Genomic DNA, 57,671 nt, shown 5'->3' with positions numbered 1-57,671 from the left:
AGATTTACGTAAGTCATCAATTTTTTCGACCATGGCTTCATCTTGCCTGGTTAACCAATTGATCAATTCTATTTTTTTAAGAGCTAAGTCCATTCCTAACATAATTACATTTAAAGATAACGATAAATTATAAAAAATGATTATGGGAATAATCCAAGCCACTGTTTATTCCTTAAAAAATCCCTTTTTAATCCTGTACCGTAATTGTACCGGCAACAAGTTAACTTATTGTAAAATAAGCAATTATACTTTCTGTATCCGAAAATAGGAAAGTATAAATCATTATAAAAAGCTACAAGCAACGACTAATAAAACCCTCTATAACAATTGATTAGAGGCTTTTTTATTCTTGGAGGATTCAATTCATTTACCTATTTTCTCAAATTCCACGCTTGTGAGGAAATGGGTCCAAGCCAAATGGAATTATTTATTAATTTTTTAGGTGATTAGCGGGTTAATTTAAATCAAAAGGTTACTTTTGTTACAGGAGGGTTGTTTCTAGCACAATAGGCATGAATGTACCAGGCGAAAAACACTTGCCTGAATGAAATAAAATTCCCGAATTCCCATTTTTCAAAGACAGGAAACGCTGGTCTTTTGTCAATGTGGAGGATGAATTAGGATTTGCAGTGATAGACTTTAAATTTTAAACCATGAAAAAGCTAATCTACTTCCTATTGATCCCCCTGTTTTTTTCTTGCGCCAATGGATCTTCTGAAGAAGCCGAATCAGAAAATATCCTTGAAAATCTGACCTTTACGGTGGATACAGTTCTGGTAGATTCAGGTGATGATATTTTCATCCTAAGTTCAGGACTAGGTTTTAAAGCCCTTAACCAGGACAAAAGCAAACTGCTATTTTTTGAAAATGAACCATTAAACCTGGTGGAGGTGGATTTGAATAAGCTGAAATTAGTTCGGAAAATACCATTTCAAAAGGAAGGGCCTAATGGATTAGGTTCCAATTGGGTTAAATTCCAGTTGGGACCAAATGGGAATTTATTTATCAAGGGCTATAGAACACAGGGAATTTTTGATACCAAAGGAGAACTGGTCGAAAGTCTAAATGTGGTACCGGAAGGAATTAACCCTGAACTAGCCAACAATGTGCATCAGTTGTATGATAATCCAGTTTTTGATTTTGAGGATAATAGAATCTATTCCCAACCATCCACTGAGGAATCTGGGAAGCACCAGTTATTCATTATCGATCCGAGAACCAAGGAACTTCGAATGGAACCAATACCTGAAATGAAAGCTGTTAGGGAATTTGGTGGGACATTGGTCGTGGATGGGATGATAGACTTCTTTTTTGTCGATAACTACATGTATATCGAAAATCGACAGCTTTTTCTCACCGCAGGTGCTATGAGCGCCATTTACCGGTTGGATCTACTGACCGAAAGCTTGGAATTTATTGATATTCAGCACATAAATTTTCCCAATCGGATGATGTTCTCTGTCAATAATTCTCCTGAGGAAAAAGCAGCATTCAATGAAGATAAAAGAAAGGTATTCGAGCACTTGAATTATATGGAGCCGCGCTGGGATGAAACCAGGAAAATGTATTTGCGATTGGGTCGAAAAACTTTTTTGAGTGAAAAACGAGAAGACCCACCTACTTTTGAGGTTTTTCTTTTTGCCTACGACAAGGACTTTAATGTTTTGGGTGAAACCAAAATTGAAGGCTTAAATCAAGTACCCGAAAACTATTTTTGGAAAGACGGTAAGCTCTGGTCTTATGTCAATATCGAAGACGAATTGGGTTTTGCGGTGATTGATTTTAGGTTTTAGACCTCTGAAAAAATAGAAAGTGGGAAGGATGGAAGGAAAATCGCCTCGGAGAAGATTCAGGTTGACCGTCAGAAGGAATTGGCCTAACTCGAATGTTATATTATGAAATATTTCAAATGGAAGAAAAAGAAAAGTCTAGTATATCATCCCCCCGTTACCTCCCGGATCACGCGAAGCCAGTTTAAGCCAAGGATCTTTTTGATTCGCTTATTGCTATAACCGAGCCGCTGCATCGCCATGGTAATTTGGGGAAAATCGCTGATGTCCTTGATTTCGCGTGGCAGCTCAGGGCCCCCATCTAAATCGGAGCCTATCGCCATATGGTCCTCGCCAACTAAATTCACCCCATAGTCAATCACTTTAGCCAACTGATCTACGTGCATCCAATACTCATCGGGAATCTCCCCGGTAAAATTCAGTGGAACCTCTTTCATCAGCTCCTTGTCCACTTCTTCAATTGTCTTCAATTCGGTGCTTTGTACGGAAGCTGGGGTGGTCTCTTTGGTGTCTGTCTGCCATTCCCAGTATTTTGGGTTGTTAAACAGGCTGCCAAAGTGAATCCCAATAACCCCGCCTTTTGCCGCCAGAGCTTTTGCCGCTTCGTCGGTAATACAGCGCGGATGAGGTACGATGCTGTAAAAGCCACCGTGACTGTAGATTACAGGGTCTTTACTTGCCTCGACTGTTTGCAGGATGGCGTCATTCGAGGCGTGGGCAATATTGATGACCATTCCAAGACGATTCATTTCAGCAATGATTGTTTTTCCCAGCTCATTGATACCACCCCAACGACTGACATCGTTGCAGGTATCTATAAACGCATTGGTGGTATTGTGGGCGGTAAGCTGCATGGACCTAAGCCCTAATCGATAAAGTGCACGTAATAGGTTGATATCTCCGTCCAGGTCAAAAGGGCCTTCCAAATCCAGAAATGCCGCAATCTTTCCTTTTTTGGTAATGCTTTCTATATCTGAAGCGGTAAGGGCCAGCTCGATCACCGCGTTGTTTTTCTCAATCTGGTCCAGCGCCAGGTTCACCACCCGAAAGGTGTTTTTCGTCTCAAACCTTCCGGGATAATAGTGTTCAGGGGTATATACGGTAAAAAACATCGCGTCCACGCCACCTTCCTTAGCCCTTGGGAGATCGACGGTCCCATCGGTATAGCGCTGTCCAATATCGGTACCGAACAGTAGCTCGCGAGTCATGACGTGGGTATGCCCGTCCATCACCAGGGCCTGGTGATGTAAATCATTCATTGGCTTGGTGGGGGGATCTAAAGCAAGACTCATTCCGGTAGCAGAAGCAGCTTTTAAGGTTTCTATTGGAAACATGCTTCCTGCAATCGGAAGAAGTGTAAGGCTTTTTATAAGGTCTCGGCGTTTCATGAGATTATCAAATTATCAATTATGAGTCAAAACCCCTAATATAGGGCCGGCTGGGAGGCCGCACACCATTGTTAAATTGGGTTCCGCGTGTGGAGCGGTAGGTCATGTTCATGTATGGTGTTTCGATGGTTCGCCCAATGGCTGAATAACGACCATTTTCCCAGTTTGATTCCATATAATGGTTTGTAATCCCGCTTGACAAGAGCAACCTCTCTGCATGAAAGGGTTCCGATTTGGTCACCATCATCTCTGTGATCCAGTGGGGTTGGGCATTTGAGGCATGGTACTGATCGAAAGGGCCTGCCCAACCAAGCATAGAGATGATCGTCGGGTCTTTGTGCCCTTCGATCTCCCCGGCGTAGGTCCATCCCACATCCCGGCCTGAGAGTACAGCGGCTTTCGTTCCATCATTATATTCCACCAAACATACATTTGCCTGATCATTCTGCTGAAAATGTCCAGGAGGTAATTCAAATTTTGCCGCAACTGAGTCAACCAGCTTGCTGGCCCAGGAATTGCGTTCTACCCATTTCCAGGTTTCAGCCCCTCTGATGGACTGTACCGATTTAACACCTGTCTCACCTCCCTTCCTGCGCTCTACAAAGGCTTGAAGTACGTCAATACAATGGAAAATACCACCTTCGTCCCCTGCCCCGCCAAGTACAATTGAATGCTTTATGGGTGTATCGGTGTCTAGTTCTTTCTCAGGCTTACGGTAATAGACGGGTATGGAGGAACCTCCGGTCAACGGAAAGTTGAGCTCCCGGGATTTGTCAAACATCCACTTGGACTCATCCCAATTGTAAGAGAGGTGTTTGTCATTAAAGACGGGTACTGATCTTTTACTCTGCTCGAAAACCTGTATCACCTGGCTGTAGATCAGCCAGCGCGGTAAAAGCCAATGGCCTTTTAGGTCCTTTGGATAATCCCCATGTTCTCCCACAATGACCACACCATCCACTGCAAGCTCCTTCCCCCCCAGCTTAACGGCCTCCCCTACCGTTTTAAAGACCGGAATGCCTTTGGCCTTTGCTACCTTCTGGCCCAGTACACTTTGCTCATGTTGATGCAGGAAGATAGAAGCTACCTCAACTCGGGATGGTGTATGGGCACCCTGCCACCAATATCCATCAATCAACTTGGTTACGATCCAGTCTGCATGGGATCTGGTAGCCCCCCAATAGCTGGCCAAAACGGCAATGCGTGGCCGTCGTTGTGGAGACTGCGCAGCAGCATTAAAACCGAGTCCAGTAAAAGTAGCCAAGCCGGCTAAACTGGTTATTCCAAGCATTTCACGGCGTGTTAAGAAAGTGTTGCTCGCTTTCTTTGCGGCAACTGTATTGAAACGGGGGTCCGTTGCTTTATCGTTCGTAGGTCTTTTAGCCATATTGTATGATGTAATACCGGTAAGAAATTAGTGGTTAAATCGTTCGCCTGGTACAAAACTATACAAATATTTAGCAATCGATTCCTACCTATTGGTCTTTTTTCGGGATTATTGGTTCGAGATTAATGAGAGAATTGAATATTTAGGAGGTGGCAGCTGACGGAATTCAAAAATGAGCTGGACCTCAACAGATTTGGTGGCTAATTTATAGGAATTGCACCACCCTATCCAAGGTCATACCCGCTCTCCTAAGCCATAAAACTTCTAATGTACGAAATAATTTAAATGTACTTGTTTCATATTTGGGCGCAAGTAGTTCCAGAAAGATTAATCACTTACTTTTTCAAATACCAGGCGGTGATGGTCCCAAATACCTCGTTCGAAAACAACCTTGATAGGTGCTATTTTCAGGTTGCTCAAGCGTTTACGCATGGAAGGGTCAGTAAAAAGTTGAGGGACAAGCTGCAGGTAGGCCCAGTACTTTTTCCAGCCAAAAGATTTTAGTTTTTTACGCCAAATTTTGATGGTTTCAATATAGTCCAGCCTGCCACTGTGTTCAGTAACAAGCTTAAAATAAGGAGCAGCGTTTTTTATGATTTGTTCTTTCCCATAAGGGATCCAGGATCCAGGGAATTCATTCATGATGAGTGCTAACAAATATTCATTAGAATACTTAGGTGCATGTATATCGGCACTATCAATGTCTATCATGTCTTTTCCAAAAACCATGGATTGGATAAAACAGCGTTTTCCTACCGGTAGTAAACTGCTGACAATTTTAAAAAAGTTTTGATAAACTTCATCTTGTTTACCCGCCCTGTACTCTTCCACCGAACAAAAATGTTCGAATGCGCCGACTGAAGCTATTGCATCAAATATTCCAAATGTTGCAGGAGTTAGGTCGCGGTAATTACAAATATGTACATCAAGGCCATTGCGCTTACAGGCATTGTATTGGCCCTGCGAAAGTGTAATTCCGGTTCCTATTGCTCCCAAACCTTGGATATAGGTTAAAAATGGCCCCCAGCCCGAACCAATATCCAGTACCCTGTCACCCGCTTTTATTTCCAGATTTTCGGCAATAAACTTGTGCTTATTTTCCTGGGCCTCTTCCAGTGAAAGTGAAAAATCGCCATCATACTTGGCCCCGGTAAAATCAGCCCTTTCCCCAACGCTCCACCGCCAAATTTTGTCCATTTTGGAATAGGTATAATCGATATCCTGCTTGCTGGCCATATTCAATGCTATTTTAGGTAGAAATTATTTTGTAATCATCTCCCCGCTTTATATATCATCCACCGACCGTTTTAATCTAGATTCCGGTTTTACCCCATACGCTAATGATACACCGATTTCATGGAGGTATTTCGCAAGGCATCATCATTCCCGCCGAAGGCTTCTTCCAGACTGGTAAACCGATTAATCCGTTCTGTTTTTTTTTGTATTAAGTCGCTTCCTGTCACAATTACCCTTAAATATAATGATAAATAAAAATAATTGATCATCAAATTGAAAAATTACTGATTGAATATTCGGTAACTCTTATTGGTAAAGTGTAAATCATTAAAATAAGCTAGCCGCATAAAGAAACGGAAAGTAATCTGGTTTTCAATAAAGCGGATATGGAGACATTTTTCAACCTATATTCCTAAAATCAGGATAGCAATCAAGGTCCTTTTACGATACCCACAGCAAAAAGGAGTTCATTCGGAATTGACCCATTTAAACAAAAATCATCAGGGCAGGGAAAAAAATTAAAATTCTAGTCGCTGAATTTTGGTTTTCCGCTGGAATGGAGGATTTAAATGGATAAGACTGGGAATGACTCATTCCGAACAGGTACCCCATACTGGTTTATTGGTATCCAGCAAAGCACTTTCTTTGGAAAAATCTGTAGGTTCTGAGGTGATATTTTGTACGCACCATGAATTTATATTTTGGTTGAATTTTTCTGCTCCCCAAAACATCGCATACATGCTTGTAACTTCACTAACATCCCAATCCCCGATTGGTTGGTTGAACGATGTGGCTGAAGAAAACATGAAACTCATATCCGTTGCATTGCCTACATCCCAGTTTCCTATAGGTTGATTGAAAGAAGTGGCATAACTAAACATAAAACTTATATCAATTACATTTCCCACGTCCCAATTTCCTAGTGGTTGATTGAATTTGGAGGTTCTTGAAAATATCCCTGACATACTTTTAACATTGCATACATCCCAATTTCCTATTGGTTGATTGAAATTCGAGGCCCACGAAAACATTACATCCATAAAAGTTACATTGCTTACATCCCAGTGTTCGATGGATTGATTAAAAGAAGTGGCACCAGAAAACATGCTGGCCATATTCGTAACACTACTTACATCCCAATTACATAATGGTTGGTTGAAATCGGAGGCTCCTAAAAAAATCCCATACATATTTGTAACATTACTTACATCCCAGTTCTCTATTGATTGGTTGAAGGAAGATGGTCCAATCAAGTTCCTACGAAACATGTACCCCATATCCCTCACATTACTTACATCCCAATTCCCGATTGGCTGATTGAAAGAAATGGCTCCGTGAAACATATCTTTCATATTCGTAACATTACTTACATCCCAATTTCCTATGGGTTGATTGAAAGAAGTGGCATCGTAAAATAACGAATTCATATCTGTCACCGGGGAAGTACAAACACAGGTCAAATCAGCCCCTTGATCTCTCATTTGGATCAGAAGCGTCCTGTCCACAGCCTGATACATTTTATCATTGATCATACCTTTCTCTCCGGGGACGGCTCCGGGACATTTGATGATTCCGTTTTCCTCGAAGAACTTTGTACTCAAACCCAGAAGAATTTCCTCTTCCTCCAGGTCAAATGCAGCCAGGATAAGGCCCCTGATTACAGCAGCCCCTTCACCTTGCTCCAGAATAAAATTGTAGTGCCTGTTTGCTTCAATATTCAGTTCTCTGCTGATGGTAGAACGCTGTAAAGATTCCCTGATATTCAGCCTGGCTTTAGTTCCCCCTTTCACATAGGAATACCAATAATTACTGTCCGGGTGCTCCACAAGGTCTGATTCCCTTTCTCCATCTGAAAACGAGGCCTTTTCCAAATATTGATCCTTCACCGTGACCAGTCCATAAGCTGTTTCTGCCTCAAGGCTAATATCCAGGGTTTGGCTGGCCAGGGAAATTTCCCCTCTAGCCTCATAAGGTAAAAAATCTGAATAAATACCTCCCTCTATGACCGAATGGTATTCATAATCCCCATAAGGTAAGGCAATGCTATAAGGAGCTGAAAAGTCACTGGGATCGTATTCAAGGACATATTGCTGGCCTGAGTTCTTATCAATGAAAACCAGATTTGCTGAATTGGGGAAAACATGTACCCAAGGAGAATTTGCAGTAATCCGGCTACCCGGCGAAGCCATTGGGACAAAATTAAGGCTGATTCCCCCAAACCGGATGCTGCCCTGCAGCGAGGGTAAAGATTGGTCTTCCTGCTCACAGGAATAGAGGGCAAACAAGACAAGGACCACAGGTAAGGGAAAGTTTTTGAATAATTTTTTCATGGTGGTTCAGCTATAAAGGTAGGAGACTGAATTCTGGTTTCGGAAGGCGTAATCAATATACAAAAAATAAATGCTAATAAAAGTATTATAAATCATTATTATTGCATTATATATCAAAATCATGAATGTTAAATAAGGATTTATCCCTCTGTTTTCTGCCATTGTAAGCAAAACTACCATCAGCATCGTGATAAGCCGATAAGGATTACTTGCAGAGAAAAGGATCAGAACGCAGTTAAGTATGATGGGCTTTCCTGTTGAGGTGCTTATTCAACCTTATAGAAAAACCGGTAAGCAAGAAACAGTGAATTGGCAAAACCAATTTTTTATTAAAACCAAACCTAAACTGCCTCGAAACTATGCTTTACAATCCGGACTTTTTTGTAGATTTGGTTCTCTTCCAAACAGTTGCTATCTATGATTAAGCATATTTTATCGGCTATGATCTATTTCATTCCCCTAATGGCCATTTCCCAAACAGAGAAGTATCACGAAGCCTTTGTCGAAGATTTTTCCGATACTACTTCGGCGTATTTCAGGTATGGCTCGACCGGAAACAAATCCGATTTTAAATACAAGCTGGGGACGAATTCCCCTTCAGAGGAGGGAACTAAAATCCTTTCCTTTAAGATAGATCCTACAGATAGTGCCGGTGCAGGCCGCGGACCAGAAATTATCTCCAGAAAATTTACGCATTTTGGCACTTATGCTGCCAGGCTGAAAATTCCACAGGTAATTGATATCCAACCTAATGTGGGTGCAGTGGTAGGTTATTTTACTTATCATATGGATAGTATTCCCGGACTGAGTGAAATTGACTTCGAATGGCTACTTGCAGACCCTACTGTTATTTATATAGGCACCTGGACGGGTCATTCAGGCGAACTTAAAAGAGTTGGCAGGATCATCAATCTGGCTGAAGGAATTATCTATAGTACGGTCTACAGAGAAGATCACAATGATCTGAGGGTCCCTTTGACCGATTTGCAAAATCAGCCCGACTCCATTGTGGCCATTGCAGACTATGATGCCTCCGCACGATTTTACACCTATGGTTTTGATTGGTATCCGGACCGCGTCCGCTGGTGGATACTTCATCCTGAAAGTGGTGAAAAAATCGTGCTTTGGGATTATCAGGGCACTGAAAGAGGAATACCTCAACACCACAGCCATTATAGAATGAATTTTTGGCATACCAATAATTGGTCGGTGCAAACTAATGAAAATTCAATTGAAAAACCCTTGCAACCTTATGAGTTGGAGGTGGATTGGATGTCTTATGAGCCATTCAAAAGGGATTCGAAATAGATAGGCTTACTCTACACGGTAAAGCATATTCAATTCTACATTAACTTAAATAAAGATCAATACTTCTACGCTTTACATCCTGGGAGACTCCTCGGATATCGCCTATGAAAGTAATATGGATGATTTCCATTAGATCATCACCCAGGTGCCCATTCTTATGGACAATAAGCAGGTATTATTAGCTCATTATCCCACCATCATTCAGATCCACCAGCTACCACGCCCAATCCAACTAAACCAGCCATTAAAGTTACCAAGCCTACCCCTTTACCTTTAACGATGGAGTATCCCGACATTTCTTCCCTTGGCGCCAGGATTTGGTTAAATTGTTGTTGGGTTAGTTCTCGGACTTTAAAGAATGAAGCCAGGTAGAAATTTTGATTCAAGACTTCTGTCTTTATCGGCTGGTTATCGGTATCGAGAAGAGAATAATTGAGATAACTTTTTAGAATGATAGGAGAATTCTCACGGTCATAAAAGGTCTTTTCCCAGGGCGGTCACGATAAAAACCGTCGAGGTCCCAAAGACTTCAACGGTTAGGACTATTGACCTTTGGGGTTTTCTCAACCCCGAAGGTCTTTTTCCAGACGTACCCGAAAAAAACCGTCGAGGTCCCAAAGACCTCAACGGTTAGGACTATTGACCTTTGGGGTTTTCTCAACCCCGAAGGTCTTTTTCCAGACGTACCCGAAAAAAACCGTCGAGGTCTCAAAGACCTCAACGGGTATAGCTACAGTTATTTATCTTCCCTTACTCCGGCATAGGTTTGCCGGATGATTTTGCCATTCCGGATGATAAAAGTGTCCGTAGCGTAGCTCAGATTGAATGCTGGTGTATCCGCTTCCCATAGGATATAGCCTATATCCTTGACCGCCAAACTTTCTGTCAGGGTAAGTGTGGCTTGCCCTGCAGGAAAGGCCTTAAAGGCATTGACAAAGTTTTGTCGGATTTCATCCAGGCCCATATAGGTACCGTTAGGGGTAATCAGAATGGACTCTTCTGTATAATCTTCCATGACGCCTTCCAGGTCATTGCTGATAAAGGTCTCCCAATGGTGGTCCAATACAGTTTGGGTGAGCGCTTCATCAATAGAAGGTGCCGGAGAACAGCCGGAAATGATCCATACGGCCATAAAAATTAGTAGAAAAGAAGATTTCATGGGTTTTGGGTTTTGAAAGGTTTTAAACTTTCCGGGCATAAGCTGTAGCCTTTATTACTCAAAAAGGCTGCCCGGGAAAATTTAATACTTTTAAGATCTATTTATTTTTTCGAATATACTGAGTATTTATAAAAATTATAAAGAAAAAAGAAATATAAATATCTTGCCTAAGGAAAGGCACCCTAAAACCCTTAACAGGTGTACATGACCCGTATTCCACCATAAATCATTTATACCAGCCAAAAATTGAATGACCCATATACTTGCTTTTTAATTTGTATTTTTGTAGGTTATTGTTCTGAAAAAGTTAAGAATTAAATTATTAAATAGTTCTTTCCTTTCAGATTTAGAAATAAATAGCCTTCGGGGTAAATTTACAGGAAAATAGCAATTTTGGTATAGCCAAACCAGTAATCATTTTAGGAGAGATAGAATTGAAGTTGAGGGTTTAATAGCCAAACAATATCAACCAAAATGAAAAGCAATCGCTCCACTTTCAGGATTTCAATACCTGCCTTGACCATTGTAATTGCCTGGCCATTGCTCCTCCCCCCCTACCTTACGCTGTCTCAAACCAAGCCAGCTGTTTCATTCGAGCGATTTACCACCGAGCAGGGTTTGCCGAGTAATTCCATTTTGGATATTGCTCAGGACCATCAGGGTTATATTTGGATAGCTACAGAAGATGGCCTGGTAAGGTACAATGGATACGCGTTCGAGAGCTATAGCCATATTCCAGGGGATTCTTCCTCTTTGTCCCAAAACCGGGTTGAAACCCTGTTTGTCGATTTTAAAGGGGATTTATGGATAGGCTCCAAATCTGATCTGGACAGATACAATCCGGCTTGTAATTGTTTTATCAGGTATGCTGCTAATCCCTCTGCCCCTTCCAATAATGGTGCAGGGCAAATCAATGCTTTTGCAGAGGATAGGAACAAAAATCTTTGGATTGGCTCTCAAAATGGAGGTTTATTTCGTTACGAAAGGAATTCGAACCAATTCACCCGTTTTTTAAATGACCCGGCGGATTCGGTAAACCTGCTTGAAGACGAGGTTCGGGTGCTATTGGCAGATCAAAACCATCAACTTTGGATTGGAACCGGCGAACCATTTGACGCAAGTAGTACGGGCGGCGGTCTTATCCTCATGGATTTGCATACGGGTAAGGCCAAACGCTATTTGAATGATCCTGCTGATTCAAAAAGTCTTATTGATAATCGGATAAGTGCACTTTTTGAGGATCAGGATGGCAAATTATGGGTAGGTTCCTGCCAAAGTGGTTTACATTGTTACGAGCCGGAAAACGATAGTTTTCTTCGCATGCTACCCGATGCTGCTGATCTATATGCCCCCCAGGGAGAAATGGGTTTGTGGTCCTCTTGTCCTCATGTAAAATTTATTCACCAGGATCAAAATGGTGAATTTTGGGTGGGTACCTATAATGGCGGACTCAATCACTTTAATCCGGTCAATAAAAAATTAACGCCCTTTTTCCATAATCCAGGCGAGCCCGGCAGTTTGAGTTCCAATCAGGTCTGGTCTTTTTTGCAGGATAGTCAGGATCGTTTGTGGATTGGCAATTTGCCGGGAGGGCTTCATAAGATGGATCCTTCCTTAAATAAATTCACCATACATACCCATAATGAAGAAAATCCAGCAAGCCTGTCCTATGACCATGTCATGGGGATTTATGAGGCACCAGGCCAATCCGGAATTGTCTGGTTGGGTACCCAGGGAGGTGGGTTGAACAGACTGGATGTAAAGCAAAACAAATACACACATTTCCGACATGACCCAATTCATCCGTTAAGCATTAGCAGTGATATTGTCTGGACGACTTATGAGGACAGTAAGGGAACATTTTGGGTGGGCACAGAGGGGGGCTTGGATACCTTAAATCGTCAAACCGGCCAATTTGCACCCTACAAAATTAAAAACGGGAATGAATCCCACCGTGTAAATGAGCCTGTTATTAGCATGCTGGAGGACAGCAAGGGCAGGTTGTGGCTGGGCACCTGGAGTAGCGGAATCATCTGCCTGAGCAAGGATAGACAGACCTTTAAAAGGTATAATTTCTCCAATAGCAGTCAGCAAACGTTTTATAACAGCGTTTTAGCCATAAAAGAGGGTATAAACGGGACCATCTGGGCAGGTATTTTTCAGGAAGGACTGTTTCGGTATGATAATCAAAGTGACAGTTTCTCAGCACTCCCTGAAAAATACGGAGTGACTTGCATGCTGGAACAAAATTCAGAAAATATGTGGGTGGGAACGCCAAACAATGGATTGTTCCTTTATAATAAATCAACTGGTTCGATTAGACAATATACCACGGAAGATGGATTATCCAGCAACACCATCAACGGTATTTTGGAAGATGAAAATGGAATTTACTGGCTTTCTACTGGAAATGGGATTGTTAGTTTTGATCCCGAGACATTGAACTTTACCAATTTTGATGCTTCGGATGGACTTTCTGTACATAGTTTTAATCATATAGGTGCATTTAAAAGTGCGAATGGCCAAATGTTTTTTGGGGGAGACGGGGGACTGGTATCCTTCTATCCGGAACAGATAGCAGGCAATCCTTATCCTCCTGATGTGGTACTGAGTGGTTTACAGGTGGCGGGTACTTCGGTAGATTTTCAAGATAAATTAAATTCTCCTGATAACAATCTTACCCTATCCCATCAGCAAAATGACCTGACCTTTGATTATGTAGCCCTTCATTTTACAGATCCGTCAAAGAACCTATACAAATACAAGATGGAAAACTATGATCCGGAATGGATAGTGGCAGGTACCCAAAGAACCGCCAGGTATACCAACCTTGACCCTGGACAGTACACTTTTCAGGTAATTGCAGGCAGCAGTGATGGGGTTTGGAACGAAACCGGCACTTCCCTTACATTTTACATTACTCCTCCCTGGTGGACACGGTGGTGGGCCTATACCCTATTTGCGGGTATACTTTTGGTATTGGCCAGGTGGTTTTACAAATTTAAAGTCTCCCGAAAACTGGCAGTAGCGGAAAGCAGGCGGCTAACCGAAATTGACCATTTTAAAAGCAATCTATACACCAATATTACCCATGAATTTCGTACCCCGCTGACGGTTATTCTCGGTCTCACGGACACCTTACAAAGCAAAGCCCGGGAGCAGCATTGGAAGGAAGCTTCGCAACCCCTGGAAATGATCGAACGGAATGGAAAAAATCTACTGCAACTGGTCAATGAGATGCTCGATCTGGCCAAACTGGAAAGTGGGCATCTGGAAATGGAATTGCAGCAACTTGATGTGGTTCCCTATATCAAATACATCAGTGAAGGTTTTCAGACACTGGCACGGGATAAACAGATTGATTTATCCCTGGATATACCCTGTGAACAATTGCTCATGGATGTGGATCCGGCAAAACTGGCAGCCATAGTCTCTAACCTCTTGTCCAATGCCATCAAATTTACGCCCAAGGGAGGAAAAATCTGTATTCAGCTTAATCAGGAAAACCTAAACAGTAAGGAATATTTTACTTTAAAAGTAAAGGATAATGGAAAAGGGATTTCTCAGCAGGAGATTCCCCATATTTTTGACCGTTTTTACCAGGCAGATTATTCTTCCACACGGAATACGGAAGGTACGGGAATAGGCCTTGCCCTGACCAAAGAATTGGTCGAACTGATGAACGGAACCATTGATTTGACAAGTACCCCGGGAATGGGCAGTACCTTTATGGTTCGCATTCCTATCACCTTACATGCTCCCCGGGGCGAACATCATGAACCCTACTATTTTTTGGTACCTGCCCTGCCTAAAACATCCGCTGATAGTAATAAAAACGATTTTGTAAAGGATTTACCCCTTGTACTTTTTATTGAAGACAACCTGGACGTGGGCAATTATTTGAAAATAATTTTAGAAAACAAGTACCAATGCCTGCAGGCCACCAATGGAGAAGCTGGTTTGAAAATGGCTTTCGAAAGTATTCCGGATATCATCATTTGTGATGTCATGATGCCGGGAATGGATGGATTTGAAGTTTGCGCCAGGCTTAAAACTGATAAAAGAAGCGATCACATCCCGATTATTATGTTGACAGCCAAGGCAGAGAAGGAAGCCAGACTAACAGGACTCTCCAGGGGGGCTGATGCTTACCTTTCCAAGCCTTTTGATACCGAGGAATTGATGATCCGGCTGGAAAAGCTTCTGGAAACCCGTAAGCGTTTGCAGGAAAAATACAGTCGCAGGTTCCTGAGTGGAAAAGATCAACCTTACCCCATAAAAAATACCATAGAAAGTTTTTTGGTGAATGCCGAACAGGCCATCCTCAATCACCTGGAGGAAGAAGATTTTTCCGTGGATCAGTTGGCGGATGCCATTTGTCTGAGCCGCTCACAAGTCCACCGCAAAATAAAAGCCCTCACCGGACATTCCACCTCCATTTATATCCGGCTGATCCGCCTACAAAAAGCAAAGGAACTATTGGCTTCCGGGGAACTTAATATTTCGGAAGTAGCCTACCGGGTTGGTTTTAAATCCCCGGTTTATTTTTCTCAAATATTCAGGAAAACTTTTGGTGAAAGCCCCACTGAGAGCCGCCACTAACTGATTTTTTCTCCTTTGCAACAATGTAGAAAGGACTTGCAACAATACCGAAAGCAGCTGAGCACTTTAATCCATAACTTTGAATTGTACATTTCATACTAATCTAAGTTCGAATTAAGATCGTCAACAAAAACCAATTGAATCGTTACTGCGAACCCTTTGTCCTGGGAATAGGAGCTGGGAAAGGGTGTGGCAGTCTCGTTTGGCTAGAGATTCCCACGGCTTTCACCGCTCAAAACCCTCTCTAAGCCTCGGAATGACGGTTTTTTAACTACATTCAGTCGAAATCAGGTTACTACCTGTCAGCCGAAATAGATGCTGGTCAGATAAACCACTGAATCTGGGAAAAATTTTAAAACTACTACCTGGTCAACAGGACTTTACGCAGTATGGCAGAAGGCATCTCATGTTCATGTACGCAAAACCAATAAATAAACTTTAAACAAATCAACCATGAAGAACTCACTAATGAATTCCCGCAGAAAATTTATCGGAACCCTGGCCACCGGGGCCACAGCAGGACTATCTGCCATTTCCAGTCCGCTATTGGCTGGGAAACAAATGGATGCAAAAGTGCTCAACGATGCAGATGACTGGTTTGAAGGCGTAAAGGGAGAGCAGCGGGTAGTGTATGATGCCCCCGAACCCCATGCCGGATTCCCATTTATCTGGTCCTGGGTATTTTACCAAACCAACAACCAGACCGGTTTATCAGATGATGAAATGACCGCGATGGTCGTTTTGCGACACAATGCCATTCCTTTTGCTTTGAAAGATCAATTATGGGAGAAGTATCCCCTGGGAGAAATTTTTAACATCGTGGATAACAACACCGGCGCTCCTTCCAAACGAAATCCCTTTTTTATACCCAAAGATGGTGATTATCCCATGCCGGGTATAGATGGTATCAAGCAGCTGCATAACAGGGGAGCCATGTTTTGTGTCTGTGACATGGCATTAAAGGTCTACAGTGGTATGGCTGCACAGCAATTGGAAATGGACCCTGAAGAAGTAAAAGCAGACTGGACAAATGGAGTATTGCCAGAGGTTCAGATCGTTCCCTCCGGAGTATGGGCCCTTTCACGTGCGCAAAAGAAGGACTGCGCCTACATTTATGCCGGAGGATAATGTTGCTCTTCCTGTTTTCCACTAAACCATAAAATAATGAAGAAAATCATCCTCTTATGCCCTTTCCTTATCTTAACCATAGGTCTATGGGCACAGTCCAATCCGGTGAAAATTGTCTTTGATATTACCAGCAAAGATGAAGCAACGCATCAGGCAGCCCTCAGGCATGTTACCATGATGTCTGCCAATTATCCAGACTCTGAATTTGAAGTGGTCGTCTATGGAGGGGCCTATAACATGGTACTTTCAGAAAACTCCACTGTATCAAAAGAAATCCTGCAATTTGAAGGCAACGATAAGGTGAGTTTTGTGGTCTGTGAAGCCACGCTGAAAAGGCATCAAATCAAGCCCTCTCAATTGTTGACAGGAGTAAAAACGGTACCGGATGGCATCCTGGAAATCGTTACCAAACAAGGAGAGGGCTGGGGATATATCAAAGAATCACATCATTAAACCTTAAAGAAATTTAGTTACGGAATGGAAGAAAAAAAGCTGTACCAATTGCTTCTTCGCCTGACCGTATGGATAAAGGTTTTGGCATTGGGTATCATTGGATCTGGCCTACTCCTGTTAGCGTATTCTTTAGGTATTTACCGCATCGAGCCCCAGCAGGTTTCCGGGACTGCCCTGTCCACAGCCAGGACAGTCCCAGTTTCAACCGGTTCGGTTTGGCAGCCCCCACTATTGGCCAGTCTTCCTTCCAATCGGGATGGAGACTTGATCCGATATGGTCATGAGTTGATTGCCCATACCGCTGTGTATCTTGGACCCAAGGGAAAAGTTATGCAAATCAGCAATGGCATGAATTGCCAAAACTGCCATTTAAAGGCTGGAACGGTACCTTATGGAAATAACTACGGGCTTGTGGCCAGCAAATACCCGGCATTTCGAAACCGCTCCGGAACTGTAGAAGGCTTTGAAAAACGCGTGAACGACTGCATCGAGAGAAGTCTGAATGGACAACCACTAAATCCTGAAAGTAAGGAAATGAAGGCCATGGTGGCCTATATGAAATGGGTGGGCAAGGATGTCAAAAAGGAAAAGGAAAATCAAAATGAGGGTTTTGGTTTATTGGAACTCCCTCTTCCTGAGCAAGCAGCTGACCCGGTAAAGGGTAAAACCGTATACGATGCCTATTGTACCAGGTGTCATGGGGAGAATGGAGAGGGAGTTCTTGCCGAAAATGGAATGGAATATACCTATCCTCCTCTTTTTGGGAGCAAAAGTTACAACAAGGGTGCAGGTTTGTACCGGATTTCCAGGTTTGCAGCCTTTGTGAAAGCCAATATGCCCTATGGGGTAAGCTATGACACCCCATTTCTATCGGATGAAGAGGCCTGGAATGTGGCCGCCTATGTCAACTCCATGCCAAGACCTGAAATAGACCTTTCGGAAGACTGGCCGGAGCTGTCCAAGAAACCATTCGATCATCCTTTTGGACCCTATACAGATAGCTTTCCGGAAAACCAACACAAGTTTGGGCCCTTTGGCCCTATAGTACTGGCCAATCAGTAAATCGGATACCTGAGGGGAGGTGGCTAAAAATATCCTCCCGAAAAATGCTCCATATGGAATTACTGGGTTATTTTTGTTTATTTTTTGTAGGCCTTGTCCTCGGTATTTTAGGATCTGGAGGCTCCATTTTGGCTGTACCTATCCTGGTTTATCTTTTCTCTCTGGATGTGGTACTGGCTTCTGCCTATTCTCTATTTATTGTAGGCATCAGCAGCCTGGTAGGATCAGTGCTCAAGTACAAAGCACAATTGGTCAACATGAAAGCGGGTTTGATTTTTGGTATACCCTCTATCCTATCCATTTTTTTGATGCGAAAATGGATGGTTCCTGCCCTACCTGAGATGATCATGCAGATGGGAAACTTTAAATTAACTAAAAACACTTTTATTTTAAGCATTTTTGCTTTCCTTTTAATCTTTGCCTCCTTAAACATGATTTTAGGAAAACCATTGAACAGCACTACTAATGGTAAAGCATCGGTAATTCCGCTGGTTGTTTTTGGCCTGCTGTCAGGATTGGTAACCGGCCTTGTAGGTGTAGGGGGAGGTTTCCTGATTATCCCGGTGCTTGGCTTTATCACTAAATTACCACTTAAAACAGCCATTGGTACCACCTTATTGATTGTAGCCAGCAACTCCCTGATTGGCTTTATAGGGGACCTCCTCAACTATTCCATTCACTGGGATTTTCTTTTACTGATCACCGGTCTGGCTGTTTCGGGCATCTATGTTGGCAGCCGGTTTAGTGTTGATTTGCCAGCCCTGAGCTTGCAAAGGTCCTTCGGGTGGTTTACGCTAACGATCGGGGCAGTAATAGTCATAAAAGAGTTTATTATACCAGGCTGAACAAGACGAGGTTGGTAGGTAAAGCATCAACTATTTCAGAATTTCCTTTACATTATTATTGATGTTGTCTGCTATTTTTTCCATAGGCAGGTCATTGATATCCGTACCAAAAGGATCCTCGATTTCTTCAGCAATCAATTCCAGGCTGGCCAGCACATAAAAGATAAACGTTGTCACAGGAATGGTAAAATACCCTAAAGTCAAAGCCAGCCCAAAGGGAAGGGTAATCACATATAAAAAAATAAATTTTTTGATAAATGAGCTGTAACTAAATGGTATGGGGGTATTTTTTATGCGCTCACAAGCCCCACAAATATTGGTAAATGAAGCCATTTCTTCATTTAGGGTAATGAGTTGGTCACCCGAAATTATTTTGTGTTTGTACAGGTCATAGATTTTATTGATGATGCTTTCTGCTACCCTGTTCGGCACATGGGTATTGTCTTTAAAGTCTGGAAGTTCAGGATGTGGCTTTTCATCCAATTGAAATTTGGTACTTTGCTTTTGCAGGTGTTTTTGCAATGAAGCGGCATACAAAGGGATTACTTGTCTGAAAAACGTTTTTGTCCCCTGATCATCATCAGGTAAATATACCTGCATCTTTATGGCCAGATTTCTGCTGTTATTTACCAGGCTTCCCCAAAGCTTCCTTCCCTCCCACCAGCGGTCATAGGCAGTGTTGGTCCTGAAAACCAGTAGCATGGATATGGCAAAACCCAAAAGGGAATGCATGATGGTCAGGTCTTTGGCATAACTGGTTTCAGAAAGCTTGAGGTAATAGACTTCCAGGTATACGATGCCCCATGAATACAAGGCCATAAAAACCAAACTGGGCATCAAGGTCCGTATGGTATCTGACTTGGTGATTCTGAAAATGGCATTCAGCCAATCCTTAGGGTTGTAATAAAACATCTTGAAAAGCTGGTTAAATAATCTTACGAAGGTAGGTTAAAAAACATGGAATTTTAAAAGTACGCTTTCCAAATTACAGGCGGCAGTTCTGCGTTCTTTTTCTTCGGAAAATTCCAATATTTGGGTTATCCTGCGATGATTTTTCAGTCTATATCCTACCAATGTTTGTCCGCAAAATTAAAATATTGGTGCATGTCATAAGGCAACATGCCATGCCCCCCACTTCTTACATGGTACCCAATTTCTCCCATTACAGGTTGGTCAACGGCAGGTTGCTTATTTTCGGGCATGCCTGTTTTGCCAAACAATTGATATACGGGGTTGGCATACAGGCCACTAAGAAACTCTCCCTTTGGATCTGCCCATCGGTCATCCACCCCGCTGGCAATGTACACCGGACGGGGAGCCATCAGTGCAATGAGTTGATGCTGGTCGATGGGAAGCGCGGTCTCATTTTCGCTGTAGTGATCAAACCGCTTTGCAAACCAATGCGGAAAGGCCCTGTTGATCCTGCCTACCGTCTCCCCGTAGTTCCTCCTGGAGAGGGCTGCCCCGCCACAACCGGAGTTATTCGATATCACCAATGCAAAACGGGTGTCGGTGGCACCAGCCCATAATGCCGCTTTTCCCAATCGGCTGTGGCCCAGCACGGCTACCTTTGCAGCATCCACGTCATCCAGGGTTTCCAGATAATCCATCACCCGGGAAAGCCCCCAGGCCCAGGCGCCCACAGCTCCCCAGGAACTTTCGTTGCGCTCTTCCTGATAAAGTGCATGTACCCCGTTTTCAAAACCATCGTCAAAATCAGGGTCCAGCTCTCCATAATACAGGGTTGCAATTCCATAACCCCTGTTGATGGCTTCTTCAACTGCCCAATTCTCCCGCCTCAGACCCCTGCCTTTCTCAGAAGCCTTGTGATCTGTAGCACCATAAGTCTCATTGTTTCTGATCCAGGCATCCGTAACACGAATGGTCGGGTCATCGGACAAGGTATGGTTGCCATAAAAGTTTAACCCCAAAATAACAGGGGCTGCCTGTTCAATCTTCGGCAAATAAATCAAAACATATAGATCAACTTCCTTCCCATTGCGCTGTAAAGTCAGTTTTACTTCCCTTCTTTCTGCCTTACCTCCGAGAGCATTTAAAAGCTCGGTAATAATTTCTGCCTTAATTTCACCATCCCAGGCCGGACTAATGCCATATACTTCCGTTTCAAAATACCTTAAAGTTTCGACACGCTTTTTTTCCCAGTCCTCCGGGCTGCTTACCTTTTCCCCGTTTTCAAAGACCAAAGGATCAGGCAACTGATAATCAGGAACTTTTGATTCATCGTAATTGGGTATGAATTCCTGTCCAAAAAGAAGAGAGGGAAAAATTAATAGTAAAAGGCAAATGAATCTCATGTCAGTTGGGTTTATTTTTTCCAATTTACAACCAATCCCTCAAAAACTGTAAAATATCCTTTCTCATCTCAGCTGTTTCTTCATGGGCTACAGGATAAATATTTAATTTCCAGGCATCAGGGGCACCATCTTTTTCATAGACCTTCTGTAGATTTTTATCGATAATTTTAAGTCCCTCCATGGGTGTGAGGGGATCGAACTCCCCTGCCAGACCCAAATGTGGCCTGGGGGAAATCAGGGCATTGATGGATGAAGTGGTAAAATGATTCAGCAAATCCGGAACATAATAATAAATGCCATGCAGCCGGAGATCTCCCTGCTCCATCAGGGTGTGAAAGTCCGTCAAACAGTTCAGGTCCACACAAACCTTGATTCGCTCATCCAATGCAGACAGCCACCAGGCCATTGTGCTGCCCATGGACATGCCCATGGTGGCGATGCGGTCTTTATCTATATCCTCCCTGGATACCAGGTAGTCCAGGGCCCGCAAATTGTCATAGACCATCATGCCAAAAAGAACCTGTCCCTGCCAGATCATCTCTTTAAAAATATCCAATTCAGCCCTTCCCGACCTTTCACCAAATCCCCAGGAATCAATGCACAATCCGGCATAGCCTTCTTTGGCCAGGGCAAAAGCATAGGGAGGTGATTGCATTTCTTTTCTTCCATTCACAAATTCATTTTTTCCTACCTCGTATTGGCCAAAATGGGAATGGTTGAAGAGCACCACAGGCAGTTTGCCGCTTGCATTTTTGGGTTTGGTAAAAAAAGCGGGAACCAACTCCTGCCCATTGATATCCAGCATTAATTTTTCTATGATGACGCCGTCTTTTTCTTCCGTGGATATCAGTTCTACAGTAATTGGACGCTCCCTGTCTGGTAACCTGCCCAAAAGTTGGTATAATATTTTCCGTTGTACTTCTTTATTTTCAGGTGATTGCATGGTTGTCCCTTGGGTTTGGATTTGGGAAAATGTAAGGGGCAAGTGGACAAAGTAAACAAGGATCGCAAAAAAGGTTAATTTTAAATTTCCCATAGTGAAACATTTTAAATCCAGGTAAAGGTTACAAAATTAATGTACAGTGATTTCCAAAAATAATATTTAATCCTGTGCATTTCCCCAATAATTCTCCATAATTGTTAAAAAGAATAGATACTTCAAACTGCTTCTCCCATTTCTGTGAATCCCCATTTGAAATGGAGAAAAACCTGTCCTGAATTTTTTCAGGAGGGGGATTTACTTTCATAAATACCATTAAATCTAAATGTAAAAATTTGATGTACCCAAAAAAATCTCTCCTTATGATGGACGGAACAGGCCTTTTACCATAAGCTTTAAATTTTTCAAATCAACAATAGATAAAATCAGCAGGATTATTTTTTCTTTAAATGATTAATCGTAATATTGCAATATAATAATAAAACAAATCATGAAAATAACCCTGTTAGACCCTGCCATGTGTTGCAATACGGGTGTTTGTGGTCCCGAAGTGGATGATGCCCTGGTGCAGACAGCAGCCCATGTCAAGTGGCTGAAGTCCCTGGGACATGAAGTTCACCGACATAACCTTTCCAATGATGGAGAAGCATTTCAACAATACCCTGAGGCCATAGCCCGGTTGCGTGAGGAAGGAATGGAAGCTTTACCCTATATTTTGCTGAACGAAAAGGTGATAATGGCTGGTAAATATCCTTCCAAAGCAGAATGGATGCAATTAGTGGAGCAGGAAACTCTGGAAAGGGCATCCAAGGACTCTCCTATTCAAGTAAGTCCCAAACAAAAGACCACAACTCTCATTGCCATTGGGGCGGCCATAGCCTCCTCCAATGAAAGTGCGCTAAAACATTATGTAACAGCAGCGAAAAAATACGGGATTGCTATTCAGGAAATTGCCGAAGCCATGAATATTGGAAATGAGGTAAAAAACAGCATCAGTCAGGAAATCATCAACCAGGCCAATGCCTTGTTGAATGAAATGCAGCCGGCTTCCAATGCCTGTGCTCCCGGATCAGGCTGTTGCTAAACCCTTTTATATTAAATTCTGTAAATCATGCAAAGCACTAAATCACAGTATCTATTTTTTACCGGTAAAGGCGGTGTAGGCAAGACTTCCCTATCCTGTGCTACTGCTGTTAAAATGGCTGATGAAGGTCATAAAGTGCTATTAATCAGTACAGATCCGGCATCCAACCTGGAGGATGTGCTGGACAGTCCTGTCAGCGAAAAAATTCAAGCTGTAAAAGGACTGGACAATTTATTTGCCCTAAACATCAATCCGGAAATTGCTGCTCATGAGTACCGCAATCGGGTAACGGAACCTTTAAGCGGTATTTTGCCGGCATCGGATATCAAGAAAATGAAAGAAGAGCTTTCCGGGGCCTGCACCACAGAAATTGCTTCCTTTGACGAATTTTCCCGGTTTATTTCAGGAGAAAACGAAGGCAATCAATTTGATGTCATCATTTTCGATACTGCCCCTACGGGACATACCCTAAGGCTGCTGGAACTGCCTGCGGCCTGGGCCTCATTTTCGAAAGAAAATCCGGACGGGGCTTCCTGCCTGGGCCCGACTTCCGCCCTGAAGAGTAGTCAGGAACGTTACAACAAGGTGGTTTCCACTTTAAGGGATGCTTCACAAACCACATTTTACCTGGTGTCCCGGGCCGAAAAATCCTCTTTGAAGGAGGCTTCCCGTAGCAGTGAAGAACTCAGGGAATTGGGATTGAACAATCAAAAATTACTGATCAACGGGGTATTTAAGGCCCTTGATCCTTCAGATGCTTTTGCTGTTAAAATGGAGGCAATGGCACAAGAGCAGTTGAAATCCATTCCTGAAAATCTAAAGGGTCTGGCCTTGCAGCAATATCCCCTTTTAGCCTATAATGTATTGGGGGTAGAAAAGCTCCGCTCCCTTTTGGACGAGAAATTGCAGGCAAATGTAGCGTCCGATCAAGGCGACCCGATCCTGCATTTAGACGGACTGGACCTTTTGGTTGAAGGGATTACCAAAAACCAGGACCATGGCCTGCTCATGACCATGGGAAAGGGTGGCGTAGGCAAAACCATTACCGCTTCCGCCCTGGCCATCATGATCGCCAGGAAAGGCTTTGAAGTACACCTGACTACCACAGACCCTGCAGCCCATGTGCAGGACTTTATCCATCAATTGGACGCAATACCGCCCAGCCTTACCATAGATCGTATTGACCCCAAATTGGAGACCCAGCGGTATACCGAAAAAATATTACAACAAAAAGGTGGTAAACTGGATGAACAAGGTATAAAACTCCTGCGTGAGGACCTGAAATCTCCCTGTACGGAAGAGGTAGCTGTTTTCCATGCCTTTTCCAAAGCCATACAGCAGGCCAAACGAAAATTTGTGGTAATTGATACAGCTCCCACAGGGCATACTTTATTGCTGCTGGATACCGCAGGAAGTTACCACCGGGAAGTAATGCGACATACGGGCCTGCATCCAGATAAAATAAAAACTCCCTTTATGGCCTTGAAAGATGGGAATTTGACAAAGATCATTTTGATTTCCCTGCCCGAAACCACCCCCATGCGGGAGGCAGCTGCTCTACAGGAAGATTTAAGGCGTGCCGGAATCAGCCCCTATGCCTGGGTGGTAAACCAGAGCTTAGCCATGCATGCATCCATCAAGGATCCCTTGCTGAAAAGCAGGGCAACTGCGGAAGCAGAGGTTTTCAAGAACATCCGTGAAGGGCTGGCCGATAGGGTATTTGGCATTCCCTACTTGCCTACAGAAAATTTATTGCCAGCCTTGCTGGATTTTTATAAAGAAAACATAGTGGAAAAAAACGTTTAAGATGGGAGTAACCAAAAGTGATTTATTCAGCAAAACGCAAAATGAACTTGCTGCAATAGCCAAAGTTTTGGCACATCCGGCCCGGGTAGCCATCCTTCAATACCTGCTCAAATCCAATACGTGCATCAACGGACATTTGGTAGAAGAATTGGGTCTGGCACAAGCCACCATTAGCCAACACCTCAAGGAATTAAAAAACAGCGGTATCATCCAGGGGACCATAGAAGGGGTCTCTGTGAGTTACTGCATCAACCCGGGGCGCTGGGAAGAAATCAAAGGTATTTTCAATACCCTTTTCGAAAGTTACCCCACCCCTGATCCCAATTGTGGTCCAAATTGTTAAATCAAAAAAATATGAAAACATCAGAAGGATTAAAAAAACTGGTTCAGAAAAAATATAGCGAAATCGCCCATCAGGAAAGTGGTTCTTGCTGCTCCGGTGCTGCCGGGACCGAAGAGGTTTATCACCTGATGACCGATGATTATGCCAAAGTAGAAGGGTATCATGCAGCCGCAGATCTGGGCCTGGGTTGCGGATTACCCACTCAATTCGCCAAAATTCAAAAAGGAGACACCGTTATAGACCTGGGTTCTGGCGCGGGTAATGACTGCTTTGTAGCCCGGCATGAAACGGGAGCCGAAGGCAAGGTGATTGGCATTGATTTTACAGCGCCGATGATCCGGAAAGCCCGTGCCAATGCAGAAAAACTGGGGTATAATAATGTGGAATTTCGGCAAGGAGATATTGAAGAAATGCCTGTTTCAGATAATGTAGCAGATGTAATCGTCAGTAACTGTGTTCTCAATTTAGTGCCGGACAAGCAAAAAGTAATCGGGGAAATTTACCGTACCCTTAAGCCTGGCGGACATTTCAGTATCTCTGACATTGTGTTGGTGGGAGATTTACCGGAAGCACTGAAGACCGATGCAGAAATGTATGCCGGATGCGTGTCAGGTGCCATTCTAAAAGAGGATTATATTGCGCACATCAATAAGGCTGGATTTATAGATATTGCCATCCAAAAGGAAAAACCAATTACCCTGCCTGATAGCATATTGGACCGGTACATGGATGCAGATCAAAAAGCAGATTTCAAGTCCGGAGAAACCGGCATATTCAGTATCACCTTGTTTGCTAAAAAACCTGGCATCAAACCCTTAAAAAGCCTTCCAAATGCAATCGGAGACCAAACCAGTACTTGTGTTCCCGGCACTTCATCAGGATGTTGCTAAACCATTTCCAGCCACCAACTTTACTTCTTACCTCCATGTCTGTACCCAACAATGAATTATTTCCTGAAATAGAAACGATCATAAAAAATTTAGATTTTCATTCTATATCAGCCGAAAGAAAGAAGCTATTGCAATACCTGGTTGATTATATTCAGGATAAAGTAATGCATAATAAGGCATTAAGAATCAACTTTATATGTACCCACAACTCACGCCGTAGTCACCTGTCTCAGGTATGGGCACAAACACTGGCAACCAAATTTGGCATACCGAATGTGAATTGTTACTCGGGAGGTACGGAAGCCACAGCCCTCTTTCCCATGGCTGCTAAAACCCTGGCAAATCAGGGTTTTGAAATCAGTACCCTTTCCGAAGGCAATAACCCGGTGTACAGTATCAAATATGGAGAAAATGCCCATCCTGTCATAGGTTTTTCCAAAACCTATGATGATACTTTTAATCCAAAATCGGATTTTGCAGCCATCATGACCTGTTCGCAGGCAGATGCAGGTTGTCCTTTTATTGCGGGAGCAGAAAAGCGGATCCCGATTACCTATGAAGATCCAAAGGCATTTGACGATACGCCACAGCAAGCTGAAAAGTATCTGGAGAGAAGTCTACAGATCGCTACTGAATTGAGTTTTGTATTTTCTAAAATAAAGCTGGAATGAGCACCAAAACCGAAAAAAAAGAAATTGCTTTTTTTGAAAGATACCTGAGCCTTTGGGTAGCCTTGTGTATTCTGGGAGGCATAGGTATTGGCTTTGTTGCCGCTGATACCATGGCCTTTCTCAGTTCCCTGGAAATCTACCAGGTAAATATACCCATTGCCATCCTGATCTGGTTGATGATCTATCCCATGATGCTTCAGATTGATTTTTCCAGTTTGAAGAAAATCGGAAAAAAACCCAAAGGCATTGTGCTCACCCTAGTGATCAACTGGCTGATCAAGCCTTTTACCATGACTTTTTTCGCCTGGCTGTTCTTTTCCAATATCTATAGTGCCTTTATTTCTCCTGAATTGGCAGGAGAATACATTGCCGGGGCCATTTTACTGGGCGCCGCTCCCTGTACCGCCATGGTCTTTGTCTGGTCTTACCTCTGCGATGGAGACCCCAATTATACGCTGATGCAGGTATCTGTCAATGACCTGATCATATTGGTGGCTTTTGTCCCCATTGTAGGCTTTCTATTGGGCATCACCGATGTGTATATTCCCTACCAAACCCTGATCATCAGTATATTCATCTATGTGGTAGTTCCTCTGCTGGCCGGATATTTGACCAGCAGGACTTTAATCAGGACAAAAGGTGAAAGCTGGTTTAAAGAAAGATTTTTGCCAAAATTCAAGCCTGTTAGTATCCTTGCCCTGCTATTGACCCTTGTCTTGTTGTTTGCCTTTCAGGGGGGTAATATCCTGGACAACCCCTGGATCATTTTCTTCATTGCCATACCATTGGTGATCCAAACCTACTTTATCTTCTTTATTGCCTGGTATTCTGGAAAAAAGCTAAAGCTGACCCATGCCGTCTGTGCGCCGGCTGCAATGATAGGAGCCAGTAATTTTTTCGAATTATCGGTGGCTGTAGCCATTGCACTATTTGGCCTGGAAAGCCCTGCTGCCCTGGTCTGTGTAGTGGGAGTACTGGTAGAAGTACCGGTGATGCTTTCCCTGGTAGCTTTTGCCAATAGAAAGAGATATTAATTTCCAATTCAATATTTTGAAAGTGGGAAATGGTAGGCCAAATAAAAAAGTACCGGCCAGGGTTTTGAATTGACGTGCATATAAGGGCTTTGTTCGATTTCCTCCAGCCTGGCTTTATAGCTTGCAGATCTTAAAGGAACCAGTAATCCTATGTCCCAAAATGCTCCGGGTTGTACCAAAGAATTAATTTTGAGCCCTGAACCAAAACTTGGACCCCCAAAGGTACCATTCATCTCTTTGGCCCCTTTCATTACAATGACGGCATTGTACCCATACATCCCGGTAAAGTAAAATTCATAATCCTTTTTACTTGGCACTATCAGCTTTAATCCCCCATTGACCCCTATTCCGGTCAAGTTATAACCCAATCCCAAAAATGCATTGACATTATTGGCAGTATTGTAGGAAATTTGTGTTCCAAACCCTCCGTAAGGCAATCCAATACCCAGGCCCAGGGAGCTCTTGCCCTCGGCAGAACTCAGGTGTTGGGAAAATAGATCTCCAATACCAAGAGACAGCACAAAAATCAATAAAAAGAAGGATTTCATGACCAGTCTAATTATGGTAAAAGTTTGCAGGCAATTGAGTGATTTTCTTTCCCTTTTCCTTGTCAGAAAGGTACTTTTTCATACCATTTTGAATATAATATTCCAGTCCCTCCGCTTCAGTAGAAAAATCTGATTTTTGAAGTGATACAGGGTCCCTTTTTAAGATTATTTTCCCAAGTCTTTTTTTGGATCTCGCATCATCCCCATCAATTGGAATCAACCGTACAGCAGCCTTTAAAGCACCTGGAGTTGGCCTTACCTCAATAAAATAAACTTTGTCCGGCATCAGACTTGCTTCCACAAAGTCCCTGTTCTCAGAAGTAACCCAAAATACATGTTCACCAGGATCACATTCATACATAAAGTAATTTCTACCTCTGAATTTTCCCAGATAGTTTTCCCCATCAAAGTATTTGAAGTTAATCAGGGCTCCGGTACCTGAAGATCTGACAAAATAAACCAATGATTTGCCTTCAGTGGGAATAGCAAAATCTTGTGCCCTCGGGACAGATAATAGGCATAAAAAACAGAATAAAAGAATAAAATAAAATCGTTTCATATAATTTTAGAATAAATTTAAATAAATACGTCGATAAAAATTCCCTTGACTTAAAAATTGATTTTAACAATGAACTGTGAGTATTTTTTTTCCCTAGCGCTCAATTTATTTCCAAATATAATGAAAGATTTCGCCCTTCAAACTATAGGAAAAACCGTGAAACTAAATCTATTTTTTTACGACTATTGCTATAATATTTTCCATTTATAATTGATTTTTAACAACGGGCCAATTCAAAAACAGGTAGTTATTTGCTGCTTAAATAAGGAAAAAATTCTTTTCCTTTTGGTTTACTTGTTTGAAATAATTCCAGGCTGAAAATTAAATATGTTGATATCATTCTTAAAAATGCATTTCGCCTAAGACATTTGGTTGAATAAATAAATAAAAAATTCGGAAATATTTTTGTCCCAAAATAATGCAAGAAAATTAGAAATGATGAATAGGTGTTTCCCCCTAAAAATTATTTATGAAAATTGAATATCCATAGAAATTTTCAATTAATATTAATTTGGATTTAATCCAAATAGAGTAATATTTGCATATCTATTTATAATCAATCTTAATAAATGAAACAGCATTACCTCATTCTATTCTCACTCCTGTCTATGGCCTGTTCATCCGGATCCAAAGAAAAGGATTCAAATAACCAAACGATAATCACTGCCGGAGGAACCATTACGGAAATCGTTTATGAACTGGGTTTTGGTGCATCCATTATCGCCACCGACATCACTTCCACCTACCCTTTGGCTATGCAGGAATTGCCCTCCATAGGATATCGCAACCAGATCAAAGCAGAAGGCATCCTGGCCCTGGGACCGGACATGCTTTTAATGGAATCTGGCTACCTTACAGCTGATGTGGTGGCACAATTGGAAGCTGCTGAATTGGAAATCCATGAATTTGAAAAGCCCAAAGATCTCCCTGGTACCTATAAACTAATTGAAGCATTGGCTGAATTTTTGGAAGTACCGGAAAAAGGGAAAGTAATGGCCGCAAAATTAGACCGGGATATCCAGGAATTGGAAACTTACACCTCCAAACTAAAAAAGCAGCCAAAAATGGCTTTTGTCATGGCCCGGGGGCAGGAAAACGTATTTGTGGCGGGTGAGGATACTTTTGCGGAATCTCTCCTTCAAATGGCAGCCATAACATCCGTTGGAAAAGGCTTCAAAGATTTTATCCCCCTGACACCAGAAGCCCTGGTGTCCATGGATCCAGAATACCTGCTCTTTTTTGAATCAAGCCTCCAATCCCTGGGAGGCAAAGCAGGGGTAAGAAACATCCAAGGCATAGAACAAACCAGAGCCGTTCAGCAGGATGGCATCCTGGCTTTTGATGGCCTTTATCTTTCAGGTTTTGGCCCCAGAGTAGGAAAGGCAGCACTGGAGTTGGCCAAAAGTGTAAACCGCGAGGAACGATGATCCAAAACCTGGTCTATTCGAAAATGCAACATCAAAACCTGGTACTATCCATTTTGGGTTTGGGGATGGTGATGCTTGCTGTTTTTTCCCTATCTATCGGGGCATTTTCGATTCCTTTCTCCAATGCCATTTCCATTCTATTGCAGCAGCTGGGAATAGTGTCTGGAAGTTATACTGTTCAGGAAACCAATGTGTTATTACAAATACGATTTCCCAGGGTGTTGCTGGCTATGTTGGTGGGGGGAGGACTTGGTATATCCGGAGCGGCCCTGCAAGGCCTTTTCAGAAATCCCCTGGTAGAACCCGGACTGATCGGGGTGAGCAGCGGAGGTGCCTTATTTGCTGTGATTTTTATTGTTTTTGGGGCCTCCTTTCCCTGGATTACCGGTCTTTTTGGTAGCTTTAGTCTTCCATTATTTGCTTTTGTTGGTGGCTTGATCAACGTCCTGTTGGTTTACAAAATGGCCAATTATGGAGGCAAAACAGATATTTCCCTGTTGATCCTTGCCGGGGTTGCCCTGACTGCCCTCTCAAGTGCCTTGATAGGTCTGGCCATATTTTATGCGGATGAAGCGGCCATAAGGAATTTTACCTTCTGGAGCCTGGGGGATGTGGGGGGTGCCAATTGGAATAAGGTCAAAATTGCATTTTTACTGATTCTTGCCCCCTCTTGTTGGATCATGCTTCAATACCGCAATCTCAATGCACTGGCACTGGGGGAAAACGAGGCTTTCCACATGGGGGTGAATGTGCAAAAGGTAAAATACATTGTACTTTTTATGAGTGCCCTGGTGGTTGGCGTGGGCGTATCCATGACCGGCACCATTGGATTTGTGGGATTGATCGTCCCCCATCTGATCCGGCTTTCATTTGGTGCTGATCACCGGTTGGTTTTATCAGGAGCCTTTCTATTAGGTGCCTGCCTGCTTACCGGAGCGGACCTGTTGGCCAGAACTTTGGTAATGCCTGCAGAGATGCCCATCGGAATCATCACGGCTATTATCGGATCGCCTTTTTTTATCTGGCTGATCATTAACGTGAAAAAAATAAGAACCTGATATGCTGGAAGCGAAAAACATTCATTTCTGTATCAATAATAAACCTATTGTAGACCAGGTCAGCATTCATCTGAAGCCGGGTGAGATGACCGTTTTGCTGGGACCAAATGGTGCAGGTAAGTCCACCCTCTTCCGGCTATTGTCCGGGGAATTACTCTGTAAACAGGGCATGGTCAGGTACAATGGTCTCCCCATCAGCGGTTTAAAACCAAAGGAACTTGCTCATCTGCGAGCGGTGATGCCTCAGCACAGTACCATGACTTTCCCTTTCCAGGTCATTGAGGTGGTGATGCTTGGACTTATGCTTTCCAAAAAGAAATATCCGTCCAACACCGTTGAGGAGGTCATGAAAGCCACCCATACCTGGGAGCTGAAAAATCAATTATATGGCAACCTTTCCGGGGGAGAAAAGCAACGGGTTCAGCTGGCAAGGGTCTTGTGCCAGATTTGGGAAATCAAAAGTTTTCCCAGGTACCTGCTTCTGGACGAACCCACTTCCAGTATGGACATTGCCCAGCAGCACCATATTCTGGAGATCATTGGGCAATTGAAACATAGAAATATCGGGATTCTGGCCATCTTACACGACCTCAACCTGGCCGCTAATTATGCCGACAATGCGGTATTGCTCAAAAATGGTACTGTAATAAAACAAGGGCCCATCCGGGAAGTGATGACTGCGGAAAACCTTCAACGAAATTTTGATTACCCCATACATGTGGAAACGGATGGACCTGCGGCCCCGATCTATGTCAGCAGCCTCGCTCCCAACAAAAAAAGTTCATACACTACTAATTTCAAATTTGCTTGATTATGGAAACTACATTGAAATATCCCTCAGCCACAGCACTAAAGGATGCCTGGGAAACCCTAAAGGCCAATCAACCGAAAACAAGAATCAGGGATGCAGCAAAAATCCTTGAGGTTTCAGAACTCGAATTACTGCTGACCACTGAAAATCCGGCACCCATTCGTTTAAAAGATGATTGGGCCAGGATCCTTCTCTCCTGCCGGGAACTGGGAAAAGTGATGGCCTTAACCAGAAATGACGGTTGTGTACTTGAACACAAGGGAAATTTCCAGAAAATCACCATCCATGGCACTGCTCCAAGCCAAATCGCCACAGTAATAGGCCCTATTGAGCAGCGGGTGTTTTTGAACAAGTGGAAATATGGTTTTGCCGTTACCACTGAAACCGCACGTGGCACCATGAGAAGCTTTCAGTTTTTTGATCAGGCGGGGGATGCAATTCTAAAAATCTACCTGCAGGAAAATAGCAACCAGGATGCGTATGACAACATGGTAGCCACCTATCGGCAAAAGAAGGAAAGTGATCCAATACAGGCCCTTCCTTTTGAGCCTCAAACCTATGCCAGTGCGGTAGACAGGGAGGCTTTTGCAAAGGATTGGGAAAATATGAAAGACACCCATGATTTTTTTGGAATGCTCCGGAAATACAATGTGCACCGCCTGGATGCCATCAAATGGATAGGAGAAAAATGGGCCTACCCTGTAGACAGGTTATCCAGCCGAAAAATCCTGGAGGTAGCATCGGATGAAAAGATGCCAATCATGATTTTCGCCGGCAACAAGGGGAACATACAAATTCATCAGGGAAAAGTGCGTACCATCCGCCAATTGGGGGATTGGCTCAACGTAATGGATCCTGATTTTAACATGCATATGGATGAAACTTGTATTGCTGAGGCATGGGTGGTTCACAAAAACACCGATGATGGGCTGGTTTCCTCTTTGGAATTGTTCGACAAGGATGGCGAAATGATTGCCCAGTTATTTGGACTGAGAAAGCCCGGACTTCCGCAAAATGAACGCTGGAAAAATCTGATAGACAGTTTATAAAAAATTTCCCGGTAGAACCAGCACCGGGAAAAATTTTAGTCTTATGTATAGAATTAATCTTAATAAATATAAAATACTTGTCGGGCTATTCGGGTTGCTCATTATCCCCAGCCTGGCTTTTGCCTCCGATCCAATCTATATTCAGGATGTTGAGGGCAATCCCATCCCCCATGCCCTGGTGAAAATTGGAACTGAACAGGTGCTTACTGTCGGTAATGATGGCTCATTTGAGCTTCCTGATAACCTTCAGGAGGACCAGGAGATCATAATAATTGCCATGGGTTATGATACAAGGATATTCCAGGCCAGAGAACTCAGCCAGGTAAACAAGTTCAATTTAAGGGAAAAGATCGGGCAGATGGGGGAAGTGGTGGTAGCTGCCACCCGAACCGATCGCAGTGTAGAAGATTTGCCCATGCCGGTCACCATCATTACCCGAAAGAAAATCCAGGAAACAGGGGGCATGCGGCTTTCGGAGATACTCCGTGAACAAACAGGCCTGCAGGTAGTGGGAGATCATGGCGCAGGTCTGCAAATGCAGGGACTTTCGTCGGATTATATATTGATACTTCTGGATGGAGAACCCCTGATAGGCCGGACCGCTGGAACTTTTGACCTGGATAGGATTGCAGTTTCCAATATCGAACGGATCGAAGTCCTTCGGGGTCCCTCCAGTGCGATTTACGGAAGCGAGGCCATGGCAGGAGTAATCAACATCATTACTAAAAAAAGTCAGGAAAGGATTGTTGCCAACCTGGAATCCAGGTACCGCTCGTTCAACACCCTTGACCTCAGCGGAGAGATCGGCATGAACCAGAATGACTGGAACCTTTATGCCTATTTCAACCGCTTTTCGACTGATGGATTTGATATAACTCCCGAGGTGCCAGGAAAAACCCAAAGTCCATATCAAGCCAGTACGGCTCAATTTAAAATCGGTAAGAAAACCAAAAAGTGGAATTTTAAGGTTTATTCCCGGTTTTATAATGAAAATTCGGAAAATAGCATGCAGGTGGCTGGAGAAGGAAGTCCAAGATTGGCTGACCTGAATGGAGAACGCATGGACCTGAACCTGAACCCTACCATTAGCTTTCGTCCCAACGATCAATGGCAGATGACGCTAAGGAGCATGAGTTCCCTCTTCCAGACCCATACCCTGACGGTATTTCAAGAGGATGGATCAATTCTGGATGAGCAGGATTTCAAGCAGCATTACCACAGGACAGAATTCCAGACAGACCTTCAATTGGATTCCAAACAACTCATCACAATTGGGCTAGGTCATCTGATGGAAACCGTGGAAGCCACCAGGTATGATGACAATAATCGATTTGATGCCGGATATGTCTTTTTACACCACCAATGGGATCCTTCAGAAAAGTGGAATCTGGTTACCGGAGTAAGGGCAGACTTGCACAGCCAGTATGGTGAAAGAATCAGTCCCAAGATTTCAGGGATGTACAAGTTCAATGAACGATTTAGCTGGCAACTTTCACTTGGGGCAGGTTTCAAGGCCCCGGATTTCAGGCAGTTGCTGTTGAATTTCAACAATCCTTCTGCAGGCTATTATGTATTCGGGGCCAATCTGGTTCAGCAGGGCATAGCAAGATTGCAATCCCAGGGATTGGTACAACAAATGCTGCTCAACTCCAGTCAATTTGGCCAGTTAGAGGCAGAAAGTTCCCGCGCCATCAACACAGGGTTTAGGTGGAAAATCTCGGGGGACTTATTGTTTCAGGGCAATTTTTTTCAAAACAACATTTCCAATCTGATCGAAACAGCTCTGGTAGCCCGCCTGAACTCCGGCCAAAATGCCTTCTCCTATTTCAACATTGCCAGGGTAATCAGCAGGGGTGCGGAATTGGACTGGACCTTTCGGGTATCGGAAAACCTGCAATTTTCTCTGGGTTACATGTACCTGGATACAAAGGACCTGGATGTTTTGGAAAAAATCGATGCAGGAGAACTTTTCCGCCGGGATGCCCAAAACCGCAGCCAACGGGTTCAAAGGAGCGATTACGGCGGCTTATTTAACAGGAGCCGGCATAATGGCAATGTGAAAATCAACTACCAGGAATCCACTACCGGCATAAACATGGCGCTCAGGGTCATCTACAGGGGTAAATTTGGATTTGGCGATGTGAATGGGAACCTCATACTGGACGACTCCGCAGAATATGCTCCCGGACTTATCAGTTGGAACCTGAGCCTTAACAAGGCCCTGAACAATGGAATCATGCTCGAAGCAGGTGGATTTAACCTTTTCAATCAAACTACCATTTACGCGCCCACCAATCCGGGCAGGGTCTTGTTTGCAGGCATGAAATTACCGATTCATCAATTAATTAATCAATATAAATAATCATTACAATGATCAAATGGAATCAAATTTTGGCAGGCATTCTTTTGCTTGCTTTTAACGCAGGATGCGAAAGTTCCGAAGTAGAGGAACCGGAAAATGACCCTCAGGCAAAAACCGTAGAGAATCTTTATGCTCCCAATGATGTGATCGACAGGAGTACCGGAGAAATTACGGAGGAGCGACCTTTCCGCTATTTCAGCCTGGAAAATAACCAGGAAGTAGACAATCGGGATGGGAATTGGGACATTGCTTTTAAAGGAACGACACTTATCGTGAACAGCGGGACAAGTGGTCCTGGTTCGGCACAGGGAACTGTGGTGACCGCAGCCTTTGATGAATTGAATGAGGTTCCTTCCTCAGTGGCATTCCATAGCGATGGCGCCGATGGAATGGCCATTCCAACAGGTTCCGGAAACGGTTGGTACAATTACAACCCCGGCACCCATGTCATTAGTCCGATCCCGGGCCGTGTGATACTCATCAGGACCAATGCAGGCAAGTATGCCAAAATGGAAATCCTATCCTATTACCAGGACAATCCTCCTCTTGCAGAAGTTGATCCGATGCGTTCTCCAAGTCCCTATTATACATTTAGGTTTTTGCTTCAGCCTAATGGCTCAATGAAATTTTAATTTTTTTAATGAACCTCAAATCAGCCCTAAGGTTGATTTGAGGTTTCACTTACCGTCGATTTCTTCGTTTCAGAGGTAATTGGTAGCTGATAGATATGTTTTATAGCAGGGAGTTATAATCCAACGAATCAGAATCAAATTAATCTTGGCTTGAATTGATAGAATATGTATAGCATTAGATTGATTTGTACCGACGAAGTTCCAAACTCTTGCATCCGTAGGCCTTTTGTCTGATTAATCCATCAATAGATACCCAAATTGTTTGATTTAAAAATTTTTATCCACCAAACTCCAAAAAACTTCAGGTGTCAAAGGTTTGTTTGCAAATTCTTTTACTGAAGGAATGGTTGCAGCCCTATCTTTGTCTCCTGGATTAAAACTCGTGGTAAGTATGGACACTACGACTCGATCATGAATATCTTTTGATAGTTCATCATATGCTTCCAAAAACTCCCAACCGTCCATACCCGGCATATTAATATCCAAAAAAACAATGCCTGGCTGAGGAGAATTGGCATATACTCCTTTACCAAGCAAATAGTCAAGCCCTTCTTTGGCCGAATTTACGGATTGAATATGCACCCATTCACATTCCTCTTCCAAAATCAGTGTATGATAGAAATTTGTTGCTTCATCATCGTCAATGAGCAAGACACAATCCAACTTGTTATTTGGTTCTCTCATAAAATTTTAGCCAGTGTAAAATAAAAAGAGCTTCCTTCCTCTTTTTTTGATTTAACCCATATTTTACCACCGTGAAGCTCAACGATTTTACGACAATAGGCCAAGCCCAGGCCAGTACCCTCGAACTCTTCTACGTTGTGCAAACGTTGGAAAATCAAAAATATTTTATCATAATCTGCCTCCTCAATCCCAATGCCATTGTCCTTCACACAAAATTTTATCTGTCTATTATCCTTTTTGGCAGTTATTTCAATGATTGGTAACACAGCTGGTTTTGAGAATTTGAGTCCATTACAGATCAAGTTCTGAAATAACATGCGTAATTCCAAAGGATTACCTTTCACCAGAGGTAACTCGTTGAAAATGACTTTGCCCTTACTGGCAGTCAACGCTGCATCCAAGTCCTGTACAATAGTGTCTACCAAATCCTGACAGTCGACCAATTCATAATCTCGCTTATTGCCTAACCTGCTAAAATCCAACAGTCCTTTGATAAGCGCTGACATTCTTTCGGTAGCTGTTGTCACATATCCTAACATTTTTTTTCCCTGATTGTCAAAGTTCGCATAATAGTTTTTGGAAATCAAATGGGTCATATTTCCAATGGTTCGAAGGGGCTCTTGCAAATCATGACTGGTTATACTTGTGAAACGCTCAAGTTCCCGGTTTTTCGCCAGCAACTCGTTATTCAAATTTTCGAGTTCCTTTTTATGATCAGATAGCAACTGCTGCTTAAGGTCCAATTCTTTTACCTTATCCAACAAGACTAAAGAACTTTCAGATAGTTGATCGTTGGTCCTTTCAAGACTGAAAAAGCCGCTCCTTGCAATGAATACGAGAGTAAAGCAGGTCCAAATGACTACCAAAGAAATAACCATATTTAAATTGGAAAGATCACTTTGGTTATCAACGATTTCTTTGCTTTCAATGACAGCCGAGATAGTTAAAATAGAACAGATGAATGCTGTGAAAACGCTTGCAAACTTGCCTGGAATAAGCCAACTGTATAAAATAACAATGGCATACATACTGGCTACTGCAACGGTGCTATCTGTATTCAGGTCTATCAGGTACACTACACCAGCAATAAATGAAGCCATGAAAACCAAAATGGCCGTTTGAATAAACATTCCATGTGGGCGAATTGAAAACATTATTCTTTCTTGCTATTCAAAAGGGTTTTTAATTCGAGAATTTCCTTTTCATACTGGATGAGCTGCTTTTCCAACTGATAGGTTTTCAATTCGTCTTTGGGTTTCACTGCTATTAACTTTGGCAAATCCCTAATGAGCACAAAGGAAGTTGCCAAACTTACCAAAGCCGTCAATAACCTAAGCAGGGCACTTAGCCGATAACCAGGCCACCAAAACATCAATGCATCAATCAAATGAGTACTTCCACATAGGATGATAAACGCTCCGAAAAGCCAAAAAACCGGCAAAAAGGGCAGATTATGCCGTTTTTGGGTAAAAAAGATAATAATGGCCGGAATCACAAAATAAGCCAACCAAATGGCAATGTCGCTAGTGATATATAACCATCCGTGAAATGAGGTCCATTCCCCGCACAGCCAACGGGCCGGCCAATCGTCCGCCAGTAATAATTTGGTAAAAAATTCCTCCACTTGTTCCATATACCAATATTCATTTTTTATAAAAGTAAATGTAAAGGAGTTCACTGAAAAATAAAACGAATACCAATTAAACAGAGCGTTCAGGAGCAGCTTTCAACAAAAAGAAAAATTTTGCCCTTTTTACAAGACTCAGGAGCTGGCAAAAGTATCCGGACTTATTATTTATTTCTCATTCTACCTCTAACAGAGCAAGTTACAACCTGATTCCCCATTGGTCCAATAATATAGGGTTAAAGAAATCCGGAAGTATTTTCTTCAAATGGATAAAATAATCATAAAAAAATAAGGGGCATTTAAGAAAGTAAGGAAGTAAGAGGATTTTTATTTCAGGATAGAGATAGTAAAAATTCCCATTTGCCAGTTAATGTGACAAATGGGAACATGTTTTTAAGCGGATACCTTTTCTCCTGCCTTCACTTTTTTCTTGTCGTAGAAAAGGCGGATAACAAACACAAACAAAGCAAGGATACCTATGGCAAAAATGGTGTCCCCTATTACCCTCATCCACCTCAAGGTGTTCATGACCGGCTGCTGGAGAAACTCAGCTGAGCGGGCATACCACATGCCCTCATTGACACTGGCTACCGTCTGCAGCAAACCAACAGGCAACAGACTCAAAAAGGCCATCAGCAACAAGCCGATATTGATCGACCAAAAAGAAAACCCAATCAATTTGTTGTTCCAAACCTGATTTCTGTAAAGGCTTCTCAAAACAAAGAGCATCAAACCGATACCCAACATCCCGTAGACCCCAAACAAGGCGGTATGCCCATGCAAAGGTGTGGTATTCAATCCCTGCATGTAATATAGGGCAATTGGTGGATTGATCAGAAAACCAAAGATTCCTGCTCCCAGAAAATTCCAGAAAGCCACCGAGATCAGGCAGTAAATCGGCCACTTGTAGTCCTTGAGCCATTCTGTGGATTTGCTCAAGCGGTAATTGTGAAAGGCCTCAAAACCAATCAATAAAAGCGGTACGACTTCCAAAGCACTAAATGTGGCACCCAGGGCCATTACTGATTTTGGTGTACCGGTAAAATACAAATGGTGAAAAGTGCCTAAAATTCCACCAGCCAAAAAGATGACTGTAGCAAATATCACTGCTGTACTCGCTGATTTAATATGTAGCAGCCCCATTCTGGTAAACAGGAAGGCTGCTACCACTGTAGCAAAAACTTCAAAAAATCCTTCTACCCAAAGGTGGACAACCCACCATCTCCAATATTCTGCAATGGCCAGGTTGGTCTGTCTTCCCCACATCAATCCTGCGGCAAAAAACAAGGCAATTGCAGCGCAGGAAATTAAAAACATGGTCAGCAAGTGCTTTTCATTGGTATTGCTTTTAAAAACGGGTATCATGGGCCGTATCATCAGTGTCAACCAAATAAACAAACCGATTAACAAAAAGGCCTGCCAAAACCGACCAAGTCCAACATATTCGTATCCCTGATGACCAAACCAGAAATTTTCCACATAGCCCATTTTTTGCATGATGCCCATCCACTGACCGGCCATGGAGCCCACCACGATTACCAGCAATGCCACAAAAAGAAAATTGACACCAACCTTTTGAAATTTTGGATCCCTTCCCGTAAGGGATGGAGCAATATATAAACCTGTGGCCAACCATGCCGTGGCAATCCAGTAAATGGCCAATTGAACATGCCAGGTCCGGGAAGCGGCATACGGCAGTATTTCAGCCAAAGGGAAGCCATAAAGCAGATTCCCCTCTACTCCGTAATGTGCGGTTATCACTCCCATGGCTACCTGAACCAATATCAGCAAATTGACTACCCAAAAGTATTTCTCCACTGCTTTCATGGATGGGGTAATATTCTGCCTCATCAAAGGGTCTTCATGCGGGGCTTCTATTTCTTCCTCTTGGTTTTTGGCATAATAGAAAACCAATAATCCAGTACCAAAAAGCAACATGATCACACTGAATCCGGTCCAAAGCAACAAATCACCCGTGGCTTTATTGCCGATCAATTCATCTGATGGCCAATTATGCGTATAACTGATATCATCTCCTGGCCTTTCTGTGACACAGGCCCAACTTGCCCAGAAAAAAAAGGCATTCATATCCTTCATCCGCTGTGGATCCTGAATGGCATTCTCGGGAATGGAATAATAATTTCTCAATTCCTCCAATTCCTTGCTGCCCATGAACAGGCCCTTATAATAGTCACTCAGAAACTGAAAAGCTTCGTAACGGGTAGAAGAAATCGTCAATGTCCCAGCTTCAGCATCATAGGTATTCTCTCTGATTTCTTGCTGTAACCTGGTTCTGAGTGCCGCCTTGTCTTCTTCAGGCGCACTTTCATAATCGGCAAATCCTTCTTCACGAGCCATTCCATTCAAAAAGAACAAAGCTTCCCGGTGCAACCAATCCGCTGTCCAGTCCGGCGCAAGGTAAGCACCATGTCCCCAAATGGAACCTACCTCCTGCCCTCCCATACTTTGCCAGGCATTCTGCCCATCACGGATATCCTGCCCTGTAAACAGGACCGTACCGGATTCGTCCACCACTTCCTCCGGTATCGGCGGAGCCTCCTGGTATATTTCATATCCATAATACCCCAACACGGCAAAAGAAATGCCGACCACTAAAGAAAATACAATCCATAATTTTTTTTCGGTTTTCATAATGACAAAAGTTTGAAGTAACCCATGAAATCCATATTACCTTTGTTTAAAGGTAATAGGATATATTTATCCTTTATTTGAATCAAATATATGAATTTTATTTTTTTGTAAAAATGTTTGAAATAAAGGAGTACAAAGAAAACGAAATCTTCTTCAGATGAAATCGAGCATGAGGTACCCGTCACACAGTGGGAGGACTACAGCATCCTTATCAAACTTTCTTTTTCGACAGGGGGGATTTTAAACAATTTACTGATAGTTTCGGCCATTTCTTTCGGCGTTTTGATTTTGTTGATCCACAACTTTTATGAAAAAATAGGCAACCTGGAAAAAATGGAGGAATAGGCACACTCAGGTCGTAATTAAGGCAATTGCATTTTACACAGGGTAAGAAAAACCAGCTATAGGGAAAGTTTTACCTAGCATTCGTTTCAACTGCCTTTTTATTACAATAAATATTCTATTTATTTCCCGCATGACCCGTAAAACCGGATCATCGCTGATTAGGGATGGTTTTAAAGTGGAAAGGATTCTCCGCTGTCGTTTTATTCAATATCTATCTCATTTTACTCAAAATAAACCCAATAATTATGAAAACCACGCTCACGATTGCCCTGATATTTCTGGTGACTATCCTCTATGCCCAATCATCAGAACATGCCTCCATCAAAGAAGCTCTGACAGGCGAAACAACAGCTTACATGAACCGGGATTACGATGCCTGGGCATCACATTGGGATTCCAGCAGGGAAGTATCCTTTTTGGTAACAAATATGGAAATGAGAGCCAACAGTTGGGAGGAGATCAGCAAGACCATGAAGGAAGATATGCAAACCAATTCCAATCCCATTCAAGCCTCCCTGGAAACCTCCGACTTTGACATTTCCGTTACCGGTAACCAGGCCTTTGTTGTCTATGTACAAAACATGAAGACCGGTGATCAGAATTACAAAACCTATGAGGTGCGCAACCTCCGTAAGGTAAGGGGGCAATGGAAACTGGCAGCCATGATCTCAAGTAAAATGGGAGATGATTAAAATCATTTTGGTCCTCTACCCCATTCGCTACACGGAAATAAATTTCGAATAATGGCTATTGTTGTACATTGAAATATCCTACTAATTTCACCTGGGATGCATCCCAATTCAATGCTACTTCAATTCAATTTTAAATTTCCAAATAGGTTCTTGGATGAAGGGAAAGATGGAAGGAAAACCAGGAACTGGGAAATATATTTGGTGTAAATTCGGGACGTTTATTTTCAAAGGTGTGAAATATTACTGCCAATTGAGGACCCGAAAGAGCAATTAGCGTCCGTCGAAATATGTCGCAGTTAGTAATGAAATCATGAATTGAGAACCAATTTTAAATACCTCCTACCACTATATGTACCTAAACTACATCCTTATGAGTACTTTTTATAATTCAAAAAACAAAGTCTATGCAGAAATTTCAGCGTTAACACCCACCATAATTGCAGACCTGAAAAGCAAAGAATTGCTACCCAGAGGTTCGGCACTTTTGACCGGTGCGGGGAAATTAGCTCCTGACATAAATTCGATTTTTCATGCGGCAACGGGAACCATGATGCCCTATTTTCCATCGCAGACCTATTATGAGCCATCGCTCCTTTCTGTAGAAAATGCGATTTCGGCCTGCTTTGCTTTGGCAAAAGCAAACGGGAATAACCGCCTGGCGATTCCATATATTGGGGGCAAGATATTTAAAGGAAGAATTTTTGATGGACAAGGAGTAAGCGAGGAAGATCAAAATCATAAACTGGTAGCTTCTATTGTGGGAGCGAGCATCACTAACGCAAAATTAACAGGCTTAGACTTCTGCTTTGTCGTTTTCGATACCGCTACGAATCTACTTTTCAGCCATGAAATCAAAAAATCGTATGATGAGCTCAATTTTTCAAAAAAATTGATGGTAGGCGACATTGTTGATTTTTCGCTGCATCAGTGTGATGGGATTGTCAATGCCGCTAATATGGAAGTACAGTTCGGCGGAGGCATTTCGGGTGCCATAGCCAAAGCCAGTCAAGATCAGGATAACATTGACAAGGATGCCAGGTCGGGAATTATCCAATTTTGGGCCGATTATGAGGCTCGGCTCTAGTTTTGGCGTAAAGGCTGAACAATCTAAAGACACCAAACAGATTTACCCGCCGCCGCCCTTTTATTAGAAGTAGAGTTCTCGCAAAATGCTTTTTTAAATTTGGTTTAAATAATTTGACTTAAAGTTAAAAATGAAAGGGAAAGGATGCCTTTACCAGGCCCTTTCCCTTTTACTTAATGTTCAATTGATTGATTGATCAATTACCTACAAGACCCATTATTCAGTCGGCAGCCAACATTTGTGGATCAAAGGCCAATCTGGCCAATCGGTATTTCTTTTTGTATTGTCCGTACACCACCATTTCGAAATCACCGGTTTGGGTATTCACAGGCGTGATGGTCATGAGATTCCGGTTGCTGTTTATCGATAAAGAGCTTCGGCTAACTGCACCCTTGCTATCCAGTGTTGCGACAGACATCATGTGTTCTTTGTAGCTTTTGGGAGTAAAACGGGCTACTTTACCCTTTCCGTTGTAGCCAAGATTTTTTACGTTGTCATTGAACACAAAATACAGGTTGTTGTTGATCATGGACACAGAGTAGGAAAAAAAGAACCCTTCATCCCCGGTAGATACTTGATTCTTTACGATTTTTTTCGCCCATTTTCTTGTTCCATTGGGATCAAATTCCGCTATCACGATACTACCGTAATCATAGTGAAACGTATTGGTAGTAGTGTGGATGCCAGAACCGGTGGCACTTCCCGTTGAACTTGTAACCCATTCATGCCGGTCCTCACCCACAAAGGCCACAGACCCATCGCTTTTTACAATGATTTCGTCTAAAAAGAAATAGGAATCTTCTACTGATTTGCCTTTTTTCAGTTTCTTGGAAGTCTTTTTCGCTTTGCCTTCAGAAAGACCACGTGTAAGGAAAGCTACATCAAAAGCCTCCGTTTGCTGATGAAGAACGGTTTGGTTATTTCCATCCATTTTCAGAAAATAAGTGCCTCCTGTACTTTTGTTGGCCTTCCCTTCTTCTGTATAAAAACCACCAAAATAAAGGTGACCTTCCTCATTCACCTGAATATTGGCTGCATTAATTTGATATTCAGCCAGATTGATATTTTTATGAAGTGCCTTTTTTCCATCTCCGGTTATGCTGACAAGTGTAAAAAAATACCTTTCCTGCTTAAATAAGGAAGTAATTTTGTAGGCTACGTCAGCAGGCTGGCTTTTGCTAAGCAGGTGTACATTTCCATTGCTATCCAGTAGTGCATTTACCAATTCCAGCTCATCGGAATCTGCCTGCAAGGTTTCATCCCATGTCCAAATGGGATTTAACTGCTGATCGGCAAGGAGAAGACTTACCTCTTTCTGTTTCTTTCTTACCTCTCCACTTTCACGCACTATCAGGAGCTTGCTTTCATCCGGTGTAGGATAAAAGTGGAATTTAGGACTAGTTATTCTCAAATTAATACCCAATCCACCTATTCCCGGCTTTGCCTTCTTATCTTCGGCAGCCATTACAAACTGACTTTTTCCGGCCAACCGGAGATTTTGAGCATCCAGGGCTACCCTATACAAGCCTTCCTGCTCCCCTTTTCCGGGATCCGTAGTAAAAAAGAGCCATAATTGATTGTTCCATTGCATGATGTGCTCAAAATTGGGCTTTCCAGCCAGGTCCAATTTGGAAAGGTCCGCACTTTTTACCATTCTGAGATTTAGATCGTATTTCTCTAAATAAGGTAGTTTTTTTGATTCCTGAAGTTCCTGTCGGATTTTCCTTTTGATCAGGTAATAGCCGGATTCATCAGTTGCAGCTATCTCTGATAAAGTCATTTTCTTATTGAACTTCATTTCATTTCCCCACTTCAATTGAGCGTTTTCAGGAAGTCTTTGTCCAAACAAAAAAGAATGGACCATACATAGACAAAGGAAAAGTGTTGCCTTTTTCATAGTTTAAAGATTTAGTAAATAAATAGAATAAATAATTAAATTAAAATAAGTTGCAAAAGGATCTTATATGGGAAATTTGGAGGAATTCAGGCATGCTGTTATGACCAGTATCCTCATCATGTGCGGCTACAATTGCTGCAGAAATTTTTTTATTCATAGCTGTTTATAAAAGTTCAAAAAACAATTTACATGCATTAAAATACATTTTAATAAATATAAAAAGTATTTTTTAAAAAATAGTTTTAAATTTTAAAGGCTAAAGAAATACATTCACCGGTAAAAGACAAATTGGGCAATGTCCGTCAGGTCCTACTTAATCCTGCCACTGAGGTTTATAGGGCTACAAGACCCATAAATCAAGGCACAAAAATCCTCCTCATCACCATCTTCCAAAATACCCCCTGGGTAAATTCAGGATAATCCGGTTTTATGCAGGCCCTTCATCTTTTTGCCTTTAATTTATTTTTAGTCACATTTTAAATCTTCTCATGAAAATTAATCCAGAAATTATAGGGAAAAGCTTGATCAGTTGTGACACTTTTATGGGTTGTTTCGTCTTGGGTTAGGTACGTAGTAGCTGATCAGGTTAATCCGGGATATTATCAATTTAATTGTTAGATAAGTTGCGACAAAGTTACAGACTATGAAAAATTGGTGTCTTCGCCTGATTATATTATTTTCTTTCTTTGGTTGTGAGGAGAAATGGGATGACCCTATTCCCGAAGGTGCTGTACTCGGTACACCCTTCTTAATTTCCAGTATTATGGAAGATGGTAACGTGATGTTAACCTGGAATATTTCCAGGTTAACAACCTGGTTCCACCCAACAACTGTAGAAGGAAGCAGCTATGAAGTTTTCGCTAAATTCCCAGGAAGCACCGATTTTACCCGCATTGCAAGCCTAAATGCAGACCATATGACCTATTTGGTGGGCAATTCGGAATATGGCCAACCCCATGAGTTTTATGTGACAGCACATAGAGCCGGGCAAACGACCCGCTCAAATAGGATCATGACAGTTCCCCATCCAATTCCTGAATACAAAACATTGATGGAATTGGAAAGCTGGGATCCCCTTTATCATCCAAAAATAAATTTGCAAGGAACCAAACTGGCTTTTATTACAAATTATCGATGGACTGAAGCCGGACAGGACTTCATGACCTTAAGTCTTTTCTTACTTGATATAGTATCCGGGCAAACTGATTTGGTCAAATTGGATAGTTACCATCCGCAATGGTCTGCTGATGGACGAAAGGTGATTTTTGCGACAACTGAAGGATTAAGCCAAACAGCGCAAGGTTATACTCCCTCCCATTTACTTACTTTTGATGTAGAAACTAAGGTAATAGACCCTGTAATTGAAGACAGGCACCAACAAATGTTTCCCAGCTTTGGGAAGGAGGAAAATTCGGTGTTGTTTCTTTCAGATTCCTTGGAAAGGGGGAAAATGGGATTGTGGAAAAGCGATAATGAAGGAATTACCCACCTACTTTGGCCATCCTTTCAGTTACCGGAACATGGCGCAGGCTTACCGTTAACCACAGGCATGGATGCCTCAAACCTTAAAGATATAGTAGCTTTAGATCATTTAAGCACGGTGGAAAACAGGAGCGTTTACAACATCTATACCGTGGAATTTGGGGATCAGGTTCAGAAGCATGAGTTTGTGGGGTCTCCCTGGAATGATATGTCGCCAGTTTTTTCGCCGGCTAATGAAAATATTCTCGCCTTTGTATCGGATAGGTCCGGAACCCGACAAGTCTGGACCTTTAATAGCTCCAGCGGCAAACTCAATCAGGTTTCATTTTTTCAGGATATTGATCGCATAGGTTCTGACACAAGCCTGAGCTGGACTGATCAGGGTCGATCACTTGCATTACCTGTCTATGACCTGGATGGAAATCATAAAATGGTCAAAATTCCAATAAATCCCTAGATTTTCCCTTTCCCATCTAATGGTATTGATTGCCAGACCTGCTTCAGTCCAGAATCCCTCCTGGCTGCCAGATAACTGATATGCACCCAAACGTCTCCGTCTTTCTCGGCCGTTTGTTCTACACTGCTCAGGGCAAAACCGTCACAGCTGGCCACCTGGAATAACCGACTTTAATTTTCGTTTTCATCATTGTTTTATTTTTGTGAAAGGGTTAAATAATGATCCCTCCATGGAAGGTTTATGCTTGTATTTAACGGTAAACAAGCAGGAGGTTTCTATACGTTTTTGCCGCAAAAGAAACACGTGAATTGATTCTTTGAAATAAATGGTGATATCATTTTGTCCCTGGTCTTATATCTGGCGAATGCTCCATATGGGCCACATTTTTCTATTTAGAAATTTCCCCAAACCCTATTGCTTACTAAATTAAATAATTTTATAAATCTGAATATCAGATATTTATGTTGAACATTTTTTCTTATTAATCAAATATTAATGAATTATTCACCTCTTCCAGATTAAGTTGGGGCATCTTGAAAAATTGGTAAAGATAAAAACCTGTATAAGGAAATTATCTGAACTGAATAAGAATTTGTCCAGAGGATGTAACTATTTCTAACAATAAACCCCTTTCACTATGCACTATTTTACTCCACCCTAAGCAAAGGTTCAATCACCTTAATTCGTTTGCCAAAATAGTAGTTACAAAAAATAATTGATTCAAATCTTATGAAAAGAATTTACGCAATAACCCTCATTTTCCTTTTCCCGCTTTGCCTGGCTGCCCAGGACCGGGAAATCAGGGGAACGGTGACAGACGTCGCCGATGGCAACACCTTACCAGGGGTCAATATCATTGCAAACAGCGATGGAGAACAGGTAGGAGGAACGATTTCGGATATAAATGGTACCTATTCTATTAGTGTCCCTCCTGACGCCAACCAATTGACTTTTGTTTTTATTGGAATGGAGACGGTAACCGAAGAAATCGGATCGAGAACTACTATAAATGTTGCCTTGGCATCCAATCAGGAAGAATTGGACGAATTTATTGTAGTAGGCTATGGATTTGCAGAAAAGGCCACCTTGACAGGAGCTGTCAGTTCTATTGAAAATAAAGAAATCCAAACTGCCACCCACTCCAGCCTTGCCCAAAAATTGCAGGGAAAAGTAGCCGGATTGAATATCCGCCAAAATTCCGGACAACCGGGTTCATTTGATAATTCGATCAACATCCGTGGTTTCGGAACTCCTATGTTCGTCATTGACGGGATTATCCGTAATGACCCAGGTGCTTTCCAGCGAATCAATCCCGATGATATTGAAAGTATTTCCGTCTTAAAGGATGCCTCTGCCGCAGTTTATGGAATTGGCGCGGCAAATGGAGTTGTAATCGTAACTACCAAACAGGGAAACCGCGGAAAAACTTCCTTTACCTACAATGCAGTGACAGGCATCACCAGGCCTACCGATGTACCACAAATGGCCACTACCGCCCAATACGCCCAAATGAGGAATGATGCAAATATTTATGGCCCTGGTGCCGGTATTCCCTATTATACCCGGGATGAACTTCAAAAATACCTGGATGGAACCTTACCCGGATATACCAATGTGGATTGGTATGATGCCACGATGAAAAATCAGGCGGTGCAGACCCAGCACAACCTATCTGCCAGTGGCGGAGGTGAGAAAGTACTCTATTATATTGGTATGGAGTATGTAAAAGACGGTGGTTTATTGAGAAGTGGAGATATGGACTATAATCGTGTAAATTTGAGAAGCAATATAACCGCTGACCTTACAAAAAACCTGAGAGCGAGGGTGATGATATCCGGTCGGTATGATAAACAATCCCAGCCCGGAGACAATTTTTTTAATATTTTCAAAACCACCCGGGTGACCCTTCCCACGGAGCGACCCTTTGCCAACGATAACCCACAGTATCCGGGATTTGTCTCTTCAGGTTTCCAAACCCCAACGGTATTGGCTGACCGCGATTTGTCCGGATATACGGAAGTAGAAAACAGGGCCATCCAAACAATGGCGGAACTGCGATTTGCTGTGCCTTTTGTAAAAGACCTGTTCATTACAGGAACCGGATCATTTGATACCGGAAATACCATGAATAAAAACCTGTATAAAGGCTTCACCACTTATACCTATACCCCGGCAACAGATACCTATAACCCCTTGGTCCAAAGAGCCGATCAAAATATCAATGCACGGACAGATGTGGGTAATACCTATACGCTCCGGTTATCGGCAGATTATAAAACCCGGATAGGGCAAAAACATGATATTTCCGGAACATTGGTGGCGGAGCAGATCAAGGGATGGAGCAGATGGCAGTTTGCAAGACGGTATTACGGTGATTTTTATACCAGTGACCAGATTAGATTTGCCGGACAAACAAATCTGCAAAACGACGGACAGGATAATGAGAACTCACGAATCAGTTACATAGGGAGGGTAAACTATGGCTTTTCACAAAAATATTTGATTGAAGGAGCTTTCAATTACAATGGTTCCTACAGGTATCACCCCGACAGGCGATTTGGTTTTTTTCCAGTAGTCTCAGTAGGATGGAGAATATCAGAGGAAAACTTTATACTAAATAATTTTCCGGCTATCAATGAATTGAAACTTCGCGGTTCTTATGGGGTGATTGGTTCGGATGAAGGGGCCCCCTTTCAGTACCTTCCCGGATTTACCTTTGGTGGTGTAAGTACCTGGGAATTTTCCAATAATAACCTGACCAATGGATTGGCATCACCGGCCATTACCAACAGTTTATTGACCTGGTCCACCAACCACTTATCGGACATCGGTTTTGATCTGACCATGTGGAATGGAAAATTGGAGGTGGTAGCGGATTTCTACAACAGGGAGCGAAAGGGACAACTGGCCCGGCGAAATATTTCCCTTCCCAACACATTTGGCGGCACCTTACCTGAAGAAAACCTGAATAGCAGCCGGCAGGTTGGTTTTGAATTCGCCCTTGGGCACACCAATACCATCAATGATTTTCAATACAATGTGAGAGGAAACTTCAATTTCAGCCGGTCCATGACCCGCTATCAGGAACGGGCTCCTTTCCAAAGCCAACGAGATCGATGGCTAAATGGAGAAGCAGGTAGGTGGGGTAACCGACAAACGGGATACATTGTCACCGGTCAGTTTCAGAGTCAGGAAGAAGTTTGGCAAGGACCGGTCTATGGCGGTGCACTTGGCGGAACAAGGGAGCTTCCCGGTGATTTCATGTATGAAGACGTTAACAATGACGGGATCATTAACGGAGAGGATGCGCGCACCCCGCTTAATTATGGCGGAACACCATTGATCAATTTTGGAGCCACCTTTGGTGCCCAATGGAAAGGTTTTGATCTCAACCTGCACTTCCAGGGTGCAGGAAAATATACGATGAGGTTTAATGAAGTGTACGGCGAAATGTTTGCCTTTAGGGGTAATTTACCTGCTTATTTTTTCGATAGGTGGCATCAGGCAGATCCCTATAACCTCGACAGCGAATGGATACCTGGCGAGTGGCCTGTCACCAGGCTAAACTCAGATGTCGGCATGCTGTATGCCGAAAGTTCGGTTTGGAGGAGAAATTCTTCTTTTGTCAGATTAAAAAGTTTAGAATTGGGCTATACCTTCAATGCAGCACTGCTGAGCAGATTAGGAATGGAGCGCCTGAGGGTGTATATGAATGGTTTTAACCTGCTGACCTATGCCAGGGATCCGTTTATGAAGCAGTTTGATCCGGAAAAAGTAGAAGGGGCCTTTAATGCAGGTTATACTTACCCGTTGAGTAAAAACTACAATCTCGGCCTAAGCCTGAATTTCTAAATGAAAATCGAACTTTAAATTCAAAATGATGAAGGTATTTAAATTTATAAATTGTGTTTTGCTGGCAGCTACTGTAAGTCTCCTGCCGAGCTGTACAGAAGTACTGGATCTAGAGCCCCAGGATAAACTGCCTGTAGAGGCTGTTTTTGGCTCACCAGCAGGGGTCAAACTATATATGGCGAACTTGTATTATCAATTGCCAACTGAAGATTTTCTTTTCTTTAACTCAGGATTTAATCAAAACCAGGGCGGGCCCAATAATGGCGGACAGACCAGGGCACAATCCACGGATGAAGCCGTACATTCGGAAGCCGGTGGGCTAAATAATGGACCGAATGGAAATGGCGATAACATGAATAATTACTGGATTGCAGGTTATTCCCTGATCCGGGATGTGAATTTGCTGATTGATGCCATTCCAACCCTCAACATTCCTGAAGATGAAAGAGAAAAGTTGAGTGGAGAAGCGGCCTTCGTTCGGGCATTTGCCTATTTCGGCATTGCCATACGCTATGGTGGATTGCCCTTGATCAAGGAAAGTCAGGAATACCTTGGCGATGCGGAATCACTGAAAGTTCAGAGAAGTACTGAAAAGGAAACTTATGATTATATTCTATCTGAGCTGGACATTGCCATCTCCAAACTCCCGGAATCCTGGGATGGGGAGCGAAGGGCAACCAAATGGGTAGCATTGGCATTAAAATCCCGCGCTGCCCTCCATGCTGCTTCATTGGCGAAATTCTGGGATAAAGCGCCCCTAACAGGCGATGCAGTTGATATGGGCTATGTAGGAATGTCGGCCAGCGATGCAGATACGTATTATGCAGAATGTATTGATGCTTCAGCCGAAATTATGGATTCTGGGGTATTTTCCCTTTTTCAGCCCACGCCTGCGACTCCCGCGGAAGCGGCAGAGAATTACAGGAGGATGTTTCAGGATCCAAACATTGCGTTGAACGAAGCCATTTTTATTAAAGGCCATACGATTCCAGGAAACAGAAGAGGCCATAATTATGATATATGGTTTACTCCTGCCCAGTTGGCTAACGGCTGGCCACATCCGGGTCGGATGAACCCTACTCTGGATCTGGTGGACAAGTACGAAACGTACACCAACCCCGGAGAAGAAGCACCGATCGTCACGACATCCGAGGGAGACATTGACGATTACAATGGCTACGATGCGAGCAAAAATTACCTGCATTTTGACGATCCCAGGACTCCTTTTGAGGATAAGGATGCCCGGTTACATGCCACTGTCGTTATTCCAGGAAGCACCATGAAAGGAGAGGAAATAGTCATTCAGGCTGGCTTTATATTACCGGATGGAACGCCCCGAATCCGAACAGGAGGATCAGTCGAAGTAGACGGCGTCACCTATTACAATTATGGGGGTCCCACCACCAATGATTATTCCGGATTTGACGGTTTTGGAGGAAACAATACAAAGACCGGTTTTTCATTTAGAAAATTCCTTAGTGATGATCCTGTTACTCCCGGATGGAATCAGAGCACTACGGACTGGGTGGAATTCAGGTATGCAGAAATTTTATTGAATTATGCTGAAGCGGTTACAGAGAGCGGTCTTGGGGATGAGGCAAGGGCAGCCGAAGTCATGAATGATATCCGAAGACGTGCAGGGCATACCACTGAAATACCCCTAACCATTGCCAATGTGATGCGGGAAAGAACCGTAGAACTTGCCTTTGAAAATAAAAGGTGGTGGGACCTGATCAGAAGAAGAGAAAGGCATGAGCTATTTGAAGCGCAGATATCCCATGCACTCCAGCCGGTACTGGACCTAAGGGTGAGCCCACCTCAATATATTTTTATTCGTGCCAATGTGCACAATATGAATCCCAGGACCTTTTTGATCAGGGACTACTACCTATCTATTCCCGGGGTTGGTGCCAGTGGTGTGATTCAAAACCCAACAGGTTAATTTAGTATTATCGAGTGGTATATAACTAGTAAAATTTTGAAAATAATCATGATGAAACAGATAAAACATATCCTATATTTTGCCGTGCTGGTGATGGCAACATCCTGCGAAATAGATAATTATGACCAGCCAAATGCAGAACTTTACGGTACATTTATAGATGAAGGTACCAATGAGCCCCTGGCCCAGGACATTATCAACGGAACTGTGATTGAGCTAATCGAACAGGGCTGGGTAGAAGACCAGACCAATGTTACACAAACCTTAGTAAGCAAAGGTGACGGAACCTATCAAAACAGTCAGATCTTTTCAGGAGAATATCTCGTACGTGCCGTGAGAGGGAATTTCCATGATATTCCTCCCATAGAGTCAATGGAGATCAAGGGTAGGACTGAATTGAATTTCCTGGTTACCCCATACCTGAGGATTATTGATCCGGTGATTGAAAGGGTTGGTTCTACGGTTACGGCCACCTTTAGGATCGAACAGACTTCTACGCAGGAAGTATCCAGAATTGGCCTTTATGTTCACCCCAATCCAAATGTCGGTAACCCAATGACGCTTACCTCCAGAGTGGAAAGCAATATCAACCGGCTTACTGATCCATCAGAAACGTTCTCTCTTAGCATTGACCTGGATGCAAATTCCAGTACCTTGTTGCAGGGAAATCCATATTATTTCAGAATCGGTGCAGTGAGTAGCGCCGGCTCAGCCAAATATAACTATGGCCCAGCAGTGAGATTTACCATTTGATTTCCTGTACAATTCCCACCTCCACTTTGTAAACGGTGGGAATTGTTTTTTCAACCCAGAAAACATTTGAAAAAATATGATTAGAAATCCATTTGATATTTTAACGCTCCTTTGTATATTTTCAGCAGGCTGCATCGACAATCAGGCAGCATCAGTGCCCCAGGACCCAGATGAACCTGCTGAGGTGACTGAGATCGTTTATGATGAAACAGGCTTACTTTACACCTCTTTGGATCAACTGGTTATGGCCGGATACCAGGGATGGTTTGCCGCAGAGGGTGATGGTTCAGACAGGGGCTGGTACCATTACCAGCGTGCAGGGAAATTTGAACCCGGTTTTTCTACGATAGATTTTTGGCCTGAAGTAAAAGAGTACTCACAAACATATGAGACTGCCTTTCGACACCAGGATGGTTCTCCTGCATTTGTCTACAGTCCCTATGACGAAGAGAGCGTGGACCTTCATTTTAAATGGATGAAAGACTACGGAATCGACGGCGTGCACGTGCAACGTTTTGTGGTTGAAATCAAAGAAGGGAATGCAAAAGGGAAGCGCCACTTCAACAAAGTACTTTCCAATGCCCTAAAAGCAGCTAAAAAATACGACCGTGCAATTAGTGTTATGTACGATCTTAGTGGTAGTACTCCTGAAGATGTGGCCTACCTGAAACAAGATTGGGAAGCATTGCAAGCTGAGTTCAACCTGTTTGACAATGAAGAAAACCCCACCTATGTAAGACACAATGGAAAACCATTGGTGACCATCTGGGGTGTAGGGTTTAATGACAATAGAAAGTATACGATTGAAGATGTAGGCCGCTTGGTGGAGCAGCTGAAAGGTCCGGAAAATAAGGTGTCCATCATGCTAGGTGTACCTTATTATTGGAGAACTTTGAACAGAGATACCACACCTTCCACGGCTTTGCATGACCTGATCAAAAAAGTGGATGTAATCATGCCCTGGGCAGTGGGCAGATACAACAGTGAAAGTTATGCCAACACTGCAGGAGGTGTTTTATCTGCGGATATGCAATGGTGTAAAAACAACAATGTGGATTACATTCCTTTGGCTTTTCCCGGTTTTACCTGGGGGAATTTGAGGTCAGATCCTGACTTGTACGATCAGATTCCACGGAATGAGGGTGAATTTCTGTGGAAGCAGGTAGCCGGAGCAAAACAAGCCGGGGCCAGCTCTTTGTATGTGGCCATGTTTGATGAAGTAGATGAAGGTACGGCCATTTTCAAATGCCTCAAAAAAGGTGAGGTTCCACTAAATGGAAGCGGCAAATTTATGGGTATTGAAGAAAGCCTGGATTCAGATTATTATCTCTGGCTCACAGGTCAGGCTACCCGATGGTTTCATGGGGAAGGCGGTTTTGGTCCCCAAAAACCAATAAGACATTAGTAGATTAATTCTTACCCGGTTCAAACGAGTAAAATGTATATTCATTTTGATAATACACTGTTTCTCCGGGTAAGAGTTTTATCCTAATATAAGGCTCAGCGCAGTAAGCGGATGGATTGGCCCAAAAAACCAATTTCTCCAATGGCCTATCCCCCTTCACCATTACACCGGCTCCGGTTTTACTATTTTCCAGGGAAAATTGGTGATCTGCGGCACCACGCCCAAATCCCCGCAAGCCGCTGCTGTATACCTGTTCGCCTTTGAATAAGCTTCTTTCAAACCTGATCTCCCCTCCTTTGATATTTGCCAATGTGCCAAAGCCCCGGGTAATGCCATCCCCTTGGTCAGGGGCAGTGATATGATAAGGAAATGTAAATTTAATGTCAGGCCCAGTGGGTTCCCCATCCAATACAAAGAAATGATGGTTGTAGGCTGTAGTATTAATGGGTTTCTTGCCAGTGTTTTTTAAACTATACGTAAGCAGCATTTTTGGTTTTCCATTTACCAACTTTACTGTTTTAGTGTACTGATAACCATAGCCGGTTTCGTCTTGAAGGTTATGGGTAAATTCTACCCGGTCTTTATAAGGGGTAACCGTCCATTTCCCCGGGTTGGTTATGTCATAGGTAAACATAAATCTGTATCCATCCTCCTCCACTTTACGCAGGCCACCGACTCCTATTTTTATGAAAGTTTCTCCAGGGTCGGCTTCTTCATAACCCAAGGGGCCAAATTCATCGACCGGTCCCATGATTGCATCATTGATTTTAGGGTCGTATTTTTCAAACCATTGGCCAAAATATTCATGACCGTCGAATTGCAAACTTGAAATGACTCCTGACCAGTCAAATCGAGAGGCCCGGTAATATCCGGTTTCAGGGTCCGGAAGATAGAGGTGGGCAGTCAGAAGTCCGTTAGAAATTTTTACTTCAGGAGGTTTGGTATTTACTGCAATACCAGTCCACACCACAAAAATGAGGAAGGAGAAATGTCTGATTTTAATTTTATTGCCCATTTCACGGAAGATTTAATGCTTACTTTAATGTAAATGCGATATAACTGCCACCCAATTTCTGCTCTCTCCCCCCTCCTGCTGCGATTACGATATATTGTCTGCCATCTACTTCGTAAGTAATGGGTGTGGCAAAGCCTCCGGCAGGAAGCTGGAATTCCCAAAGTATTTTACCGGAACTTTTATCAAAAGCCCTTATTTTTTCGTCTTTGGTGCCTGCAATAATAACCAGGCCTCCGGCCGTAACTATCGGACCTCCATAAGAGGTGGTTCCTGTGATGGGTATACCTTTATCGGCAAGTTCAGGGTATTCGCCCAGCGGAACACGCCACAAGTATTCACCGGTATTCAGGTCAATCGCATTCAATGTGCCCCAGGGTGGCTTTACTCCCGGATAGCCGTCCTGATCTGTAAACCGCTTCCAGGGGTTACTGACATAGGCAGGAATGTATGGAAATCCATTGGCAGAATCAGGTTCATCGAGCCCTTTTGCCACCGGCTGGGTCACTACCATGATGGTATCTGCGGAGGATTGGGTAATGAATCCAAGGATACTGTCCCTTTCTTTCTCCGAGAGGTAATGGAATGAAGGCATTCTGCTTCCCCCTTTCTGTATCAGATTTTTTATTTCCTCCAGAGGCATTTTTTTGTTGATGTCAATGAGCGATGGCAATTCGGGACCGCTTCCTTTGCGGTCTTTTCCATGGCAGGAGGCGCAATGTGTTAAATATAAAGCATTTCCCTGAGTTATTGGTCGACTTTGTCCTTTGTTTGCTACAATAGTATTCCTTTCATACATTACCAGCTCCCAGGGTTCTTCATTGGAATTTTGGTACAAGACCCCATTTGGATCAATGGCATTGCCTCCCCACTGGGCACCGCCGCTATATCCAAACAGTAATGTTCCATCGGTACTGGGAGGGGCAAACTTATTGTCTGTCTTAATTTGGAGAAATCTTTCCTTTACAAACGCATGGGCTTCGGGAGAAAGGTCCGTAATATCATCTTCCGTAAATACCTGCCTGGCAAAAGGGGCAGGTTTTAGCGGGTATTTCTGTGTGGGATACGGGTGTTCACCTGGAAGTCCATTTGTTGGAACCGCCCGTTCCTCGACCGGAAACAGGGAGGTGCCATTTTCCCTGTCAAGCACATAGATCAGACCATCTTTGGTCGCCTGTACGACCACATCGACATTTTTACCATAGTGTTTTACTGTAGCAAGATTGGGTGGACAGGCATGATCCCGGTCCCAAAGATCGTGATGAATGGTTTGATAATACCATTTCATTTCTCCTGTCAGCGCATCCAATGCCAGGATACAGTTGGCAAACAGGTTAGCCCCCTGCCGGTCTGCACCGTAGAAATCCGAAGCGGGTGAACCGGTTCCAAAAAACACGATTCCCCGCTCTTCATCCAGCGTCATGCCACTCCAACTGTTTGCTGCCCCGATTTTTTTATAAGCATCTTTTGGCCATGTATCGTAGCCAAACTCCCCTGGTTGCGGAATGGTATGGAAAACCCATACCAATTCTCCGCTGAGTACGTCAAAAGCCCTGATATGTCCGGGTGC

The 57,671-nt window shown here is 43.0% G+C and carries 46 protein-coding genes (2 of these 46 cut by a window edge); 26 read left to right on the top strand and 20 right to left on the bottom strand.

All coding sequences use genetic code 11. From position 1 onward, the window contains the following. Nucleotides 1-93: the beginning of a hypothetical protein gene (locus G9Q97_RS18165; RefSeq protein ID WP_166149415.1), read on the bottom strand. Its footprint begins 141 nt before the window's first position; the window shows 93 of its 234 coding nt (coding positions 1-93); it begins with the start codon at nucleotides 91-93; its stop codon lies off the left edge, out of view. Between the two features lie 560 nt (nucleotides 94-653). On the opposite strand from G9Q97_RS18165, the gene G9Q97_RS18160 reads away from it, so the two are divergent. Continuing rightward, nucleotides 654-1,793, top strand: a complete 1,140-nt coding sequence (locus G9Q97_RS18160) for a DUF4221 family protein (RefSeq protein WP_166149413.1) — start codon at nucleotides 654-656, stop codon at nucleotides 1,791-1,793. 143 nt (nucleotides 1,794-1,936) lie between these two features. On the opposite strand, the gene G9Q97_RS18155 is transcribed toward G9Q97_RS18160, so the two are convergent. The 4 genes from G9Q97_RS18155 to G9Q97_RS24880 all read right to left on the bottom strand — a co-directional run bounded on the left by G9Q97_RS18155 (nucleotide 1,937) and on the right by G9Q97_RS24880 (nucleotide 8,131). Then, complete coding sequence (locus tag G9Q97_RS18155; protein WP_166149411.1) at nucleotides 1,937-3,178, bottom strand: dipeptidase; 1,242 nt, start codon at nucleotides 3,176-3,178, stop codon at nucleotides 1,937-1,939. Between the two features lie 19 nt (nucleotides 3,179-3,197). Continuing rightward, nucleotides 3,198-4,469 carry a hypothetical protein gene (locus G9Q97_RS18150; RefSeq protein ID WP_166149410.1) on the bottom strand — a complete coding sequence of 424 codons (1,272 nt, stop codon included), beginning with the start codon at nucleotides 4,467-4,469 and terminating at the stop codon, nucleotides 3,198-3,200. A gap of 423 nt (nucleotides 4,470-4,892) precedes the next feature. Then, nucleotides 4,893-5,801 (bottom strand): SAM-dependent methyltransferase, encoded by a 909-nt coding sequence (locus tag G9Q97_RS18145; RefSeq protein ID WP_166149408.1) that lies wholly within the window; start codon nucleotides 5,799-5,801, stop codon nucleotides 4,893-4,895. 590 nt (nucleotides 5,802-6,391) lie between these two features. Further along, nucleotides 6,392-8,131 (bottom strand): BspA family leucine-rich repeat surface protein, encoded by a 1,740-nt coding sequence (locus G9Q97_RS24880; protein WP_222852023.1) that lies wholly within the window; start codon nucleotides 8,129-8,131, stop codon nucleotides 6,392-6,394. A gap of 417 nt (nucleotides 8,132-8,548) precedes the next feature. Here G9Q97_RS24880 and G9Q97_RS18135 point away from each other — a divergent pair, with 417 nt between their 5' ends. Further along, complete coding sequence (locus G9Q97_RS18135; protein WP_166149406.1) at nucleotides 8,549-9,439, top strand: glycoside hydrolase family 16 protein; 891 nt, start codon at nucleotides 8,549-8,551, stop codon at nucleotides 9,437-9,439. A 197-nt stretch (nucleotides 9,440-9,636) separates the two neighbouring features. On the opposite strand, the gene G9Q97_RS18130 is transcribed toward G9Q97_RS18135, so the two are convergent. Together G9Q97_RS18130 and G9Q97_RS18125 are read right to left on the bottom strand one after the other, a co-directional pair. Continuing rightward, on the bottom strand, nucleotides 9,637-9,825 hold the full coding sequence (locus G9Q97_RS18130; protein WP_166149404.1) for a hypothetical protein: 189 nt from the start codon (nucleotides 9,823-9,825) through the stop codon (nucleotides 9,637-9,639). Nucleotides 9,826-10,175: 350 nt separating this feature from the next. Continuing rightward, nucleotides 10,176-10,598 (bottom strand): nuclear transport factor 2 family protein, encoded by a 423-nt coding sequence (locus tag G9Q97_RS18125; protein WP_166149402.1) that lies wholly within the window; start codon nucleotides 10,596-10,598, stop codon nucleotides 10,176-10,178. A gap of 474 nt (nucleotides 10,599-11,072) precedes the next feature. Here G9Q97_RS18125 and G9Q97_RS18120 point away from each other — a divergent pair, with 474 nt between their 5' ends. The 5 genes from G9Q97_RS18120 to G9Q97_RS18100 all read left to right on the top strand — a co-directional run bounded on the left by G9Q97_RS18120 (nucleotide 11,073) and on the right by G9Q97_RS18100 (nucleotide 18,688). Beyond that, on the top strand, nucleotides 11,073-15,200 hold the full coding sequence (locus tag G9Q97_RS18120; RefSeq protein WP_166149400.1) for a hybrid sensor histidine kinase/response regulator transcription factor: 4,128 nt from the start codon (nucleotides 11,073-11,075) through the stop codon (nucleotides 15,198-15,200). 453 nt (nucleotides 15,201-15,653) lie between these two features. Further along, complete coding sequence (locus tag G9Q97_RS18115) at nucleotides 15,654-16,328, top strand: Tat (twin-arginine translocation) pathway signal sequence containing protein (RefSeq protein ID WP_166149398.1); 675 nt, start codon at nucleotides 15,654-15,656, stop codon at nucleotides 16,326-16,328. A gap of 36 nt (nucleotides 16,329-16,364) precedes the next feature. Beyond that, on the top strand, nucleotides 16,365-16,781 hold the full coding sequence (locus G9Q97_RS18110; RefSeq protein ID WP_166149396.1) for a DsrE family protein: 417 nt from the start codon (nucleotides 16,365-16,367) through the stop codon (nucleotides 16,779-16,781). A 24-nt stretch (nucleotides 16,782-16,805) separates the two neighbouring features. Then, nucleotides 16,806-17,843 (top strand): c-type cytochrome, encoded by a 1,038-nt coding sequence (locus tag G9Q97_RS18105; protein ID WP_166149394.1) that lies wholly within the window; start codon nucleotides 16,806-16,808, stop codon nucleotides 17,841-17,843. A 53-nt stretch (nucleotides 17,844-17,896) separates the two neighbouring features. Continuing rightward, entirely contained in the window at nucleotides 17,897-18,688 is a 792-nt protein-coding gene (locus tag G9Q97_RS18100) for a sulfite exporter TauE/SafE family protein (protein ID WP_166149392.1), read from the top strand. A gap of 30 nt (nucleotides 18,689-18,718) precedes the next feature. On the opposite strand, the gene G9Q97_RS18095 is transcribed toward G9Q97_RS18100, so the two are convergent. The 3 genes from G9Q97_RS18095 to G9Q97_RS18085 form a co-directional block, all read right to left on the bottom strand. Continuing rightward, a complete protein-coding gene (locus G9Q97_RS18095) occupies nucleotides 18,719-19,600 on the bottom strand; it encodes a bestrophin family protein (RefSeq protein WP_166149390.1) in 882 nt (293 codons plus the stop codon). A gap of 155 nt (nucleotides 19,601-19,755) precedes the next feature. Then, nucleotides 19,756-21,003: an alpha/beta hydrolase family protein gene (locus G9Q97_RS18090; RefSeq protein WP_166149388.1), complete on the bottom strand. Its 1,248-nt coding sequence runs from the start codon at nucleotides 21,001-21,003 to the stop codon at nucleotides 19,756-19,758. A 25-nt stretch (nucleotides 21,004-21,028) separates the two neighbouring features. Then, nucleotides 21,029-21,946, bottom strand: coding sequence for a dienelactone hydrolase family protein (locus tag G9Q97_RS18085; RefSeq protein WP_222852022.1), 918 nt, complete (start codon nucleotides 21,944-21,946; stop codon nucleotides 21,029-21,031). 487 nt (nucleotides 21,947-22,433) lie between these two features. On the opposite strand from G9Q97_RS18085, the gene arsD reads away from it, so the two are divergent. The 6 genes from arsD to arsB are packed head-to-tail and all read left to right on the top strand — an operon-like array spanning nucleotide 22,434 to nucleotide 27,771. Continuing rightward, entirely contained in the window at nucleotides 22,434-23,027 is a 594-nt protein-coding gene (arsD, locus tag G9Q97_RS18080) for an arsenite efflux transporter metallochaperone ArsD (RefSeq protein ID WP_166149384.1), read from the top strand. 27 nt (nucleotides 23,028-23,054) lie between these two features. Then, nucleotides 23,055-24,833 carry an arsenical pump-driving ATPase gene (gene arsA / locus G9Q97_RS18075; protein ID WP_166149382.1) on the top strand — a complete coding sequence of 593 codons (1,779 nt, stop codon included), beginning with the start codon at nucleotides 23,055-23,057 and terminating at the stop codon, nucleotides 24,831-24,833. Nucleotide 24,834: 1 nt separating this feature from the next. After that, a complete protein-coding gene (locus G9Q97_RS18070) occupies nucleotides 24,835-25,176 on the top strand; it encodes an ArsR/SmtB family transcription factor (RefSeq protein ID WP_166149380.1) in 342 nt (113 codons plus the stop codon). An 11-nt stretch (nucleotides 25,177-25,187) separates the two neighbouring features. Next, nucleotides 25,188-26,066, top strand: a complete 879-nt coding sequence (locus G9Q97_RS18065) for an arsenite methyltransferase (RefSeq protein WP_166149378.1) — start codon at nucleotides 25,188-25,190, stop codon at nucleotides 26,064-26,066. A 35-nt stretch (nucleotides 26,067-26,101) separates the two neighbouring features. Continuing rightward, nucleotides 26,102-26,737, top strand: a complete 636-nt coding sequence (locus tag G9Q97_RS18060; RefSeq protein WP_166149376.1) for an arsenate-mycothiol transferase ArsC — start codon at nucleotides 26,102-26,104, stop codon at nucleotides 26,735-26,737. Then, nucleotides 26,734-27,771, top strand: a complete 1,038-nt coding sequence (arsB, locus tag G9Q97_RS18055; protein WP_166149374.1) for an ACR3 family arsenite efflux transporter — start codon at nucleotides 26,734-26,736, stop codon at nucleotides 27,769-27,771. The genes G9Q97_RS18060 and arsB overlap by 4 nt, the downstream gene beginning before the upstream one ends. An 8-nt stretch (nucleotides 27,772-27,779) precedes the next feature. Here arsB and G9Q97_RS18050 read toward each other — a convergent pair whose 3' ends face one another. Both G9Q97_RS18050 and G9Q97_RS18045 read right to left on the bottom strand, forming a co-directional pair. Further along, on the bottom strand, nucleotides 27,780-28,319 hold the full coding sequence (locus G9Q97_RS18050; protein WP_166149372.1) for a hypothetical protein: 540 nt from the start codon (nucleotides 28,317-28,319) through the stop codon (nucleotides 27,780-27,782). Between the two features lie 7 nt (nucleotides 28,320-28,326). Beyond that, a complete protein-coding gene (locus G9Q97_RS18045) occupies nucleotides 28,327-28,878 on the bottom strand; it encodes a hypothetical protein (RefSeq protein WP_166149370.1) in 552 nt (183 codons plus the stop codon). A 569-nt stretch (nucleotides 28,879-29,447) separates the two neighbouring features. Between G9Q97_RS18045 and G9Q97_RS18040 the strand changes: the two genes are divergently transcribed. The 6 genes from G9Q97_RS18040 to G9Q97_RS18015 are packed head-to-tail and all read left to right on the top strand — an operon-like array spanning nucleotide 29,448 to nucleotide 36,217. Continuing rightward, entirely contained in the window at nucleotides 29,448-30,305 is an 858-nt protein-coding gene (locus G9Q97_RS18040; RefSeq protein ID WP_166149368.1) for a heme/hemin ABC transporter substrate-binding protein, read from the top strand. Then, entirely contained in the window at nucleotides 30,302-31,363 is a 1,062-nt protein-coding gene (locus G9Q97_RS18035) for a FecCD family ABC transporter permease (protein WP_166149366.1), read from the top strand. The genes G9Q97_RS18040 and G9Q97_RS18035 overlap by 4 nt, the downstream gene beginning before the upstream one ends. A gap of 1 nt (nucleotide 31,364) precedes the next feature. Then, nucleotides 31,365-32,174, top strand: a complete 810-nt coding sequence (locus G9Q97_RS18030) for a heme ABC transporter ATP-binding protein (protein ID WP_166149364.1) — start codon at nucleotides 31,365-31,367, stop codon at nucleotides 32,172-32,174. Nucleotides 32,175-32,176: 2 nt separating this feature from the next. Continuing rightward, nucleotides 32,177-33,223, top strand: coding sequence for a hemin-degrading factor (locus tag G9Q97_RS18025; protein ID WP_166149362.1), 1,047 nt, complete (start codon nucleotides 32,177-32,179; stop codon nucleotides 33,221-33,223). Nucleotides 33,224-33,266: 43 nt separating this feature from the next. Continuing rightward, the gene (locus G9Q97_RS18020) at nucleotides 33,267-35,585 is read left to right on the top strand and encodes a TonB-dependent receptor (RefSeq protein WP_166149360.1); all 2,319 of its coding nucleotides are present in this window, start codon (nucleotides 33,267-33,269) and stop codon (nucleotides 35,583-35,585) included. Nucleotides 35,586-35,593: 8 nt separating this feature from the next. After that, on the top strand, nucleotides 35,594-36,217 hold the full coding sequence (locus tag G9Q97_RS18015; RefSeq protein ID WP_166149358.1) for an HmuY family protein: 624 nt from the start codon (nucleotides 35,594-35,596) through the stop codon (nucleotides 36,215-36,217). Between the two features lie 267 nt (nucleotides 36,218-36,484). On the opposite strand, the gene G9Q97_RS18010 is transcribed toward G9Q97_RS18015, so the two are convergent. The 4 genes from G9Q97_RS18010 to G9Q97_RS17995 form a co-directional block, all read right to left on the bottom strand. After that, nucleotides 36,485-36,901: a response regulator gene (locus G9Q97_RS18010; RefSeq protein WP_166149356.1), complete on the bottom strand. Its 417-nt coding sequence runs from the start codon at nucleotides 36,899-36,901 to the stop codon at nucleotides 36,485-36,487. Beyond that, nucleotides 36,898-38,055, bottom strand: a complete 1,158-nt coding sequence (locus G9Q97_RS18005; RefSeq protein WP_166149355.1) for a sensor histidine kinase — start codon at nucleotides 38,053-38,055, stop codon at nucleotides 36,898-36,900. Before G9Q97_RS18005 ends, G9Q97_RS18010 begins: the two co-directional genes overlap by 4 nt. Continuing rightward, complete coding sequence (locus tag G9Q97_RS18000; RefSeq protein WP_166149353.1) at nucleotides 38,055-38,534, bottom strand: hypothetical protein; 480 nt, start codon at nucleotides 38,532-38,534, stop codon at nucleotides 38,055-38,057. Before G9Q97_RS18000 ends, G9Q97_RS18005 begins: the two co-directional genes overlap by 1 nt. Nucleotides 38,535-38,921: 387 nt before the next feature. Then, nucleotides 38,922-41,180 carry a nitric-oxide reductase large subunit gene (locus tag G9Q97_RS17995; RefSeq protein ID WP_166149351.1) on the bottom strand — a complete coding sequence of 753 codons (2,259 nt, stop codon included), beginning with the start codon at nucleotides 41,178-41,180 and terminating at the stop codon, nucleotides 38,922-38,924. A 590-nt stretch (nucleotides 41,181-41,770) separates the two neighbouring features. Between G9Q97_RS17995 and G9Q97_RS17990 the strand changes: the two genes are divergently transcribed. Then, on the top strand, nucleotides 41,771-42,217 hold the full coding sequence (locus tag G9Q97_RS17990; protein WP_166149349.1) for a nuclear transport factor 2 family protein: 447 nt from the start codon (nucleotides 41,771-41,773) through the stop codon (nucleotides 42,215-42,217). Nucleotides 42,218-42,587: 370 nt separating this feature from the next. After that, nucleotides 42,588-43,301 (top strand): macro domain-containing protein, encoded by a 714-nt coding sequence (locus G9Q97_RS17985; protein WP_166149347.1) that lies wholly within the window; start codon nucleotides 42,588-42,590, stop codon nucleotides 43,299-43,301. Nucleotides 43,302-43,521: 220 nt separating this feature from the next. Here G9Q97_RS17985 and G9Q97_RS17980 read toward each other — a convergent pair whose 3' ends face one another. Beyond that, the gene (locus G9Q97_RS17980; protein ID WP_166149345.1) at nucleotides 43,522-45,198 is read right to left on the bottom strand and encodes a hypothetical protein; all 1,677 of its coding nucleotides are present in this window, start codon (nucleotides 45,196-45,198) and stop codon (nucleotides 43,522-43,524) included. Nucleotides 45,199-45,841: 643 nt separating this feature from the next. Between G9Q97_RS17980 and G9Q97_RS17975 the strand changes: the two genes are divergently transcribed. Next, nucleotides 45,842-47,137, top strand: a complete 1,296-nt coding sequence (locus tag G9Q97_RS17975) for a TolB-like translocation protein (RefSeq protein ID WP_166149343.1) — start codon at nucleotides 45,842-45,844, stop codon at nucleotides 47,135-47,137. On the opposite strand, the gene G9Q97_RS17970 is transcribed toward G9Q97_RS17975, so the two are convergent. After that, complete coding sequence (locus tag G9Q97_RS17970) at nucleotides 47,134-47,292, bottom strand: hypothetical protein (protein WP_166149341.1); 159 nt, start codon at nucleotides 47,290-47,292, stop codon at nucleotides 47,134-47,136. The genes G9Q97_RS17975 and G9Q97_RS17970 overlap by 4 nt on opposite strands. 574 nt (nucleotides 47,293-47,866) lie before the next feature. Between G9Q97_RS17970 and G9Q97_RS17965 the strand changes: the two genes are divergently transcribed. The 4 genes from G9Q97_RS17965 (at nucleotide 47,867) to G9Q97_RS17950 (ending at nucleotide 55,089) form a co-directional block, all read left to right on the top strand. After that, complete coding sequence (locus tag G9Q97_RS17965; protein WP_166149339.1) at nucleotides 47,867-50,989, top strand: SusC/RagA family TonB-linked outer membrane protein; 3,123 nt, start codon at nucleotides 47,867-47,869, stop codon at nucleotides 50,987-50,989. A 25-nt stretch (nucleotides 50,990-51,014) separates the two neighbouring features. Next, nucleotides 51,015-52,931: a RagB/SusD family nutrient uptake outer membrane protein gene (locus G9Q97_RS17960; protein ID WP_246255769.1), complete on the top strand. Its 1,917-nt coding sequence runs from the start codon at nucleotides 51,015-51,017 to the stop codon at nucleotides 52,929-52,931. Between the two features lie 48 nt (nucleotides 52,932-52,979). Then, a complete protein-coding gene (locus G9Q97_RS17955) occupies nucleotides 52,980-53,684 on the top strand; it encodes a DUF3823 domain-containing protein (protein WP_166149337.1) in 705 nt (234 codons plus the stop codon). Nucleotides 53,685-53,760: 76 nt separating this feature from the next. Beyond that, on the top strand, nucleotides 53,761-55,089 hold the full coding sequence (locus tag G9Q97_RS17950) for a glycoside hydrolase family 71/99-like protein (RefSeq protein ID WP_166149335.1): 1,329 nt from the start codon (nucleotides 53,761-53,763) through the stop codon (nucleotides 55,087-55,089). Nucleotides 55,090-55,093: 4 nt separating this feature from the next. Here the strand turns inward: G9Q97_RS17950 and G9Q97_RS17945 are convergent, their stop codons facing one another. Together G9Q97_RS17945 and G9Q97_RS17940 are read right to left on the bottom strand one after the other, a co-directional pair. Then, nucleotides 55,094-56,104, bottom strand: coding sequence for an aldose 1-epimerase (locus G9Q97_RS17945; RefSeq protein WP_166149333.1), 1,011 nt, complete (start codon nucleotides 56,102-56,104; stop codon nucleotides 55,094-55,096). A 19-nt stretch (nucleotides 56,105-56,123) separates the two neighbouring features. Then, nucleotides 56,124-57,671, bottom strand: the 3' portion of a protein-coding gene (locus tag G9Q97_RS17940; RefSeq protein WP_166149331.1) for an outer membrane protein assembly factor BamB family protein. It continues 624 nt past the right edge of the window; 1,548 of the gene's 2,172 nt are visible here — the last part of the coding sequence; its start codon lies off the right edge, out of view; it ends in the stop codon at nucleotides 56,124-56,126.

It is taken from the genome of Cyclobacterium plantarum (genome assembly GCF_011290685.1).
In the GTDB taxonomy this organism is placed as follows: domain Bacteria; phylum Bacteroidota; class Bacteroidia; order Cytophagales; family Cyclobacteriaceae; genus Cyclobacterium; species Cyclobacterium plantarum.
Note: the sequence above shows the minus strand (reverse complement) of the source record. Positions and strands in the feature narration are given on the sequence as shown.

Coding starts and splice junctions, on each gene's coding strand:
- G9Q97_RS18160 (WP_166149413.1), top strand. CDS start 654: ATGAAAAAGCTAATCTACTTCCTATTGATCCCCCTGTTTTTTTCTTGC.
- G9Q97_RS18155 (WP_166149411.1), bottom strand. CDS start 3,178: ATGAAACGCCGAGACCTTATAAAAAGCCTTACACTTCTTCCGATTGCA.
- G9Q97_RS18150 (WP_166149410.1), bottom strand. CDS start 4,469: ATGCTTGGAATAACCAGTTTAGCCGGCTTGGCTACTTTTACTGGACTC.
- G9Q97_RS18145 (WP_166149408.1), bottom strand. CDS start 5,801: ATGGCCAGCAAGCAGGATATCGATTATACCTATTCCAAAATGGACAAA.
- G9Q97_RS24880 (WP_222852023.1), bottom strand. CDS start 8,131: ATGAAAAAATTATTCAAAAACTTTCCCTTACCTGTGGTCCTTGTCTTG.
- G9Q97_RS18135 (WP_166149406.1), top strand. CDS start 8,549: ATGATTAAGCATATTTTATCGGCTATGATCTATTTCATTCCCCTAATG.
- G9Q97_RS18125 (WP_166149402.1), bottom strand. CDS start 10,598: ATGAAATCTTCTTTTCTACTAATTTTTATGGCCGTATGGATCATTTCC.
- G9Q97_RS18120 (WP_166149400.1), top strand. CDS start 11,073: ATGAAAAGCAATCGCTCCACTTTCAGGATTTCAATACCTGCCTTGACC.
- G9Q97_RS18115 (WP_166149398.1), top strand. CDS start 15,654: ATGAAGAACTCACTAATGAATTCCCGCAGAAAATTTATCGGAACCCTG.
- G9Q97_RS18110 (WP_166149396.1), top strand. CDS start 16,365: ATGAAGAAAATCATCCTCTTATGCCCTTTCCTTATCTTAACCATAGGT.
- G9Q97_RS18105 (WP_166149394.1), top strand. CDS start 16,806: ATGGAAGAAAAAAAGCTGTACCAATTGCTTCTTCGCCTGACCGTATGG.
- G9Q97_RS18100 (WP_166149392.1), top strand. CDS start 17,897: ATGGAATTACTGGGTTATTTTTGTTTATTTTTTGTAGGCCTTGTCCTC.
- G9Q97_RS18095 (WP_166149390.1), bottom strand. CDS start 19,600: ATGTTTTATTACAACCCTAAGGATTGGCTGAATGCCATTTTCAGAATC.
- G9Q97_RS18090 (WP_166149388.1), bottom strand. CDS start 21,003: ATGAGATTCATTTGCCTTTTACTATTAATTTTTCCCTCTCTTCTTTTT.
- G9Q97_RS18085 (WP_222852022.1), bottom strand. CDS start 21,946: ATGCAATCACCTGAAAATAAAGAAGTACAACGGAAAATATTATACCAA.
- arsD (WP_166149384.1), top strand. CDS start 22,434: ATGAAAATAACCCTGTTAGACCCTGCCATGTGTTGCAATACGGGTGTT.
- arsA (WP_166149382.1), top strand. CDS start 23,055: ATGCAAAGCACTAAATCACAGTATCTATTTTTTACCGGTAAAGGCGGT.
- G9Q97_RS18070 (WP_166149380.1), top strand. CDS start 24,835: ATGGGAGTAACCAAAAGTGATTTATTCAGCAAAACGCAAAATGAACTT.
- G9Q97_RS18065 (WP_166149378.1), top strand. CDS start 25,188: ATGAAAACATCAGAAGGATTAAAAAAACTGGTTCAGAAAAAATATAGC.
- G9Q97_RS18060 (WP_166149376.1), top strand. CDS start 26,102: ATGTCTGTACCCAACAATGAATTATTTCCTGAAATAGAAACGATCATA.
- arsB (WP_166149374.1), top strand. CDS start 26,734: ATGAGCACCAAAACCGAAAAAAAAGAAATTGCTTTTTTTGAAAGATAC.
- G9Q97_RS18050 (WP_166149372.1), bottom strand. CDS start 28,319: ATGAAATCCTTCTTTTTATTGATTTTTGTGCTGTCTCTTGGTATTGGA.
- G9Q97_RS18045 (WP_166149370.1), bottom strand. CDS start 28,878: ATGAAACGATTTTATTTTATTCTTTTATTCTGTTTTTTATGCCTATTA.
- G9Q97_RS18040 (WP_166149368.1), top strand. CDS start 29,448: ATGAAACAGCATTACCTCATTCTATTCTCACTCCTGTCTATGGCCTGT.
- G9Q97_RS18035 (WP_166149366.1), top strand. CDS start 30,302: ATGATCCAAAACCTGGTCTATTCGAAAATGCAACATCAAAACCTGGTA.
- G9Q97_RS18030 (WP_166149364.1), top strand. CDS start 31,365: ATGCTGGAAGCGAAAAACATTCATTTCTGTATCAATAATAAACCTATT.
- G9Q97_RS18025 (WP_166149362.1), top strand. CDS start 32,177: ATGGAAACTACATTGAAATATCCCTCAGCCACAGCACTAAAGGATGCC.
- G9Q97_RS18020 (WP_166149360.1), top strand. CDS start 33,267: ATGTATAGAATTAATCTTAATAAATATAAAATACTTGTCGGGCTATTC.
- G9Q97_RS18015 (WP_166149358.1), top strand. CDS start 35,594: ATGATCAAATGGAATCAAATTTTGGCAGGCATTCTTTTGCTTGCTTTT.
- G9Q97_RS18010 (WP_166149356.1), bottom strand. CDS start 36,901: ATGAGAGAACCAAATAACAAGTTGGATTGTGTCTTGCTCATTGACGAT.
- G9Q97_RS18005 (WP_166149355.1), bottom strand. CDS start 38,055: ATGTTTTCAATTCGCCCACATGGAATGTTTATTCAAACGGCCATTTTG.
- G9Q97_RS18000 (WP_166149353.1), bottom strand. CDS start 38,534: ATGGAACAAGTGGAGGAATTTTTTACCAAATTATTACTGGCGGACGAT.
- G9Q97_RS17995 (WP_166149351.1), bottom strand. CDS start 41,180: ATGAAAACCGAAAAAAAATTATGGATTGTATTTTCTTTAGTGGTCGGC.
- G9Q97_RS17990 (WP_166149349.1), top strand. CDS start 41,771: ATGAAAACCACGCTCACGATTGCCCTGATATTTCTGGTGACTATCCTC.
- G9Q97_RS17985 (WP_166149347.1), top strand. CDS start 42,588: ATGAGTACTTTTTATAATTCAAAAAACAAAGTCTATGCAGAAATTTCA.
- G9Q97_RS17980 (WP_166149345.1), bottom strand. CDS start 45,198: ATGAAAAAGGCAACACTTTTCCTTTGTCTATGTATGGTCCATTCTTTT.
- G9Q97_RS17975 (WP_166149343.1), top strand. CDS start 45,842: ATGAAAAATTGGTGTCTTCGCCTGATTATATTATTTTCTTTCTTTGGT.
- G9Q97_RS17965 (WP_166149339.1), top strand. CDS start 47,867: ATGAAAAGAATTTACGCAATAACCCTCATTTTCCTTTTCCCGCTTTGC.
- G9Q97_RS17960 (WP_246255769.1), top strand. CDS start 51,015: ATGATGAAGGTATTTAAATTTATAAATTGTGTTTTGCTGGCAGCTACT.
- G9Q97_RS17955 (WP_166149337.1), top strand. CDS start 52,980: ATGATGAAACAGATAAAACATATCCTATATTTTGCCGTGCTGGTGATG.
- G9Q97_RS17950 (WP_166149335.1), top strand. CDS start 53,761: ATGATTAGAAATCCATTTGATATTTTAACGCTCCTTTGTATATTTTCA.
- G9Q97_RS17945 (WP_166149333.1), bottom strand. CDS start 56,104: ATGGGCAATAAAATTAAAATCAGACATTTCTCCTTCCTCATTTTTGTG.